This window comes from Flavobacterium sp. PL12 (assembly GCF_039123485.1).
Lineage (GTDB): Bacteria > Bacteroidota > Bacteroidia > Flavobacteriales > Flavobacteriaceae > Flavobacterium > Flavobacterium weaverense.
Genome location: NZ_JBANDI010000004.1, coordinates 1 through 57671 on the forward strand (window position 1 = coordinate 1; position 57671 = coordinate 57671).

Sequence of the window (57671 nt, forward strand, 5' to 3'; positions counted from 1 at the left end):
ATTGGTTGTTTAGCGACTTCAAGATACTGAATTTCAGTATCTTGACCAATATCTAAGTCATTTATTTTACTTTAAATAATTACACCCAACGGGTTTATACTATAGATTAAATGTATGCAATTTCTGTAGATTAAAAGTATGCAAAGATTGCACAGAAATCACAAAGTATCTTCGCTGCGTATCAAGTTCAAGATTTAGGCCTAAAAAATAAGGATACAAAAAAAGCCGAACATTGCTGTTCGGCTTTTTGTCGGGGTGGCAGGATTCGAACCTGCGGCCTTCCCGCCATTGCGGGACGCTGTAGCTGGGTTTTTGGTTGAACTTTATAAGAATTTAATATCTTCTAAATATCTTTTAGCTCCTCTTTTTTTAATTTTAATTTCTAATTGCACTGCTTTAGAACGATCAACCAATTCAATTTTATAAATTAATTCCCAAGGTTTTCCATATTTCGTTGATAGACTCAAACCAGCGTTATGTCTATATAATCTGTTTTCTAGATTATCTGTTTGCCCAGTGTAGAATTTTAAAGAAGTTTTACTAAAAAGGATGTAAACCACATACATAATCATTAAATTATCGATACAAAAAAAGCCGAACATTGCTGTTCGGCTTTTTGTCGGGGTGGCAGGATTCGAACCTGCAGTCTTCCCGCTATTGCGGGACGCAATGGGTGAGTGTTTCGTTGAATTTTATAAGAATTTAATATCTTCTAAATATCTTTTAGCTCCTCTTTTTTTAATTTTAGTTTCTAATTGCACGGCTTGAGAACGATCAAACAAATCAATTTTATAAATTAGTTCCCAAGGTTTTCCATATTTAGTTGATAGACTCAAACCAGCGTTGTGTCTATATAATCTGTTTTCTAGATTATCAGTTTGCCCAGTGTAGAATTTTAAAAAAGTTCTACTAAAAAGGATATAAACCACATACATATGCATTAAATTATCATTACAAAAAAAACCGAACATTGCTGTTCGGCTTTTTGTCGGAGTGGCAGGATTCGAACCTGCGGTCTTCCCGCCATTGCGGGACGCCATAGGTGATTGTTCCGTTGAATTTTATAAGAATTTAATATCTTCTAAATATCTTTTAGCTCCTCTTTTTTTAATTTCTAATTGCACGGCTTGAGAACGATCAACCAATTCAATTTTATAAATTAATTCCCAAGGTTTTCCATATTTAGTTGATAGACTCAAACCAGCGTTATGTCTATGTAATCTGTTTTCTAGGTTATCAGTTTGCCCAGTATAGAATTTTAAAGAAGTTTTACTAAAAAGGATATATACCACATACATATACATTAAATTATAATTACAAAAAAAGCCGAACATTGCTGTTCGGCTTTTTGTCGGGGTGGCAGGATTCGAACCTGCAGTCTTCCCGCTATTGCGGGACGCAATGGGTGAGTGTTTCGTTGAATTTTATAAGAATTTAATATCTTCTAAATATCTTTTAGCTCCTCTTTTTTTAATTTTAGTTTCTAATTGCACGGCTTGAGAACGATCAACCAAATCAATTTTATAAATTAGTTCCCAAGGTTTTCCATATTTATTTGATAGACTCAAACCAGCGTTGTGTCTATATAATCTGTTTTCTAGATTATCAGTTTGCCCAGTGTAGAATTTTAAAGAAGTTCTACTAAAAAGGATATAAACCACATACATATGCATTAAATTATCATTACAAAAAAAGCCGAACATTGCTGTTCGGCTTTTTGTCGGGGTGGCAGGATTCGAACCTGCAGTCTTCCCGCCATTGCGGGACGCCATAGGTGATTGTTCCGTTGAATTTTATAAGAATTTAATATCTTCTAAATATCTTTTAGCTCCTCTTTTTTTAATTTTAGTTTCTAATTGCACGGCTTGAGAACGATCAACCAAATCAATTTTATAAATTAGTTCCCAAGGTTTTCCATATTTAGTTGATAGACTCAAACCAGCGTTGTGTCTATATAATCTGTTTTCTAGATTATCAGTTTGCCCAGTGTAGAATTTTAAAGAAGTTCTACTAAAAAGGATATAAACCACATACATATGCATTAAATTATCATTACAAAAAAAGCCGAACATTGCTGTTCGGCTTTTTGTCGGGGTGGCAGGATTCGAACCTGCGGCCTCCTGCTCCCAAAGCAGGCGCGATAACCGAGCTACGCTACACCCCGTAATCGGGTGCAAATGTAAAACTTTTTTTTTGTTTCACAAGGAATAATACTAAATTGATTGTGATTATTTGAAAATAGCTAAATGTGATTGTTTTTTGAGCTTAATTTTTAATAAAAAACATACATTTGCAGCACTAAAAATTATAATACAATCGTACTATGTCTGATACAATCGAAAAATTAAAATGTCTTATTATAGGTTCTGGTCCCGCAGGTTATACTGCTGCAATTTATGCTGCTAGAGCTAACATGTTTCCGGTTTTATATCAAGGAATGCAACCTGGAGGCCAACTAACCACAACCAATGAAGTGGAGAACTGGCCAGGTAATCCTGAAGGAATAACTGGACCTGAAATGATGGTTGGACTTCAAGCACAAGCAGAGCGTTTTGGCACTGATGTGCGTGATGGTTGGGCTACCAAAGTTGATTTTTCAGGAGATATTTTTAAAGTATGGATTAATGGAGAGAAAGAATTACACTGTGAATCAGTAATTATTTCGACTGGAGCTTCAGCTAAATATTTAGGTTTACCTTCTGAACAACATTACTTGAAAATGGGTGGTGGTGTTTCTGCTTGTGCAGTTTGCGATGGCTTTTTCTATAGAAATCAAGAAGTAGTAATTGTAGGTGCAGGAGATTCAGCATGTGAAGAAGCACATTATTTATCTAAGCTTTGTAAAAAAGTAACGATGCTAGTGCGTAGTGAAAAATTTAGAGCTTCTAAAATTATGGAAGCGCGTGTTCGTAAAACGGAAAATATTACGATCTTAATGAATCACGATACGATTGAAGTTTTAGGAGACGAGCAAGTAGTAACAGGTGTAAAAGCTTTAAATAAAACTACTAACGAAACTTTTGAGATTCCAGCAACTGGTTTCTTCGTAGCTATTGGGCACAAACCAAATACAGATATTTTTAAAGAATATATTTCACTGGATGAAACAGGTTATATTATTAATACTCCTGGAAGCTCGAAAACTAATGTAGAAGGTGTATTTGTAGCAGGAGATGCTGCAGATCACGTTTATCGTCAGGCGATTACCGCTGCAGGTACTGGTTGTATGGCTGCTCTAGATGCTGAAAGATATTTAGCTGCAAAGGAGTAATCTTCATATCATATAAGTAAATAAAAAGTCCCAATTTTTTAAAATTGGGACTTTTTATTTATAGCTAATCTTCATTTACGTAGATATTTGCAATGAGTTTAAGATATTCAAATTAAAGTAAATATAACTTCGATCCTAATTTTAACCTCTTTGTAAAAGAGGCTTTATTTCAGCTTCTTGATCAATTTAGCTTCATCAGCAAATTTGCGCATCTCTATTTTAGGATTACCTAAAAGTTGGATTTCTGATTTATTAGTAGCGTCGATTATTACCTCTTTTTCGACAAATAAGCTACAGTTGGTATAACTTTCGGTTTTTATTTCAGCGTTTTTTGTGACAAATTTGTTAGCGGTCAACGCTGAGTTATTATCAAGTCTCACTAATGTGCTTGTTGCATTTCCTTCTATTGAAGCAGTTGTTTTTTGATATTGATCTATTTTTAAAATAGAAGTACTGATTAACGCTTTTAAAGTTGCGTTTTTATTTAATTCAACTGTAGTATTATCTGATTTTAGATTGAGCTCTGTTTTCGTTTTGTCGCCTGCTTGAAGTAAAAAATCTTTGGTATTAGCATTAACAAATAATTTCGAGGCATCTTGCGCCTTTATAGTTACTGAGTTCAATAATAGTTCTTGAATTGCATTAATTGAAGACTCATTTTTTGAAGTAATTAGGTTTAAATTATCAGTATAAGTGACTCTTACAATCATTTTTTTGTAATTGCTAGCATGTTTAGTAGTGAAAATTCGTAATGTATTATCATATTGATCAATCGAAATAATATCCTGTAAATTTTCGTCGGCTTCAATTTTTAATTCTGCTCGTTCGCCTCTTTCTAAGTGAATTTCAAGATTGTCCTCCACAATAAGAGCAGTAAATTTATTTATTTCTCTACGCTCTGTGGTTACTGTTTTTGACCCTTTTATTTTTTCCTTCTTTTGTGCGAAAGTTAGCGTTGTAAAAAAAACGAGTAGGAGTATGGTGCTGTATTTTTTCATGATAATAACAATTAGCGGAATTACAAATATAGAAAAATCATCCACTTTTGGTGGATGATTTTTCTATAATACTAAATAATGTTATTTTCTACTTACGCTTCCGCCAGAACTGACATGTTTTTGAATCGTTTTAGGTTGGACTTCATAAGTAATGCTTCCACCACTAGATGCTTCTGCAACTAAATTTACAATTGGGTAAACAGTAATACTTGCTCCACTTGATACATCAGCATCGACTTCGTTTGCTAGGAGCGCTTTTGCTATAATTTCACTTCCACTAGAGGCATTAGTTTTCAGCTTTAAAGCTTTTCCATTAATAGTAATACTACTTCCACTGCTTGTATCACAGCTGATATTTTCTGATTCAATGGAGATGTTAATAGATCCAGCACTTGAAGAACTCAATCGGATACTTTCTCCCTTAAGAACATTTTTGCTTGTAATTGTTGAGTTAGTTGTAGCTTCTAATTCGTCAACTATAGGCATTTTAACAGTTATCTTTTTTGAAGTCATGTCCATGAAAGAGTTCTTATCACTTGAAATAACGAGCGTTCCATTTTCAATCTCCGTCTTAATATGCTTTTGAAAATTATCATCAGCTTCTACTATTATTTCGATTTTATCTCCTTGTTCAATAATTACTTCTAGAGAATTGTTGACTTCAATACTTTTAAAATCACCATCAATGGTTCTTTTTTCGATTGTGACATTTCCGCTTCCTTTTATTGCGTTTAAACTTAGTGATTGGTTACAAGACGCAAAAAGTACTGCAGCTAGAGTAACTAAAATAAATTTTGTGATTAACGTGATTATTTTTAGCATGACTAATTTGTTTTAATGATTATACCATCTTTGTTTATCGTCAATCCCTTAAACTTCTTTGTACTATTTTTTACAGTATCACCTTTTACTGTAACACCATTTTCATTGATTGTAATTGAAGTTTGAGTGCTGTCGTTATCCGTTGTTGTTTCGTACTCATCAGTTTGTTTGTCACTGCAGTTGATGCATTTTATTTTATTATCTTCAACTCTGTAAATTTCAGTTGTGGAGTCTGAATTCCATAAAAAATAATCTCCATCTGTACGATCGTAGCTAGTCATCGAAGCATCTGGTTTCAACAAAGTGCCTTTTGGTAAATATAAAGTGATTTCAATTTCCTGATCTCTATACTTGTTTTTTAAATCAGTTAATAAGAAATTGTCTAAAGTCAAATGACTTCCTTCAATACTGTAGCTATATTTGATTTGTCCCGCTCTATTTTTTGCTTCAGATAATGATTTACCTTTTGCTTCCTTCTCAATTTGAATGTAAGCTACTTTTTCATCTGTTCTTTCAATTCTCAAGCTTACTTGATTCGAATAAATAACATCCGTTCCTGTTGAATCTTGAGTAATCATAAAATTATTACGATCTCTAATGTTTTTTGCAAAGTAATCACTGTGCTTAAACTTGATAAAAAGTGTATCTGTAGCTTGTAAATTAATATTTTCTTTTTTAACAACTCTTCCATCAACTGCAAAGGCACTGGCTTGTTTTACACCAATAGAAATCAATAGTGCTATCGAAATAATCCATAGAGCTAAAAGAGTGTATTTCGCAACATTTCCCACCGACTTTAGACTTGGAGACACTAATTTAAAACCTAAAAGCATCAAGAAGAAATTAGGAATAGCTACTGCTGTGAAAAGTAACAATCCAAAAACCCAGATAGGATAATCCGTAAAATTTCCAGATTCTATAAATTGATGAAAAGGAAAGTTGCTAAAATTTGTTGAACCTAATGTTAATGCTCCTACTAAGAAAACAATGATCATTGCTAAACCAGCAAGAATTAAAATTATTCCTAGAAATTTTGCGAAGATTTTAAAAACGGTAGTGATAAAATCTCCAAAAGAGTTTCCCAATTTATCAGCGCCACTTCTAATTTGATTTCCGTATTTGTCGTAATCAACATTTTTTAGTTTGTCAGAAACATTTTCAAACTCTTCTCTTACTTTTTTTTCAATATTCGAAATCGTAACAGGTTCTCCAGTCATCTCAAGTTTCTCTGTAGTGGTAATAGCTTCAGGAGTTACAATCCAAAGAATGATATATGCTAAAATTCCAGTTCCAAAACCTGCAAAAACTAATAATATTAGAACTATTCTTATCCAAACAGCATCAATACCAAAATAGTATCCCAATCCTGAAGCAACGCCACCTATCATACCTTTTTCCTTGTCACGATATAATTTTTTAGTGCTTCTTGAAGTAGTGCTATTGTAAGTAGGTCCCGCAGTATCTTCATCTTCGATGATGTAATCTTCAGGCTGTCCCATAACCGCTATAACTTCATCTACATCTTTTAATCCTATTACGTGTTTATCGCTTTTTTGCTTTTCGAAAAGTAATTCCGAAACACGCATTTCAATGTCTTTTATTATTTCGTCATGACCTGAAGAGTTAGATATAGAGCGTTTTATGGCATCAAAGTAACGAGTCAGTTTTTGGAATGCATCTTCATCGATGTGAAAGAACATTCCACCTAAGTTTATATTTACAGTTTTGTTCATGACTATTGTTTTTGGTTGGTTATAAGGTTTACAGCATCAGACAATTCAGTCCAAGTGCCATTTAGTTCGTTTAAAAATGTTTGTCCTATTTCAGTTAGACCGTAGTATTTTCTAGGTGGTCCAGATGTAGATTCTTCCCAACGGTAGTTTAGCAAACCGTCGTTTTTGAGTCTTGTGAGAAGCGGATAAATTGTGCCTTCCACCACTAGTAATTTTGCGTTTTTTAAAGTGTCTAATATCTCAGATGTGTATGCATCTTTTTCTTTCAATACTGATAAGATGCAAAACTCGAGAACACCTTTACGCATCTGGGCTTTTGTGTTTTCAATGTTCATAATTCGTTTGTTTTGTTTTTGTGTTGATTAAACTGTTCTCTTTTTGATTGATTTACCTGTCTGATTATCTGGCGTGATGATGATTTTTATTTTTTTGGAGCTAATTCCCGCTTTACATTGCAATCTTTTTTTTGCTGCGGCTCAGAAAAAAGGATTTTCATTGCAATCGGGGCTAGGGTATTCGTGTTATTTCATGTCTCGAATTCTAATTTCGTTTTTCTATTTATTTTATAAACGGAATTGTTATTGGGTATTTAAAGTATTCTCCATTTGATGTTTTGATTCCTGCATAAATAATTAGAAAAAACTCTGCCACTTTCAACATTCCAAATATTAGAAGACTTGTTAGGCCAAGAGTTAATAATCCAATATTATCATGCAAATTGAAATTTGACATATTAAAACTATTTTCATTAATAATTGTTGTGAACGGAATATTATTGAAAATTGAAATTAGAAAACAAGGAATGGCGATCATAATTAACAAAATGGAATATAAGAATAGACTTAATTGAAAATTTAAAACTTGCTTTCCATTATGATTTACAAATTCTGATTTGTCTTTTTAGAACTCCAAAGTAGTATTGGAAAGATATAATTCCCAAATGGAATAAAATATTGTGTTAATGAACTTAAGTGTGTAAAGGCTGCGATGTTTTTGTCAGTTGTTGATTCCATGATTTTTTGATTTTGATGATGATTGAAACTTTTTTAGAATACTAATTAGCCTACCTAGTAATTTCTTATGCAAATATATATCTAAAAGACAGTATCTTGTTTCGCATAGTACCTAAAATTAACATAAAATTAACAAATATATTTTATATGTATGCATACTATTTTTTCGTATTTTAGCAAAAAAACCACTGATAATGAAACTTACCGTATCAAAACTTAATAATTTTTTGTTGTTTAAATTACCTTCTGCATATATCTGTGGAGTACGAGTAAAGGAGATTAGCGAAAACAAATGTGTAGTTTCTGTCAAGCATAGATGGATTAATCAAAATCCTTTCAATTCTATGTATTTTGCGGTGCAGGCTATGGCAGCAGAGCTCTCGACTGGTGCATTAGTAATGTTCCAAATCCAAAAAAGCGGTAAAAAAATTTCTATGTTGGTTGCGAATAACAAAGGTAATTTTACAAAAAAAGCCACTGGAAGAATAACTTTCGTTTGTAACGACGGGCATTTAATAGAAAAAGCGATTCAAAAAACTCTAGCAACAGGAGAAGGTCAAACATTCTGGATGAAGTCCATAGGAATTGATGAAAAAGGAATTCAAGTATCTGAAATGGATTTTGAATGGAGCGTAAGAGCAAAATAAATAATTAGTGTTGAAAGCTTAAAATACAAAATGCCTCTGAAATCTCAGAGGCATTTTTTGAATTTAATACAAAAAGTAAGTACTAAAATTAGCATTTCTTACCTGAACCGGAATCATATTTTTTTCCTTCAGCTTTGCATTTTGCTTGACATTTTGCTACTTCAGCCGCAGTCATTCCCTTTGATTTGGAGTCTTTTTTAGCACAACAAGACTCTTTTTTAGCTTTATCTTTACTACTAGTCTTTACCTCTTGCGCACTCGTATTGATAGTTAAGAATGCAATTGCTAAAAATGTTACTATTTTCTTCATGGTTTATATTTTTTCTACTGTTAATTAATAATCAAATATATACAAAATTGTAAATCGATTTTAAAAATTTAAATATTATTTACTTAAAGCAAAATTATAAAGGTTAATGTTGAATCTATGCTTAGCTTACTTTTTAAATAATTGTAATTATCTTAATGAGTTTGATTCAACCCATCTACAATTAGAACTATTTTTAGAAAAAAAAACTTCTCGATTAAGAGAAGTTTTTTAAAATAAATTGAAATTATCTTATCATTATTTTCTTGCTAACGTTTCCTTTGGTAGTTTTCAGTTTAACTATGTAAACTCCTGACGACATAGTATTAACTTGGAGTTTAAAATTAGTTTGTCCTTTTTCTTCTACATTCCAGTTTTTCATTTCTTTTCCTTGTATATCGTAAAGTGCTGCCGTTTTAACAATATTATCTTTAGTGTTATTATAAATATACAGTACTTTATTTAATTGTGAGTAGTGTATAGCAATCTGCTTTTCATAAATTAAACTATTAACCCCTAACGTTTTATCTTTAAATCGTAAAGAAAAACGATTATTTATTATTCCCTCCTCAAGCTCTACTTCGTATACACCTTCTTTTATTGAATGATAAGAATCAGTTTTTGCATCATGTATGTAAAAAGACTGATTGGCATCAAAGTTTTCTAAATCGTCAATTCCAAATGATACTTTTCCTGCGGTTTCTAATCGTACGCCTATTGGAAATAAAACGTTTTCATCAAAATAACCTTCTCCTTGAATTGCTAATTCATTTTCACCATTTAGTAAGTACATGTCACTTTTAGTGTCATCTATACTATAAGCATCATAGCCATCGTTTATTTCGCTAGTAGCGTTTTGATCCATAAAGGCTAAAAGGACTTGTCTATGGAAGGTTTTACTATAAACATTAAACCCTAAACGAATTTTTTTATATGAATCTTTTTGGATAAAATCATTGGAATTGTTGTTAAATGAGTCTATTTGTCGAACTTTATTTTTTGGTTTTACTTTGTATACACCGTGAGAATTTAATTCATCACTCTCTTTAACAAAAGCTCTTTGACTATTGTCAAAGGTTACTTTTCCCATAGAACCGCTTTTACCAATTACAAAAAATCCTTGTCCAACGGAAATAAATTGTTTTGGAGCAGGTTTTAAAGTTTTTCCATTACCACTGATAAAATCAACTCCAAAAGAACTTGCAGCTAATCCGCCGGATAGATTCCGTATTGCATAACCTCCTTGATAATCACGTAGGATATGTGTATTGTTTGTTGTGTAATGTTCCCAAAAATATAGGGCACCATTTATTGCAGGATTTATATTAGGGCTATTTATTGAGTTTATGTTGTCATTTATAAATTTATCAGCATCTAATGCTGACGGGTAAGGATTACCTGTTAACAGTAATTGGTTTGAACCAATGTTGTTTAAAATAGTACCGTTATTAGGTTTTCCACTAAAAGTGTAGTTTTGATTGTTTGCTGCAGAACCACTTCCTTTAAGTGTAAATCCTTTTCCAACCTGTAAAACTCCATTTTCTCCTATTCCAGTCCAATTGGCATAAATACCCGCTAAATTGTCAAATTTATATAACCAATACCTTGCTAGACTTATGGGATTTGTTGGTGAACCATCATAGCCACTTATCCAATTAATTAGTTTAGGATTAGTAGGGTCAGTGCCATCACGTAGAACTTCATCTATTGTAAAAGGTCGATTGTTCTCAACAGTATTAACTTTACTCACCGGTGAACTCCAATAATTGTAATTAAATTTGTTTGATTGTCCTTGTTGATCTCTTTCTATTAAACCGCTACTATTTTGATCTAACTCGCTACAACTTGTTTGTATTAATTGTGACATTCCTGTTAAATCTATTTTTCCGTCTAATTTTAAATAATGAGAAACTTGAATTTTATTATTATCAAGGGCAGTTAGTGTTTTACTTTCCACAAGCATTCCCAAAACTATTTTATTACCAGTAGTAGATATATTATTATTGGTTTTAACAATATTCCAATCAATTAAAGTCTTATCGTCTACTCCTACAGTATTTGGTGTACTCCAAATATATCCATGCGACCATGTGTTATTGCTTTCCCAAATACCATCTTCTGCTGAAGTGTAAGGTAACGGTGCAGTTTCAGGCTGGACAGTACTAATACCAATTAATTTACCATTACGTGAATAATTAGACTTATCAATGATAAGACCGTTTAATATATCGCTAGATTGTACCATCGGATAATATCCTTCTAAATTCGTCCAGTTTATGCCACTGATAATTTGTGGCACGATTGTTCCCAAAACAGTGGATTGATTATTTTTAATTTTTTGATTCATCATTTGTCGCAGCTGTGATTCTTTTAGTGCAACATTCCAGATTCTGAGTTCTTGAATCCATCCTTTGTAAAATTTGGAAGGAAGGTAAGGGTACGAATTGCTTTGACTCATCCCACCCAAGATAGACTTTGTGTTATTATTTCCTATTGGATTATTACCGGTCATTGTATTTTGGACGCTTACGCCGTCAATAAATAAATTATATGCATAACCATCAAAGATAACTGCAACGTGGTACCATCGACCTGTACTAATTTGGAATTTTGAAGCAATGGAATTTCCCTTATTCCAATTAAATGAAAGAATATTATTTACAATTCTCAAATCATATCCATCATCCATACTAACTGAACTTCTTTTAGAAAAAATAGTTTGAATTTCTCCATTAATTATCGCTGGCTTTATCCACATTTCTATGCTAAATAATCCACTATTTAAATTGTAATTGTTACCAAAATTAACATTGTCATCAATTCCGTCAAAATCTAATTTATCACAAAATTCAGTGCTAACTTCTACTTCATCAAAAATTGGAGTACAAGAGCCACTACCGTAAGGTATTGTCCACCGCAGTGTATAAATTCCTGGATTAGGAGTTGAGAATTCAGTCGTAGGACTGTTATAATTAGTAAACACTTCTCCTCCACCTGCTGGACCATTAATTATTGACCAAGTACCAGTTGTACCCGCTGTTCCACCAAGAATTACGGAGGATGTGCCGCACAGAGAAGCAGATACGTCAGTGCCCGCTAATGAGGTAAAGCACGGACTATTTGAACCATTAAATTTAACTACAATAGCTTTGTCAATTAATCCTCCACAAGTTGAAGTAGGGTTAATACCCTGAGATATGGAAGTGGTAAAAGCAGTATTAGATACAAATCCAACACCTTTTATTGTTCCGTTTAATGATATGCTAGAATTACAACCGGCATTAAATAATGTAGCACAATCATTTGTTAGCTTTACTTTAAAAATTAAACTAGCTAATAATGTATTTGGATTGACCTGAAGTGGTATGTTTCCAATATTCCATATGATGGAATTAGAATTAATATCAAAAACAGGGGGCGCAACAGGTAAAATTGAACTGTGTATATTAGAAGTTGTAATACTTTCTAATGTGTATAAAGTGGAAAAAGGAATTGGAATGTTCAGAATTGACTCCTTTGTGGCTTCAGAACCTTTATTTTTTATGTCAATTTGGTATTCAATAATATCTCCAGGTGAAGCAACAAGAGGCGATGGCGGTATAACTCCTCCTATTGAATTTATATTTATGAATCCTTGAGGTTCAGGTATGTATGCATCTACAGACATAGCAAAGCCGAATATTGTATATACATCATAATTTGATCCAAATCTAAAATTTGTGGAAGTTTGATTGTTCCCGATCACTACATTGTTTGGATTCGGAATTGTGAATATGCTAAAATCGACACCGGTGTTGTTTTTAAGAATGGGATTACTTTTATTTAGAAGAGGATTAACTAGATTGATAATTGGAACTGGGAAAATAGAAGAGTTGAAAAAGTTATCAGTTGTATTATTTGCATGATTGAGCAGTTGATAATTTGCTGGATAAATATTTGGATCTGAATTAAGTTTTTGTACTGCAAAGTAATCAGTTCTTCCTGCCGCAGTGCCTACATCACCTTCTGCGGCCATTACCCCCAACTTCATATTAACAGGGCCTAATCCTACAGTTGTGAAACCTGAAATAGAGATGTTTCCGTATTCACCTCCGCTATTTTTTTGACCATTGACATACGCATAACCATCAAAAAGTGTTACTGCTCGCGGCTTCATTGTAGGGTTTTCATAAATCACAATCATTACCCAACCTCCTGAATAACCGGGATTACTGTTATTTCCATTTATTAATGCAATGTCAGCTACAGTGTATTTACCAGAACCGTGTAATTTCACATAATCGGTAACCTCTTGATATCCTACAAAAATACCACTAGACGAAGCCCCTGGAAAACGAATTGCCGATGCGGCAGTATTTGTTTTTGCAGTTATTTCAGTATAGATTTCAGTTCCTGGACCTTTTAACGAGACAATGTTTTTATTATAAGTTTTAGTTATTCCATCTTTAGTTACAAGGAAAGATTCTTTCAAGTCTTCTGATTTTCCAGTCCAATAGAGTCCTGCGAAAAGCACTTTTGAACAGCTTTGGTCGGTACCATTTTCGCCAGAATTAGAAAGTTCGAGTGTTGCCATCGAGGAGTTTAAAGTATTTGGATCACCATCAATATCTACGTATATCATTGAATTACCTTCATTGTTTTTTTTATCGTCGTAAGATGAAAGTGTCAAATTGGTATTCCCCAAAATGGTAAAATCTCCTTTAATATTATAAATTTTTTTTGTAGGAGTTGCACTAGAAGTCCTTTGTGTAAAGTTAACTTGTGGTGCTGTTAAACTTTGAGCAGTGATATTAATTAGTGGAAAAATTAAAATTGTAAATAGTAACAGTAACCTATTTATATTTTCATTCATTAAAGTAATTTTATTCATCGTTTTCCACTAAAATTTTGACATTATTTGTTAAGATATAATCAGGTAGCTATAGAATTTATATCCAATGACAAATTTATATATAATATTTAATTTAATAGATTAAAAGCATATATAAACGACGAAGTACAATTTTAAGTATAAATTACAAGTAAAAAACTACGAATTTATTTTAAAAAATATATTTAATTACTTTATAGATATTTTAATTTAAACTTCTTGTAAAATCAACAAGCCCTAAAATCGAAATTACTTTCTACTTTAGGGCTTGTTATAAATGACAATTTAAATTTTTAGTAATGCCATCTCACAAATGCTTCCATTGCGGCATAATTTGAAAGTCCGAGTTGGATATATAATTCAGCAGTTTCTTTATTTCGATCTTCGGCTCTTTGCCAAAACTCTCTAGCATCAGATCCTTGGAATACCACACCATCTTTTTGAGACTGATGTTTAAAAATTCCATGCCTTTTATCTAATACTTGATCAGGGCTCATTGGCACTGCCATTTCAACCTCATCAATTCCCCATTCTTGCCAAGCACCTCTGTACAACCAAACCCAGCAATCTTTCATAAAGTCTTTTGATTTCAGATTTTTTACAGCGCTGAAAATAGCATCTAAACAAACTTTGTGTGTTCCGTGCGGATCTGCTAAATCTCCAGCAGCATATATTTGGTGTGGTTTTATTTTTTCAATTAAGTCCATTGTTAATTGAATATCTTCTGGACCTAAAGGTTTTTTCTCAATTTTTCCAGTCTCATAAAACGGAAGTTCCATAAAATGAATTTGGTCATCAGTTAGTCCTACGAAGTTACTTGTAGAACGCGCTTCTCCTTTTCGAATCAATCCTTTTAGGTATCGCACTTCAGGAATGTCTATTTCGCTATTCCTTTTGTTTTTTAGAAATTCTATTGCTTTTTGATAAATAGTATTCGCTTCTGGGCTTTTTATTCCAAATTTATCATTGTAATCACATACAAAACGTGCAAAACGCAGCGCTTCATCATCAGCTACAGCAATGTTTCCAGAAGTTTGGTAAGCAACGTGAACTTCATGACCTTGCTGCTGCAAACGCATAAATGTTCCACCCATACTTATAATATCATCATCTGGATGCGGACTAAAGATAAGGACTCTTTTACGAGCTGGTTCCGCTCTTTCTGGACGATTAGAGTCATCAGCATTTGGTTTTCCGCCTGGCCAACCTGTAATGGTGTTCTGTAAATTATTAAAAATTTTAATGTTAATGTCGTAAGCTGGACCAGAATCTGCAAGTAAATCGCTCATTCCATTTTCGATGTAATCAGCGTCTGTCAGCATTAAAATTGGTTTTTTAAGATCAAGAGCTAATCCTAAAACGGCCTTACGAGTCAATTTTTCAGTCCATTCAATTTTGTCAACTAACCACGGTCTATTAATTCTTGTCAATTTCGACCCTGCTTCTTTATCTAAAACAAAAACGGCATTGTTGTGCTCTTGCAAGAATGAAGCAGGAACTTGATTTGTAACTGCTCCTTCAACAGAAGATTCAACAATATTTGCTTTCCCTTCTCCCCAAGCCATTAAAATGACTTGTTTAGCATCCATTATTTTTTTAACACCTAATGTGATAGCGGTACGAGGCGTATTATTCAATCCAGAAAAATCTTTACTTGCAGCTACTCTTGTAATATGATCTAAAGCAACTAATCTTGTTTTAGAGTTTTGAAGTGAACCTGATTCGTTGAAACCGATGTGTCCGTTTCCTCCAATACCTAATATTTGTAAATCGATTCCACCTAAAGCTTCAATTTTCTCTTCATAACTAGCACAATAATCTGCGATTTGCTCTTTTGATAAAGTTCCATCAGGAATATTATAATTTTCAGGTAAAATATCTACGTGATTTAGTAATAATTCCTTCATGAATCGAACGTAACTATTAATAGAATCTGGTTCCATTGGATAGTATTCATCAAGATTAAAGGTGATTACATTTTTAAAGCTCAGTCCGTCTTCTTTGTGCATGCGAACTAATTCAGCGTACAAACCTTTTGGCGAAGAACCAGTTGCCAATCCTAGAACGCAAGGTTGATTTTTATCTTGTTTTGACTTAATGACTGCTGCAATTTGTTTTGCCACAGCTTTAGACGCATCAGATGAATTTTCGAAAACGATGGTATCGATATTTTCAAATCTTTTTTCAAAATCAGTAGCCTTGTCGATATTACTTTTTAACATTATCTGTTTTATTTAGAAATTATGGTATTATTTTTATTATTTTCTTGACCAACTTCTATATTTATGTCCTTTAATCGCAAAGAAAAGAATCATAAAATAGGCAGGTAAAAGCATTAAGTAAGCAAGTTGGTTTCCGCTTTTTGCAGTTGCGGTGATTCCTGCAGCTTCGTTAGAAACATTTATCATCTCAGCGAGATAGCCGTAAAATAATGGGAAAACAGCTCCTCCAATAATACCCATGACTAAAATAGCACCTGCTATTTTTGTGTAGCCACCAAGATCTTGAAGTGCCAACGGCCAAATAGCCGGCCAACACAATGCGTTAGCAAGTCCCATTAGCGCAACAAGTATAATTACTAATGGCATTGCTGGTAAAAACGGTAACTGAATCATTATGGAAGCATCAATATAGACAATTAATAAAACTAAAATAATTCCTAAAATTCCTGAAGCTTTAAGTGCAGTAACTTGTGAAACATATTTTGGTATTAATGAAATTCCCAAAAGATATCCAATCACCATCGCAGTCATGGTAAAGGAAGTAAGTTTTAAATATAAATCTCCATTTTCTCCATAAACTCCTAATTGCTTACCAAACTTTCCTATTGTATCTCCTGCAATAACTTCAGCTGCAACGTAAAGTATTAAAGTGATTACTCCTAAAACTAATTGTGGAAACTTAAAGGCATTAGCCATTTGTTTCCAAATATTTTGCTTTGAAACATTACCATCTTGATCTAAATCGATTTCTGGCAAAGGTGATAAACGAATTATTCCAGCTAATATTAATATTACAATTCCCATGTAGATATAAGGAGTTTGTAACTGTAAAGCTAATGCGTCAAGAGCTTGAGCTTTTGTCTCGGCATCAAGTGCAGCAATTTTATCTGCTGTGTAGTCCTTCATATTTGACAAGACCAGTGCTGTCAATGCAAGTGGCGCGATAAAACCTGCTAATTTATTGGCAAGTCCTAAAATACTAATTCTCGCAGCTGCACTTTCTCGTGGCCCAATTACGACAACGTAAGGATTTGCAGCTGTCTGTAAAATTGCTAATCCAGTTCCCATAACAAATAGTGCAACTAAGAAAAATAAAAATGTTCTTGTTTCAGCAGCAGGATAAAACATAAAAGCACCTATCGCAATTACAATTAAGCCTAATGAGACTCCATTTTTATAACCTACTTTTTCGATTACCCAAGATGATGGGATTGCCATAACAAAGTACGCGATGTAAAAAGCAAAAGCAACAAAGTAAGCTTGAGACTCCGTTAACTCACACGCTAATTCAAAAAACGGAATTAGCGGTCCGTTTAACCAAGTTACAAAACCTAAAATGAAAAACAATAAGGTTAAAATAACCATCGGAATCAATACACTGCCTTGTTCTTTACCTGCAGTACTTTTAATTTGGGTCATATTTTATATTTTTAGCAATAATTAAAATTATATATTTATTTTTTGGAATCAGCTCTTTTTGTAGACGAGCTTATTTTAGTTTTCCCAGTTTAATTCAGGATAATGATTCTTTAAATATTCTTTTACTTCAGCAATATCCTCCTTTGCCGTTAAATCTGGTACATGTTCAGAAAAAGGAATTCCTAATGCGCTGTCGGGATGATCTTTTAAAGAGTTTAAAAGAACTGTTGGAAGTTCTTTCTCATCTCTCTCAGGATGAACGGGACAATTTTTAAGATAAGGGTAAAGTAGTTCGCCATTAAATTTAAAAGCATTCATACTTACTCTCAATTTTCCTTCACTGTCTTTATATTCTTCCAGAACATCAGCCGAAGGTTTTTCAAGAATGTCTAATAAAAATCCTTCCTTATTAAGTTTTGCAATAGCAAAACGAGAAATGCGCTCTAGTGGAAATTCCATAGCATCTCTATCGTAACTTATAAATGCATTTGGACTATCAGTTTCTCTCAATGCTAATAAAGCAGCGGTTGAATATAAGTTATCACTGTTGCAAACAGAGTATGATTGCGAATTTAATTCTGGGTATTGTTCAACAGCTTGATATAGCGCATCAGCTGTTCCAAATGGTTTTACTCGACCTTCAGGAATGTATTGCGTTGCAAACGAAATAATAAGGCCATGAAAATCATTATTTTTAGTTTCATTACCATAAAACTCCTTAAATAAATCGCCCTGCTCTCCAATGATGATGTAAATGTTTTTATATCCTGCTCTTTTTGCATTCAATAAAAGATAGTCTAATAATGGGCGGCCATTTGGTCCAACACCTATTAAACCTTTACTTCTCTCATTAGCTTGTGCAATTTCTTCAGCAGATAAGTTTTCTAATCCAACTTGTTTTTTCATTCTTGATGAAGCTCCACCAGCTAAAATCACTAAATTAGTATGCATAATTATTTTTTTAAATTTTAATATATTTATTCGATTCTCGATCCTGGATCAACAGTTACTGCGTACGCTTCGACTGCACCAGCTGCAAGTAAAGCTTCAACGATAGGAGCTTCATTACCCGGTTCTGCCATTACAACAATGCTTCCACCGCCGCCTGAGCCAACAATTTTTGCACCATAAGCACCTGCTTTCAATGCCGCATTAATCATGTCGTCAATTCTTGGAACAGTTATTTTTAGTAAATCTCTCAACACCTCGTGATGCTGATTCATTAATGCTCCTATTTTCTTTAAATCAAGAGCTGGTTTTTGAAATTCAATTAAAGCCATTTTTGTATAATGGTGATTTTTAATAGCTGCTTCAAAGAAAGGAATTAAGCGATCCGGCAAATAGTTAAGATACTTGTCTAAATCTTCAATTTCTGTAGTATTTAAATCAAATTCGGGAAAATGCTCTTTAATTGTGCCAATTGCCATCAGTGCATTTCCTTTTAAATCGCCAATTAATCCAATTGTCTCCTTTGGAACTCCAGAAACGCCTGTTATTAAACCTCCTAATTCTGTACCGATTACTGTAAAAGAAAAAGGATCTCTAGTGTCAATATGAACAATGTTTCCAACACCAATACTATAATGATCCATCATACCTCCAGGTTCACCATGTTCAACCACTTCAGAAAGATACCCCATTTTAGAAATAAACTCGGGAGTGATTTCCTGGTTAGCGCCAAATGCATGTACCAAGAAATTAATCCAAGCAAGCAATAATGCAGATGAACTTGAGGTTCCTGAATTTATAGGGATATTTCCAGTTACTGTAATGTCATAACCAACATCTGGCACACAACCATTTCGTCTCAGGACGCGTAGTGAAGAGGCGAAATAATCGCGTGGTGCTAAATCAGTGAATATTTCGTTGATATCGATTATTCGCACTTGATTGATATCGACCATATTTATTTTAAATACTCCCGTATCGTTCTGTTTTGCTGTCAGTTTTATACTTCTGCTGATTGCACAAGCAATAACTGGTAATCCAAGATAATCTTGATGATCTCCAAAAAGACATGTTCTGCCGGGTGCTAATGAGATTATTTCTTTCACTTTAAATATGTTAAAAATATTATTAAACGGTTGTAAAAACTAGGTTTATCTACTATTAATATAAGTCGTTTGTCGAAAAAATTACTATTTTAATAGCTTTGAACTACGAAACTATATATTTTATTTAATAAAAACAAATGAATTAATAAAAAATGTGTTCGAACACATTTTTTATTAAGAATTGCCCTTAATGGATTATTATTGATTGATTAATGATATATTTGATTTTGTTTTCATCTCACAAGAACCTTTCAGTTAAAATTTTTGCTTACTTATTGAAAATTTTGAACAAAAACGCCTTTCTTTTTTTCGAAAATAAATATTGTTTCTTGAATCAAAATTCAGATTTTAAAAAGATACTTCAGTATTTAAACTTTGCGATCTTAATATGGAAAGCATAATTTTTTTTAAAAACGCAATCTACTCTTATCTTTAAAAATAAAAGTAGGAAGATAGTAATTTTTGTGACAACATTTAATTTTCTTGAAATTTTAGATTGAGGTGAGCAAATAGAAATTAAAAATCAAAACGGTTTCATACAAAGTTTTTATATATTTGTCGATTATGGATAAAAAACTTACAATTAAAGATATTGCTGCATTGGCTGGGGTTTCTAAAGGCACAGTAGATCGAGTGTTGCATAAAAGAGGTAAGGTATCTCAAAAAGCTTTTGATAGTGTAAATGCTGTTTTAAGTGAAATAGATTATCAGCCCAATTTAATTGCTCGAAATTTAAAAAACAATAAGATCTATTCTATTGCTGTAGTTCTTCCTAATCCTAGTTTCGATTCATACTGGCTTCCTTGTGTCAAAGGAATCGATGAGGCAATTAAAGAATTTAAAGCCTTTAATTTGTCTATAAAATGTCATTATTTTGATCCTGAAAGCACTGAATCTTTTGTTGAAGTTAATAATACAGTTTTAGCGCTTGGGCCAGATGCTGTTTTATTAGCTCCCTTATTTTATAAAGAAGCGCTACTAGCTATAGGTTTATACCAGGAAAAAGAGATAATTGTAAGTACATTTAATAATCAGCTGCAGACCGATCAAAACTTAAATTTTGTTGGTCAAGACTTATATAGAAGTGGTAGAGTAGCGGCCAAATTATTACATTCGATATCAAGAATCGGGAAAGTTGCGATTATACATATTAACGAGAGATATAAGAACGCCGTTCACATGCAGGAAAAAGAACGGGGATTTAGAAAATACTGTTTCGAAAGTGGTTTAGAAGATTCTAACATAGTTACTTTGAAACTAAAAAATCCAAATATAGAATCTACTTTTAGAAAGTTTATTGATGAAAACCCAACTATTGAAGGTGTTTTTATAACTACTTCCAAGGCATATCAAATAGCAGAAATTATAGATGATTTAAACCGCAGTGATATAGCAATAATTGGTTATGACTTAATTCAAGAAAATATATCTTATTTAAATCGCGGTGTGATCGATTTCTTAATTCATCAAAATCCGAAGCGACAGGCTTATCTTGGCTTAGCAGAATTAGTCGATCACTTTATTTTTGGTAAAGAAATTCCAGCAGTCACTTTGCTACCGCTAGATATAGTAAATTCGGAAAATGCATTTTTTTATTTAACGTAATATTTAGTTACTTCTTTTTTCAATATATAGACAGTCAGATTTCGCTTTTTGAGACTTACATGCTTCCAAATATTTTATATTTTGTTAAGTTGCAGTTTTGAATAATTCATAAAATTATTCATTTTGTAATTGTAGTAAGCCCAAATTAAAATTATCTAAAATAAAAAGTACTTATTCTAAATTCGTCCTCTCTGTTTAACTTATATAAGGATAGATCTCTGTTTAAGCGCAGATGATTAAAACCCCAGCATCGAAAAGGACCGAAAGACATTAGATCTTCAATAAAGTTAGATTTAATCGTTGTTAGTTCACAACACTTACTTTGATTTTTATTTTTAAAAAAAATCGCATTCAAAAATCTTCTCATTATTATTTAAAGGTACTTTTTTATTTCATGGTAATTTCACCTACTAGTGTCGCCAAGGAAAAGAAATTTAATGTCGGTTTTATGAAATTGGATTCCATGACAGCTATTTTTAATACAATTTTAAAATAACCCTATCCTAAAATTAGATATCATATTCCGTAGTGTGCATGATCTCTTTTAGTACAAAGTAACTTTCTAATACCCCAATGTTATCAATTTTAGAAAGCTTAGATCTTATAAATTCATGATAAGCATCAAGGCTTTCTAAATTTATTTTTAAAAAAAAATCAACTTTCCCTGCCATATGATAGCATTCTTGAACTTCCTTAATTGCTTTAATTTGACTGTCAAATTTATCAATAAATCCTTCATTGTGATACCGTAGGGAAACCATACAAATTGCGGTGATAGGTTTGTTAACTAACTTTTTATCGATTAAAGCTACATATTTTTTTATGTATCCTTTTCGTTCTAAATATTTAATTCTTTCATATACAGGCGATGTGGTTAAATGCAGTGATTCAGCAATATCTTTAGTAGTTTTTTTTGAATCTTCCTGTAAAATCCTTAATATTTTGATATCTATTTCGTCTAGTCTTTCCATCTCCAGTTAAAATTGCTTTATGTTAAGTGTTTCATTATGTATAAAAGCAAAAATATCTAAATTATTTCAATCTAAAGGATAAAAAACTTATTTTATTAACTTTTGAAGTTTAAATTTTTGCTTTTTAATTAATAGGGATATATTTACCCTTATTATATTTTTTAAGATAGGTGAAGCGTTTAACACAAATTGTAAAAGATTGTTGCTGTATACTTTGAGATTGCTACTTTAAATTAAATTCCTTGGAGTAATTGTGCAACTTTATTTTTAAAAGAAAAAAAGTATCTATTTGTTATTTTTTGTGCTCGTACACAGTTTTTTATTTATTCAGTATTTTAAATAGTAATAGAAAACAGTGCCGGAAATTGGAGCGAAGTTTTCATAAATTTTATAGTACTATCAACCACCAGGACGTAATAATCTCTACGCAAGTAGTACGAATTATTATAGATTAAAAAAAAGAGAATTTATTAACCAAAAACGATTAACAAGTATGAATTTATTAAAAAAAAGTAAACCTATTAATTTATGGGGAATTGCATTTAAGCAAAGTGCTGTTAAATTAACGAGTCTTTCTTTATTGACTATGGCCATCCCATTTTCAGCCATTTCAGCTGAAAATAAAATGTATGGAAAAGAAATTAATATGGATAATAAACACTTAATTTCAAATAGGAACAATGAGTTAAATGTCAAATTTGAGCAAGCTCAAAGGAGGGTAAGTGGTACCGTATTTGATAAAAATGGTGAGACGTTGCCCGGAGCTAACATTATTGCAAAAGGAACTAAAATTTCAACTCAAACAAATGTTGATGGTTCGTTCACACTTGATATTCCTAACGATGTAAATTTGCTAGTTATTTCATTTCTAGGCATGGAGGATCAGGAAGTAACGGTTAAGAATACTCCAATGAAGATCGTCTTGAACGAAACAGGGCAGAAATTAGAGGAGGTTGTTGTTATGGGATACAGCCGTGTAAAAAAAGAAAGTTTAACAGGCTCCTTACAGACTTTAGATAATAAAAAATTGGTAGACGCAACAACGTCCTCTGTCGAAAACTTATTAGCAGGTAAGGCTACAGGAGTTTCTGTAAATACAGGTTCAGGACAACCAGGTGGAACTGCTAAAATTGTTATTCGTGGGAAGAGTACTGTGAACGGAAGTACAGACCCTTTATGGGTTGTTGATGGTGTAATTGTAGGATCAGGTTCAAGTAATGTTAATCCATCTGATATTGAAACGATGACGGTTCTTAAGGATGCCGCTTCTACAGCTGTTTATGGGTCTCAAGGGGCTAATGGTGTTATTGTCGTAACTACTAAAAGCGGTAAAAACGGTAAAGCAGTTATAAATTTTTCTTCAAAAATGGCTGCAACAACGCTCAGCACTGGTAATTTTAAAATAATGAAGAGTGCTGAATTATATGATTTGTACGATTCGTTTTCTAATAAAACTCAATTTTCTACTAATTCTTGGTGGACTCCCGCATTACGAGATCAAAACTTTGACTGGTGGGATAATGCAACAAGAACTGGACTAGTAAGAGATAACAATTTATCAATAAGTGGAGGTGGTGAAAACTTTAAAACTTATGTTTCATTAGGAGTGTATGACGAAAAAGGAGCGGTTAAAGGCTATGATTTTAATCGTTATAATTTATTGCTTAAAATAAATTATAAATTGAATGACTGGTTAACAATTCGTCCACAGGTAAATGCAACAAGAAAAGATGTATTAGATAAGCAACATTCTGTTGGCGCAATGTATGGTAATATGCCGTGGGATAGTCCGTATCTAGCTGATGGTTCATTAGTAGGTAATTCACCAAATCCAACATGGGTAAACACTACAGGTTCTAATTATTTGTACGATTTGCAGTGGAATTATGGAGAGTCTCAAACTTATGACATAAGAAGTAACTTTGATTTTGATGTTAAACTTACAGATTGGTTAACATTTACTTCTACTAATAATTATATTTTTTCTACCGGAGAATCTATGTATTATTCAGATCCACGTTCTTCAAGCGGATTAGCAGTGCAAGGAAGAATTCAGCAAGATGCTTCATCTTATAATAGAGCGTACACAAATCAACTTTTTAAATTTAATAAATCTTTTGGGAAGCATTCTCTTAACTCAATCGCTGGATATGAATGGAATGAATATAATTCGAAATATACAAGTGGAATTGCAACTGGAATTGCACCTGGTTTTATTGTAACAGATGTAGCTTCTGTACCGGAAAAAGTTAAAGGAAATAGATCACAATGGGCTGTTCAGTCATTATTAACAAATACCAATTATTCATATGATAATCGTTATTTAGGACAGTTTTCAATTAGAAGAGATGGTGCTTCAAACTTTGGTCCAAATGCACAATACGGAAATTTCTTTTCGGTAAGTGGTGGATGGAATGTACATAATGAAGAGTTTTTTAAAGCTGATTACATTACGAATTTAAAACTTAGAGCTAGTTATGGTTCTGTAGGGAATCGACCTAATAGCTTGTATCCTCATCAAGCATTATATTCTTTAACTACTGGATACAATGAAAATCCAGGAGCACTCATCTCTCAAATATCTAATCCAGATTTAAGTTGGGAAAAAACATTTACCACTGGATTAGGATTGGACATTTCTTTCTTAAAAAGATATAATTTAACATTAGATTATTATGATAAAGATACATCTGATTTACTTTATCAAGTTCCATTACCGGGTGTGATTGGAGTTACAAGTATTTGGAAAAATGTAGGAGCAGTTAATAATAAAGGTTTTGAAGCCACTGTTTCAGCGGATTTAATTGATAGTGATAATTTAAAATGGTCAGTTGAAGCCAATATAGGATTCAATAAAAACAAGGTTTCAAGCTTATATGGAACAAGAAGTCAAATAATAGTAGGTGATGGGAGTGGTATTGCTGGATCAGCTTCTAAATTGTTAAAACCTGGTTTAGATGTAGATTCATGGTATTTGCCAGAATGGGCAGGAGTAGATGCACAAACTGGAAAGCCACAGTGGTTTGAAACGAATGCAGCGGGCGAACGTGTTAAGACATTTAGCTATAGTGAAGCAGCTAAAGATCCCATTGTGATAGGAGCTTATACACCTGATTTCTTCGGAGGCTTTTCTACAAATCTTGTTTATCGAGATTTTGATTTATCAGCTGTTTTTAGTTATTCTGTAGGAGGTGAGATTTATAATTATGCAAGAGCTGAGTTTGACTCAGACGGAGCTTATACAGATCGTAATCAAATGAATTTACAAAGTGGCTGGAGTAGATGGGAAAAACCTGGAGACATCGCTACGCATCCTCAGGCATCTTATAATAACTCCAGTAACTCAAATAAATCATCATCTCGTTTTCTTGAAAATGGATCTTACTTGAAAATGAGAAATATAACTTTAGGATATAATTTACCTGCTATTAAGGCACTGAATTCAACAAACATTAGGTTGTTCATGTCTGCAGAAAATGTATTTACAATTTCAGATTTTTCTGGAGTTGATCCTGAAATTCCACCAGCAAATGGACAGATCACGGGAGTAGCTACATCAGTTTATCCTCAAACTCGTAGAATTGTATTAGGACTTAATGTTTCACTTTAAACAAAAATCATGAAAAAAATATTTATATTAATACTATCCGTTTCATTCCTAATTTCATGTGAGTTGGATAGAGAACCATTTAATTCGTACACTGAAGATAAAATTCTTGCAGATAAAGAGGCTTCAGTTGATGTGCTTTTAAATGGTTGTTACGCACAGTTAAAAGGTTGGTCAGATATAATGCATCGAATTGGTGAATACCCTGGTGATAATATTATGATTAGAGGTACTTCTACTGATTCATTTTACTCCTTTATATCCTACCAGCATATTCCTAATAATGATAGATTATCTGTTTTCTGGAACAATAGTTATAAAATTATATCCCAATCAAGTGACTTAATAAAAATTATTAAAGAAGGAGAAAGTAGTCAAATCGATCAGAAATTAGGTGAGGCGTACTATTTAAGAGGAATGATTTATTTTTACTTGAGTCGTGCTTATGGAAGACCATATTATGATTCTCCTGAATCTAATTTAGGAGTTCCTGTCGTAAACGGTATGCCGGATGATATTGATAATTTGCAACTTCCAGATCGTGCTACCGTGAAAGCGACTTATGAGCAAGCTATTAGTGACTTAAAAAAAGGAGAAGCATTGATGACGGAAAATAGAAATGCTGCTTACGCTACAAAAGAAGCTGCTCAAGCCATGCTTTCAAGAATTTACTTGTACATGAGTGGTACTTACGCAAATCCAAATCAACAATATGTTGATCTTTCAATTGAGTATTCAAATAAAGTGATTTCTAGTGGAAGATATAATTTATTGAGTAGGTCAGATTTCATGAAATACAATACCTATGCTCCAGATGATGCAGCACAGAAAGAGACAATTTTTGCAGTGAAGCGTGTAGCTTCAGAGTTCTCGGGATTTGATCACTTTTATGGAATAGGTGGGATGTATGCTAATATTCAAGGTCAAGGTTGGGGCGAAATGTATGCAAGTGGTGAGTATTTAGATTTATTGCGTAAAGCAGGTAAAAAAAATGATGCACGTTGGGCATTTATTGATCCTCAATATGTAACTAATTCCGCAAATAATAAAACTCAAGCCTTTCGATTTATTTACGATTTAAAAGATAATGGCGGCGTACAAATAGGTTTTAATTATTTGCAACAACCGCTAGAAACAAATAGCGATGGTTCTTTTTTTATTACCATATCTAACGTAAAATATAATTTAACGGTAGTAGATGCAGCTGAAAACAAATATTCAATTAATTATCAAGGTAAAACTTATGTAGGAGAGAAAGATTTTATGATGTTATTGAATCGTGTGTACCCAATGTATTACATAACAAAAGCTTCCTTACAAAATAATGACTCTCATTTAAACTCTCCTATTATTTCTAGGTTAGGAGAAATTTACATGAACTTAGCTGAGGCTTATGCTAAAAAAGGAGATTATCAAAATGCAAAAATTAATCTAAATCTGATTAGAGAAAGATCAATTATTGGCGGTGGTTATACAGCTTTGACAGCTACTAATGCTTCGACATTAATAGATGAAGAACGTCAATTAGAATTGGCTTTTGAAGCTCACAGAGGTTATGATGTTTATAGAAATGGTCAAACGATGACGCGTCGTTATCCAGGTCCACATACACCGATGGTTGATTATCCAGCAACTAGTTTAAGAGTGGTACAATATATTCCACAATCTGAAATTAATGCGTATCCTGGTACCTTAACCCAAAATCCATAACACATACTATTTATTGATAATCCCTCTATTGAATTAGGGGGATTATTTACAATACTTAGTGAATTTTGTAAATAATTTATTTTTAATATAGAATGAAATACTTTAAATTCATTTGTTTTTATTTATTACTTGCAGTAGCCGCATGCGCTACTAGTAATAAATACTTGGTAAAGAAAGATAATGACAGCAAACAAAAAGTACGAGTATCGATTCCTTTAGCGGGTAACGCGTATAGTTCAAAACATAGTGAAGGAAACAGAACGATTACAGATAATGGTATAGAGAATTGGACCAATTCAGAGGAATATTTTACTGTTTATTTCAGAGTTTCTAAACCAGGCAAATTCGAAATTTCAATTGACAATTCTGTCCTTATTACTGGAAAATCTGAACTAGAATTTTCAATTAACAATATATCTAAAAGAATAAAATTAGATGCATCTTCGACCAAAAAAGGGATTGTCGTGGGAACTTGGGAAATTAACAGTCAAGGTTATGTAGCAGTCGTAATTAAAGGATTAAATAAAACTGAAAAAAGCTTTCCCGCTATAAATCGTTTAGTAATTAGCAGTGATAACTTTGATGGTAAAATTTCATACGTCCCTAATAATGAAGGAGATTTTTATCATTGGGGTAGGCGTGGAGCGTCAGTTCACTTAAATTATCAAGTACCAGACACAGTAAATGCCGAATGGTATTACAATGAATTGACTGTGCCTGTAGGGCAAGATAAAATAGGTTCTTATTTTATGGCTAATGGTTTTGGCGAAGGTTATTTTGGAATTCAAGTTAATTCAGCTACAGAACGAAGAGTTTTGTTTTCTGTATGGAGTCCTTTTACTACTGATGATCCTAAAAGTATTCCTGAGTCTCATAAAATAAAATTATTAAAAAAAGGAGTGAATGTCACAACGGGAGAATTTGGTAATGAAGGTTCAGGCGGTCAAAGTTATTTTAAATATAATTGGATAGCGGGAAATACTTATAAGTTTCTATTGAGGGGTAAACCAGAAGGTAATAATTCAACAACGTATAGGGCTTATTTTTTTGCTCCTGAAACTAGCGAATGGAAATTAATAGCAAGTTTTAATCGTCCGCAAACGAATACCTATTTAAAGCGTTTTCATTCGTTTTTAGAAAATTTTATTCCAGAACAAGGTGATTTGTCTCGAATGGTGGAATTCAATAATCAATGGTTTTGTGACGAGAAAGGAAATTGGAATGAACTGAATACGGCTCGATTTTCTGCTGATAATACGGCAGAGCAAGGTTACAGAATGGATTACTCAGGAGGTATAAACAAAGATGCTTTTTATTTAAAAAACGGTGGTTTTTATAATGAATTCACAACTAAAGGTAGTTTATTCACAAGACCGCTCACGAATAGAAAGCCAAATATTGATTTCAATACATTACCTCAGTAAAGGTTTTGATAGATAAACATAAAAATGATGCGCATAAAGCATCGTACTAAAAATTACAAACTAAATTAATTAAACATGAGAAGTAGTATTTCTAAATTTTTACTAATAGCGTGTCTATTTGTAGGATGGGCTAATATGTCTGCCCAAATGATTAAAACCCCAACACCAAAACGTGCTAAAGGACAAACAGATGTTTTGCGTTTAGCAATTGATCCAATACCTACAGTTCGCGTAGCATTTATTGGTTTAGGTATGCGTGGTCCAGGTGCTGTAGAGCGCATGACACATATTCCAGGTGTCGAAATTGTAGCACTTTGTGATTTATTAGAAGACAGAGCAAAATCAGCTAATAAAATTTTAGAAAAAGCTGGTTTACCTAAAGCTCAAGAGTTTTTTGGTGAAGAAGGATGGCGTCAAGTTACTAAGCTGCCTAATGTGGATCTTATATATATTGCAACAGATTGGAAACACCATGCAGAAATGGGAGTTCAAGCAATGAAAGATGGTAAAAACGTAGCCATCGAGGTTCCTGGAGCGATGACAATGAAGGAGATTTGGGATTTGGTAAACACTTCTGAAAAAACTCGTAAGCACTGTATGATGTTAGAAAACTGTGTGTACGATTTCTTCGAATTAACTACATTAAATATGGCTCAACAAGGTTTGTTTGGAGAAATTCTTCATGCTGAAGGAGCTTATATTCACGGATTGCAACCATTCTGGGGAGCATACCAAGGGAACTGGAGAATGGATTACAACAAGAAACACCGCGGAGATGTTTACGCGACACACGGAATGGGACCTGCTTGCCAAGCTTTAAATATTCACCGTGGTGATAAAATGAACTACTTGGTTTCTATGGATACAAAGGCAGTTGGAAATCCTGCTTATATTAAAGAAAAAACGGGTGAAGATGTGAAAGACTTTAGAAATGGTGATCACACTATGACAATGATTCGTACTGAAAAAGGAAAAACTATTCAAATTCAACATGATGTAACTTCGCCTCGTCCTTATAGCCGTATGTACCAATTGAGTGGAACTAAAGGTTTTGCTAATAAATACCCAACAGAAGGTTATGCATTAGATTCAAAAGCTATCGGAAACGATGTAGCACCGAATCACGAAAATTTAAATGCGCATAGTTTTGTTCCTGCAGAAGTTAAAAAAGCATTGATGGAAAAATACAAGCATCCTATCGTTAAAGGTATTGAAGAAAAAGCGAAAAAAGTAGGTGGACACGGTGGTATGGATTTTATCATGGATTACCGTTTAATTTACTGTTTACAAAATGGATTGCCATTAGATATGGATGTTTACGATCTAGCAGAATGGTCTTGTCTAGCACCATTAACTGAAAAATCTCTTGATAATAATTCTGCACCAGTTGAAATCCCAGATTTCACACGTGGTGGTTGGAATAAATTGAAAAGTCTAGAATTTGCTCAATAATATTATGAATGAATATTAAAAAAAACCTGCTTTTTAGCAGGTTTTTTTTGTATTTATTAATGGAATCGATTATTATTCTATTCATTTGACTATAAAAATACAACTACGAAATAATTGTTAAGAAAATTAACATATTAAGAATAAAAGTGTGAAAGAAATCATAAAATTAATTAAGACTAATACTCTATATTTGGCAAATCCATCTTTTTCCAAATAAGTGAATGAGGTTAATATGTATTACTCTTAAAAATATGATTATGAAAAAACTTTACTCAATTGTATTTCTATTTGTTTTACTATTGTCAATTAACTCATTGAGTGCAAAAGTTTCAAATGCTAGTGATGAAAATACTGGAAAAGATTTAGACAGCCTAGCAGTTGTATTAGCAGTGCCTTCAGCAACTATTACAGCTAGTGCAACATCAGTTTGTCAAAATGGAACAAGTCCAGTTATTACTTTTAAAGGAATTGGCGGAATGGCTCCCTATACTTTTAATTATACATTAAACGGCAGCACTGAAACTATTTCTACTACAACTGGAAATTCCATAATGGTAAATGTTCCTACTGGAGCCGCTGGAATTTTCGTTTATACTTTGCTAAGTGTTCGCGACTCGTCTTTACCTATTTCAGAAATTAATCAAACGGGTAGTGAGTCTGTAAGCGTAGATGCTCCTCCGAATATCGATTTTACATTTACCAATGATAATAAGTGTTCAGGAGCTAATGTTCAATTTAATTCTACTATTTCAGGTTCGGGATCTTACATTTATTCTTGGGATTTTGGAGATGGAAGTCCTTTTTCAGAGGAACAAAATCCTTCCCATTCTTATAATGCTTTAGGATGTAATATTAGTACATTTAATGTGACTTTAACAGTAAAAAGTGGCGGTTGTACAATTAAAAAAAGCTATCCAATTAATGTGCTACAGAAACCAGATATTAATTTTGTTGATGTTGTAAGTCCTTTCGATCCCTTTAGCAATTGCTCACAGGCTTCGTCAAACTCTATGTACAGTATAACTGTAGGAAACGCATCTTCGTCCATATGTATAAGTTCATATTCGATTGACTGGGGTGATGGAAGCACTGAAAATAATGTAACTTTTCCAAAACAGCATACTTATAATTTAATAGGTGCATATCAGATGATTATTACAGCGATTGGAAATAATGGGTGTGCAAATTCAAAAACATATATAATAAAAAACGTGTCAAATCCGCTAGGTGGTTTGAACAGCCCTGGATCTACTCAAAATCTATGTGCACCAACCCCTAATCTTCAATTTTCAATATCTAATTGGGGCACGAATTCTCCTGATACAACTTACAGCATCGATTATGGTGATGGCACTCCTTTAGTAGTTTTATCTCAGAGAACTTTGGTTACCTCTGAATTTTTTAATGCTCTAAATCCATCAATTTCATCTAATTATCCTATTCCTCATATTTATCAAACAAGTAGCTGTCCAGCTCCAAGTTTTCAAGTCAAATTGGATGTAAAAAACGCTTGTGGAACAACGCCATTTACTTTAGGAAATATATCAGTTTTAACTAAACCAAAAGCTGATTTTACTGCTCCAGTTAAAGGCTGTTCAAATACTGATATTCTGTTTACAAATACAACTGTTTCTGGATATGGACTAGCTTGCGATCAAAAATCTATTTTTACTTGGGATTTTGGTGATGGAACTCCGGTTATAACGACGACTTTTTCATCACCGCAAAACATCACTCATAAGTTTCTTGCAGCAGGAATATATACAGTAACTCTTACTTCTCAAAATTTCTGTGGACTAGAGATAAAGACACAAAAAATCTGTATTGAACCAGCATTAGTTCCTCAATTCACAATAAACTCTAAAGAAGGTTGTGCTCCGTTGCAAGTGATTGCGACAAATGATACTAATTTAACAAACCAATGTTCAACTCCAACTTATCTATGGAAAGTTTCTTATAGTAGCGGTTTTTGTGGATCAGTAACGGTAGTTATACCTGATCAAACTACTATTGATGCAAACTATAATTTTACGCAGCCAGGTACTTATTCTATAACTTTAACGACAAAAAATTCATGTGGATTTTTGACATCTTCCCCTCAGACAGTAATCGTTAAAAAACCACCTACAGTTGCTATAAATACGATTACTAATTTTTGTCAAGCATCAACAAGCACTACAATAAATCCTACTGCAATTGTTAAAAATTGTGCTCCAACTTCAAGTACTTTAACTTACGCTTGGAGCTTTCCAGGGGGAACACCTTCCACTTCATCAAGTGCAACACCATCGGTCTCTTATAATTCGTCAGGAGATTTTACTGTATCATTATCAGTTACTAACGATTGTGATACTACTGTAGCTACTGTAAAAACTTTTACTATTTTTCCAACACCTACAATAGCTGGCAACTTATCTGCTTGTGTAGGGCAGAATTCTAGTTTAAGTGGAAGTTCAACTCCAGCAACTACAAGCCCGTGGGTATCTTCTAATACTGCTATTGCAACAGTTAATAATTCTGGAGTTGTTATTGGAGTTGCTGCAGGTAATACAATAATAACATATACCAATAGCAATAATTGTAAAGTTAGCGCTTCTTTTACTGTCAATCCAGCTCCAGTTATAACGGGAATTTTGAATGTTTGCCTCGGTTCAACAACTACTTTAACAGGAAGTGGAACTCCTGCAACATTAAATCCGTGGACATCTTCGTCTAATACTATTGCAACAGTTGATAATGCTGGTATTGTAACTGGGGTTTCGGTAGGAACAAGCGCAATTACGTATACTAATTTAGATGGGTGCCAGAAAACGGCAACTATTACTGTTAATGCAATACCTACAGTTACTGTAAATAGTTCAGTAGTTTGTTCGGGATTGCCAGCAACTGTAAAAGCTACAGCCGGAATAGCTGGAGCTTACACGTACGTTTGGACTGTTCCAATCGGATTTGCGAATCCTGGAAGTGTAGCGAGTTTTTCGACTACAGTGCCAGGAGCTTATACTGTACTTATAAAGAGTAGTGCAACGGAATGCGAAAGTTCGAGTGCCTCTGGGACAGTAAGTGCAAATGCCATACCTAATTTAGTTATCACAGATCCACCTGCTATTTGTAGTCCGAACTCAATTGATTTAAAAAGTGCAAGCGTTACTGTCGGTTCAGACAGTGGATTGACATTCTCTTATTGGAAAAACAGTTCAGCTTCATTAGCATTGTCAAATGCAAATACAATAACAACAACCGGAGCTTATTATATAAAAGCACAAAATGCTAACGGCTGTTCAGTGATAATGCCGGTTAATGTTATAATCAATAAAACGCCAGTTATTACTGCAATTTCAAATACTGTAAAATGTAATAATGAAATAATTACCGCTATTAATTTTGGGAGTACAGATCCAGGAGTTACATATTCGTGGACAAACGATAATCCCGCAATAGGATTAGCTGCCTCAGGAACTGGAAATATTGCAAGTTTTACGGGGGTAAATACGGGTACAACTCCTGTAATAGCGAATATAACAGTAACGCCTAATACAATTACGTGTCAGGGTGCAAGTACCTCATTTACAATTACTGTAAATCCAACTCCAGCTATTGACCAACCTCTTAACCAAGAAGTTTGTAATGGAGTATCAACCACTGCTATTTCATTTACCGGAAATGTTTCTGGTTCAACATACAACTGGACAAATAATAAACCATCTACAGGTCTTGCTGCAAGCGGAACTGGAGATATTCCTTTATTTATGGCACGTAATGTCACAGCAGCTCCAATAACTGCTACTATAACTGTAACGCCATCGATAAATGGATGCCCAGGCGAATCCAAAACTTTTACAATTACAGTGAATCCATCTCCTGCTGTAACTTTTTCGCCCGTGCCACAAATTATTTGTTCTGAAACCACTACTGCATTAGTAACATTAAATAGTACTACGCCTGGAGTTACTTTTGCTTGGACAACAACTCAACCTGCAGGCATTTTGCAGACAATCGAAAACTCAGGGACCACAACTATTCCTACACAGACTTTAACCAACACCACAAATGCAGATATCATTATTGTATATAACGCAACAGCAAGTATTGCTGGAGGAGCAACTTGTTTGGGAGGCTTATATACTTATACAATAACTGTAAAACCAAAACCTACGATAGCAACTCCAACTGCTCAAACTATTTGTAGTAATTCTGCATTTTCAATCACTCCAGTTGACGACGCAGGAAACATAGTGCCAGCGGGTACTGTTTATACATGGAGCGATGCCGTAATAAGTCCTTTAGGAGCAATAACGGGAGCAATAGCTCAAAATACTCCGCAGACTTCTATTAGTCAAACGCTTGTCAATGTTACAGGCCAAATCGCTACAGCGACTTACTTAGTAACTCCAAAATCAGGAAATTGTAATGGTACGCCATTTGAGGTTAAAATAACGGTTAATCCTTCTCCCAAAGTTGCGTTTTCAGGACTGAATCAAACGCTGTGTTCAGGAAGCGATTCTTCAATAATAAATTTATCAACTTTAACGACAGGAAATGTTAGTTTTAATTGGACAGCGGCAATTCCCGAAGGAATTAACGGAGCGACAGCTTCAGGGGTGAATAGTATTCCAGTTCAAACTTTAAGCAATTCCACTCCAAATCCATTGACAATACTTTACAATGCAAAGGCAACAGTAAATAATGGAGTTCTTTGTGAAGGTCCCGCATCTACTTACAGTATTACTGTAAATCCATCAATTGTAACCTCAAGTATAATATCTAATTTTAATGGTTTTAACGTTAGTACCGTTGGTGCAAGTGACGCTGCAATTAATATCAGTGTAAGTGGTGGTTCAGGTACTTATAGTTATTTATGGTCAGGTCCAAACGGATTTACGGCTGTAACGCAAGATATTTCGAATGTATCTGCAGGAGATTATACTCTTACTATAGATGACGGACTTTGCGAACCAATTGCGCTTAATTTTACATTATCAGAGCCAAAGATTTTAATAATTGAAGAGGATTTAGCTTCCCATAGTGATGTTTTTTGCAGTGGGTATTTAACAGGTGTAATAAAAGTTGATATTATTCAGCAGTCGGTTGCACCGTATAAATATGAATTGATAATACAAGGAGGTGGTGTCGTTCAAACTAATATAAATACCACATTAAGTACATATACTTTTTCAGGCTTAAAGGCAGGAATTTATGATGTAAAAATTACTGACGCCAACGGTAGTTTTAAAACAATTCAAGGCATAAGTATTACAGAACCAGCAGGTATAATCGCTTCGATAAATTCGCAAACAAATATTTTATGCTATGGTGATGCTATAGGCTCAGCGACTGTTACTGCAAGTGGCGGTAGCGGTGTTTTAACTTATTTATGGAACACGACTCCAGCTCAGACCACCACAACTGCTAGTGGTTTAGGGGCAGGAACATATACTGTTACTATCACTGATGCCAATAATTGTGCTACAACTAAACAAGTTATAATCACTGAACCTACAGAATTAGTAACATCAATTAGTACACAAACAAATATTTTATGTTTCGGAAATAGCACAGGATCGGCTACTTTAAATGCTAGTGGTGGAGTGGGACCTTATTCGTTCTCTTGGGACACACTTCCAGCTAATAACTCTGCTACTGCAACTGGACTTATAGCGGGAACATACAATGTGACTGTTACGGATAGTAATAACTGTGTAAAAATTCAGCAAATAATAATAAGTCAACCAGCAGCAGGTTTGACCTCTGCAATATCTAATTCCAGTGACGTAAGTTGTTTTGACGGAAGCGATGGAAATGCAACGGTTTTGGTTACAAACGGTACAGCACCGTACACATATTCGTGGAATACAGTACCTATGCAAACTTTGGCAACAGCCTCAGGATTAACTAAAGGAAATTATGTAGTAACTGTGACGGATGCGAATGGATGTACAACAAACTCTTCAATTTTAATAGATGAACCGTCGGCGATTTTAACTTCTATTTCAGCACAAATAAATGTAGCTTGTTCAGGAAGTAGTACTGGCTCAGCGACCATTGTACCACAAGGAGGAACTGCTCCATATAGCTATTTGTGGAATACAGCGCCAATTCAAACTTCCGCGACTGGAGTTAATTTAGCGGTGGGAATGTACGATGTAACAGTTACGGACGCTAATAATTGTTCAGTAGTACAACAAGTAACTATAACGGAGCCGAACGGGATAATGACAGCAATAGCATCGCAAACTAATGTAAATTGTTTTGGTGCTAGTAACGGCTCAGTAGCAGTAACTGTTTCTGGAGGAACATTGCCATTAAGTTTTTTATGGGACACTGCAAACGTAAACACCACACTAAATGCGGCTGGATTAGCTGCTGGAATATATAATTTAACAGTTACTGATGCTAACGGATGTCAAAAAGTGCAGCAAGTCGTGATTACAGAACCGAGCGATATATCAATTACTACTAATTTGGAAAAAGATATTACTTGCTTTGGTGATTCAGATGGAGAGATTAAAATTACAGTCAATGGCGGTACACCAGCCTATACTTTTTCGTGGACAAAAGATGGTGCTGCATTTTCGAATTTGAAAGATGTTAGTGGTTTAAATCCAGGTGTTTATGAAGTAACAGTTTCCGATAGCAATAATTGCGGACTAAAGACAGCCGTTTACACAATAACGCAGCCTGCAGTTCTTAAAATACAATTGTTGGGCCAGACGAACGTACTTTGTTTTGGCGCTCAAACTGGAAGTATTGATGTGGATGTTAGTGGAGGTACAGTAGGAGCAGGTGGATATAGTTTTAGATGGACGGGTCCAAATAATTTTGCTAGTAGTGATCAGAATTTAGTAGGAGTCTATGCAGGAAATTATCAGCTTTTAGTAACCGACAATTCCGGATGTACGGATAATTTAGCCATAATAATAACGCAGCCAACAGCGGTTGTAGTTTCTGTAGTTACAACACCGATAGTTTGTTACGGTAATAATGATGCCTCAATCAATTTAACGATCTCAGGAGGTGTTGAACCATATTCAGTATCATGGAATAACCTAGCTACGGGAATTTACCAAGACAATTTAGCGGCAGGAGATTATACAGCTACGATAATTGATGCAAATAACTGTGTAAAAATAGTAACCGTTACTATACCAGAAGCTGCAGTTTTTAAAATAGATCCAATAGTAACTCAAATTTCTTGCTTTGGAGCAAATGATGGAAGTATAAAGTTAAACTTAGTAGGAGGAAAGCCCACTTTAAAATTAGTGTGGAGTGATGGTAGTTTATCAGGCACTATTCGAAATAATCTTAATACTGGAACTTATACGGCTACGATAATTGATGGAACTCCTTGCGAAATAGTACGAACCTTTATCATAATTGAACCGCAAAAATTAGTTTTAGATGCAAATTTAACTAATGCTCTAGAATGTAATGATGCTAATAGTGGAGCAATCAACTTGCTAGTTTCTGGGGGAACTCCTCCTTTCACATACTCCTGGTCAAATGGCTCAATCAGTGAGGATTTAAATACTATTCCAGCTGGTAATTATTTAGTAACTGTAAAAGATGCTAGAAATTGCACGGCTTCTGCAAGCTACGTTATATTGCGACCAGCGCCAATCGTTGTGAAAGTTGAAACTGTAACTAATTTTGATTGTGTAACTAAAGTAGTTAACCAATCATTTATCGCCAAAACTACTGGTGGAATTCCTCCTTATCAATTTATATGGTCAAGCGGAACTGTTAGTGGACCAAATAATGAAAAAATGGAAACCTCTCAAAATGGATTAATTATTCTAAATGCAATAGATTCTAGAGGGTGTAGTGCTACGTATAATTTTAACGTTGCGATTCCTGAGTTGGGAACACCATCTTTTAATTCAAATTCAATTGCTTACAAAACATATGGATTTTATTCTATCGAAGATCCCATTCAGTTTTTTAATACTGCAACTGGAGATTATACTAATGTTTCTTGGGATTTTGGAGATGGCACTTTTTCGAATGAAGAAAATCCAATTCATAACTATAAAAAAGAAGCTTCTTATGTCGTGAGTCAAACTGTAACTTACCCTTTTGGATGCGTATACAATAGTACTGTCACTTTAACAATAGATAAAGGCTACAAATTAATTCCTCCAACAGCTTTTACGCCTAATGATGACGGTTTTAACGATTACTATGCTCCTGAATTTTTGGGATTAAACGAAATCCAATTTGCTGTTTATGATACATGGGGAGCACTAATTTATTCAGAATTAGGGGATAATATTAGAGGATGGGATGGTAAAATAAACAATAAAGAAGCTGAGAATGGTAATTATTACTATAAAATAAGTGGTAAAACATTTTATGGAAAAATGATAAAGGATCAAGGTGCATTTGTACTCATAAAATAAAATAGAAATGAAATTTAAAATACTATTCACGATATTTTCTTGCTTCTTCTTCTCAGAAGTAAAAGCGCAGGATCCCATCTTTACGCAATACTTTTTAATCCCAGAAACACTGAACCCCGGTTTTTCTGGATTTTTAGAAACTACATATGCAGGTGTAATTCACAGATCACAATGGCCAGATTTAGAGTTGAAAATTGATACTGATTACGCTTTCATTAATACATGGAGCGAAAAGGCTAATAGTGGTGTGGGTTTTAGTATACTAAATCATAGGGAGAATAACACAAAATATAGCTTTACTCAGTTTAATGTTAATTATGCTTATAGAGTTACACTAAATGAAAATTGGTTTTTTAGACCTGCAATAGAGATCGGCTTTGGTACAAAATCTTTCGGTTTTAGTAATTTATTATTATCGGACCAAATTAATATTGGATCAGGAATTATCAATCCTACCACCATTGATCCAACGTTACTAAATGATAGATTCAATTTTTTTGACTTTACAGCTGGAATGGTTGTGAACAATGAAAACTCTTGGTTTGGACTTTCATTAAAACATCTTAATAAACCCAACATCTCGTTTGTAGCCGATAAAAATATTCCGCTAAATATGTTTTTGTCTGCAAGTGCAGGATATGAGTTTCTAGTCGTTGATTATTTAGATGTAGCGTTTTTTCCATACGAAACGAAATTCCTCCTTACTGCAAATTATATGAATCAGGGAGAATATAATCGCTTGGACCTTGGATCCTCAATAATGTTTAGAAATGTATTTTTTGGTTTATCAGTGGCAACAAATCCGGGGACAAAAGCGAAAGATAGTCATCTTGTAACTTCATTGAATGTTTTTGCAGGACTACAATACGAACATTTGAAATTTGGCTTGTCTCACGACTTTAGTACTTCAAAAATTGGAAAGACAGGTGGGATCTACGAATTGTCTTTGACTTATCAATTTGATTTGAATGTTAAGTGTTTTGGTTGCCCAAATTATGTAACGGACTATTAATTAATTATATCTAACATGTTATAATTTTCTAGAAACGATTTTTGAGTTTCTGACTAAATAAAAAACCCTTAAACAGTTGTTGTTTAAGGGTTTGTTCTCGTAGCGAAGACGGGAGTTGAACCCGTGACCTCAGGGTTATGAATCCCAGATTTATCTTACTAATATACATAAGTGTTTGTAAATCAACACTAATATTTTGGATAATCTTGTTTTAAACTTGTTTTTTATTGTTTTCGTCACTCCTTTTCGTCACTCCTTTTTATTGCGGATGTAGGCATATTAAAAAGATAGTTTAAGCAACTTTTATTGCGCAGTGAACAAAGTTAGTTATCAAAAATTGAAATGTAATTTTCTTCAATTTCCTTTATCTCAATTTCAGATAGGACACTGAACTCTTTTTCTAAAGCTCTTTTTGAAAGTTTTCCATTATTTTGTTCTAAAAAGCGAATGAGCAAGGCAACTGTTTTGTCGGGCATCTGAAAAATATCATCCAAATATTTTTTCATAGCATCGTATTTTTGTAAATAGTTTACCTCAGTAGGAATTACATTTACAATAGTATCATTGACACAATCAAATAAGAATTCTGCTTGTTTAGTTGCGTCAAAATAGCGGTAATAATCAATCGTTTCATTCAAAACTTCTACATTGTTCGACTTTGTAGTTTTCCATTCTATAAAGTCTAATAATGGATGTGAAAAGGATTCTAATACTATTCTATAATCGTCAATATGATTTAAAATAGAAGCCGAAACAGGGAAGATTATTCCTTGTTGTGCAAATTGCATTTTGGTTAAAATATGATGTATTAAATAACGGTGTATTCTGCCGTTACCATCCACATATGGATGTATAAAAACAAATCCAAAAGCTATTTTTGCAGCTGCTAAAACAGCGTTGAATCCTGTTTCTTCAACAATTTTGTAAGTTGCAAGTATTCCATCTATTAGTTTTTCTAGATCTTCCCATTTTGCTGAAATATGATCCGGTATAGGTTCTCCGCTGGTTCTATCATGTTCTCCTACAAAGCCACCTTCATCTCTAAAACCCATTTTTAGGAAACGGCTATTTTCTATTACTATTTGCTGTAGTCGCAATAGTTCTTCTTTGTCTAGGGGTTTTGAACCTGCTTGACCTATAGCTTTTCCCCATCTAGTTGCTCTAGTATTGGTAGGAACTTCTCCCTCTATGGTAAAGGATGCTTTGGAATCTTTTAATAATAAAAATGCTGATGCGCGTTGTAATACGTCTTTTCGAATAGCATTTAAAAATATATTGTTTTTACCTGAAAGATTTTCAACTATATAATTGTTTAACTTAGGGGTTTTGAATATTAACGGACAAAAATCAACCGTGCCAGGCAAATTGTTTTTTATACGATGTCTGCTGGAATTTACACTTATGGATAAAGCAAATTGTAGATCTTCATCAACTAAAGTAACAAAATTGCCTTTACTCAAATCTTGAATATCCAAAGTCTGACCAGTAAGCCATTCATATAAAAACCATATTTTACGGCTGTATTGTCCTAATGGTTCTATTTGTACTAATGAAGTTATTGCTTCTTTTGATAGTTTTTCAAATAGTTTTTTAAAGAATAATAAATTTATTCCTTCGTATTTTAAAGCAAATACTAACTGTTTATAGAGTGTATCTTCCGGTTCATGACGTGAGGTAAGTACTTGCCAATGATCAGTTTCATATTGACGTTTTTTAGTACTTATTAATGATAAACGAGCAGGTAATGGTATAGGCAAAGTAAATGCTTCCATTAGAGCACCATAACCCACTAAAATTCCGTCTTCAGGTGTTTTGTAGCCGTGAAAAACACTTATCCTAAGTGAAAAATGATTAATATCCATGTGTATTTATGAAAAATGATTACTCAAAAGTACGTGAAATAAACTTATACTTGGTGAAAATCACTTATTTTTTCTCTAATTAAAGACAATACACATATTTTTAGAGTATTAATTCTATTAAATGAGAATAATTGGAGTCAATCTCATTTATATTCTTGTGATAATAAAATATATTAAACTTTTTTGCCGACCCCAAGACGGGCAAAAAATATAGTAATGGTTTTAATTATGTTTAATAGTGATTCATTTATAAATATATTTTGAAACGTCATCTCTTGGCGGACATCTCTTGTAGCTTGGGAAAAATTTAAAGAAGTATTATGGATAATAACTTAGAAGATTTAAAGAATAGAATTGAAATACCCGAAATTCTAATAGGAATGATAAAGGTAGTAGGAGTTGGTGTTCGAGGAATTTCCACGATCAATCACTTACGCAAAACTGGCTGTATAGGACTTGGTTTAGCGGTGTTTGAAGCAAGTCTAGTTTCTTCGAAAAGCGGTCTTAAATCAAACAAAACACAGCTTAATGTCGGTGTGAATAGCTCTGTATTAGAGAACTGCGATTTAAATGGTAAAAAGTATCATATAGGGTATAATCTGGATGAAATAGTTGATGAAAAAACTAAAATAATCCTCATTATTGCCGAAAATATTGATTCAAGCAATGTAGAAATAATAGCTGAATTTGCTAAAAATAAAGAGGTTATTAGTTTAGCGATTGTGACTGCAGCTGCAGAGCAAGGAGGCATAAAAACGTCAAAGCTAGTTCTATGTCAAAATAGTCTACTGCCTAATCCGCTAGATTCTTTGTTAGTTATTGATACTGCTACATTGGAAAAAGTATATGGAAATCTGAGTTTTGAGGAGCAATCATTAAAAATTAATGAGACTATTAAAGAAGCAATTAAAAATATAATTGAAAATGTGATTGTTTTTAGTAGGGTAAATATCGATGATGATAAGGAACCTGATTTTGATGATATAAGAGCAGTATTATCTAATAGTGCTAGCGTCTTCATAGGATCTGCAAAAGCCACGGGACCAGATAGAGCAGAGGCGACTGTTATTTCAGCATTAAAAGGTTCGCTATTATTAAAAAGTAAGATAGAAGGGGCACAAAATATTCTATTAGCAATTAGCTCTGGAAAAGTGGAAATTACAATTGATGAAATAGGTGAAATAAATGATTATATCCAAAATAAAACTGGTCATTGTACTAACATTGTTATGGGAGTTTCTGAGGATCTAAAGCTAGGCGATGCTATTTCAGTTAATATTCTTGCGACAGGATTTTGATTTACAAATTTTTATAAAATAAAATACAAAACAATTTGCAATTAGGATTGCTATAATAAAATACTGTTTATCTGTTTACTTTAAATTCTTATTAGACCTTAATTCCTGCAAAGTTTTCAAAATCTTGCAGGGAAACAGCATATTAGTTTTTACGGTGTGGCTTATTATTCAAAATTACTATTTAAGAATAATTCGTTATTTTCAAAAGCAGTTTCAGGCTGTTTTCATTAATCAAAAAATTTTCAACAATACATTTCTCACTCATACAACTTCATCATTTCCACTGCGCGATTCTTAATATCATTTCGCAACGATTCGGGTTCTATAATTTTCACTTCTGCACCATATTTTAATAATTCCATTGCGATGTCATTAGTAGGATGCAGGAACAATTCAATTACTAATTTATCATCACTATCGCTCATTATTTTTTGCGAAGAATGCAACGGAAATGATTTTATGTAGTTTCCTTGTTGCCAAGTAAATTCTAAGATTATTTTTTGTGGTTCTGAATAGGTTTCGACACCAAAAGCATGTTGGTACTTCTCTTCAATATTGACAGTCATTGGTTTGAACTTCGTATCTAAAAAGCGTAAGTTGGTAATACGATCAAAGCCAAAGTTTTTAATCATTTCAGTATTATTATCCCACGCGATTAAATACCAGCGGTGTTGCGATTCTTTGATCGCCAGTGGTTTTACCGTGCGCTCCGTGATTTCCATATCCCAAAACTTAGTATGGGTAAAACTCAGTTGTAAATGATTTTGAATTGCATATAGAATGCCGTTCATCAGATGAGTTCCTGACGATTTTCTTTTTTCCAAATAGATGCTGGGAGTAATTTTGGTACTTTCTTTCATTGCTTGATGGATTGAAAAAGCCTCTATCATTCTGGAAACTGATAGATCTTCTGTTTCTTCATCAATGTGATAAACCTTGTCTTTTCGATTGAATTTGATATAAATGCCAAACAAATCTGCAATGTCTTTTTTATCTCTATCAAATGTGCGCGCTGAATATTCAAAATTAGTTCCTAAATCATCATTTTCTAATTTTTTCATTACATGTTGATGTAAATCTTTAAAGTTCGTGGGAACCGTCTGAAGTCGCTCGATGATGTATAAATACCTTTTGTAAAAACCTACTTTTGCCATGGTTATTGTAATTTTAATCCTGCTAAAATACTATTTAATAGCGACAAAATACGGCAGAATGTATTGGAATACTAAAAATTATTTTATTTCAAAAGCACTTTGATGTGTAATTAAAGTATCACTTTTAATCAATCGTAATTGCTGGTTCTTATAAGTAATATTAGTTAAAATACGCTTGTTTTGATAGGCGGAAACTTCGAAGATAAAATCATCCAGATTGAGTTCTTCATCTGAAGTCTCTATTGCAATTGAGCGTAGCAAACCTTTTTTTTTTTTGATGGAATACAAACCAGATGGGAATTCATTTGCACCAAATACATGATTTTCTTTGGTTTGAAACAAAGGAAACAAAAGCATTTCGTTGAATAATTCATGCGATTTGAATTTGATCACTTTATGACGTTGAAACCAAATTTCTATTTGGCTCAAAGAAGTGTCTAACATCGCTTTGACCACGTTAGCATTCACATCTTCCAGAGATCTTATGTTTGGATTTCGTAATGCATGATAGAAAAAAGGATCAGTTATTAAGTCCATAATAACTTTGTTTTTTCGATTAGCGAGTTCATTCCATTGTTCCAAAATTTCAGGATCGAGCAGGAGATGCCTTATTTCGATTCCTTCTCCAAAAATGTTAATTTTAATTTGAGGCACAGTCTAGATGTATTAGAGGAGTTAATCACTTTTCCTAATATATACTTTTTAAATTATTTTCCAATCGACATCACCCAAATCCAATTCACCATTCATGTCAACCGTTAGCCAAGACATTCCTGGAAAAGCTTCTTTTAAAGTAATCGAAAATCCAGAAAGTGTGCTGTGTTCCATGTTTTTACTAGCTTCGCTTTGAATTTTTTGGGTGAACATTTCGTGTTGTTCGTCGGTTAAGGTGATCAGTAGTTGTTTCATGATTATGCTTTATTAAATGAATTGATATATAACTCTTCGATGGCATTAATACCGTTTAAATTAATCTTTCGAATTCCAATACCTGCGAAATTCAAACTTGTAATTTTAGGACATGATTCTAAGATACAGAATTTGGAGTCCGAATAAGACCATTCAAACCAGGCATTTTGAACTTGGTCAAATACAAAGATTTCTTTGTGATGGTCAATAGCCATTTGAACTGCCCAACCTGTTCCACCCGAAATACATTCTATATTTTTGAAAATGATTTTACTAACAGCAAAAACTTGGTCTGCATTTTTAATTTGTTGCCAATTTCTAGCCAGCAAATTCAAGTGTTTTACATTTACTTTTCGCTTTAAGGATTGATTAGCCGGCGCTATTTTTTGTATTCCATCTTGGAAATCGGATTCTGATATTTCCACTTTATTAATACTTTTATGATAAGGTGTTTGGTAGGAATAAGCCAAAGTTTTTACACCATACAATGCACCAAAGTATTCAAAATGGATATCTGCACCAATAGCACCACCAGAATGACATCTAAAAGTTATGTTTTTTGTTATCATCATCAGTTTTTTATTTGATACAAAGAAAAGGTAGTGTTACGACATACGGTGTCGGTTTAAAATTAATCTGGCACTTTCAAAAGTCAGTTTTGTAAAGATTATTTTTAAAATTAAACTTAATATCGTCTTTCACTTGTTGACTTGAAGTCACTTGATCGGACCAAAAGGTTTTGTAATAAAATAAGCGTAATTCCAGCACATCCTCTTTTTCTAAACATAAAATATCAATGTATTTTTCATCTCTTTCCCAAGTGAAATAATCTTCATCATAGCAGTCATCCGTTTTACCGAGTTCTCTTTTTTCTGTTGGAAATCCATCTACTTCATAACCTTGTTCTTCACAGTAAGTAGCAATTAGTGTTCTGATATAACCTTCATCAATTTCGGCATATTTGTCGTCATCGATTGAGTCATCAAGGCTTTTCCAAGAGGTGTATGTATTTAAAATTTCGTATTTAATTTCTTCTAAAGTCATATTTACTTTGATTTATAGCGCAAAGATAAAGTAGCAGACTGTCATAATATGGCGGAGTGATTTTCTTTTAATATCACTAATTTCAGGGATTGACAATATGGATTTAATTGTTGTTATTGCAGTCTGAATAAAACGCAATACGCATCGATATTTTTTATTTTAGTTGAAATCTGATAGTCCAAATCCATTGAATAATGGCTACATTAGCTACCCAAAATCTATTTTAAATAACATCTTAAAAGTTAGTTGGGTAACTAGCTTATAAATTAAATTATACACGTTTAATGGCAATCAAAAAATCAGAATTATACAGCTCATTATGGGCAAGTTGCGATGAATTACGAGGCGGAATGGACGCTTCTCAATATAAAGATTACGTACTAACGATGTTATTTGTCAAGTACATTTCAGACAAAGCCAAAAAAGACGACTATTTTGCCATTGAAGTTCCAGTAGGAGCTTCTTTTGATGATATGGTGCAATTGATTGGAACGCCTAACATTGGCGACGACATCAATAAAAAGATTTTAAACCGCATCAAAGAAGAAAATGGCTTAAACGATTTCCCTGATTTTAACGATGAAAACAAACTCGGGAAAGGAAAAGATTTAGTCGATACGGTTTCTAATTTGGTTCGAATATTCAACGATAATTCATTAGATTTTTCTAAAAATTCTGCCGAAGGCGATGATATTCTGGGCGATGCTTACGAATATTTAATGCGTCATTTTGCTACCGAATCAGGAAAATCGAAAGGGCAATTTTATACACCTGCCGAAGTTTCTCGTATTTTGGCAAAGGTAATTGGGATTTCTCCAAGCAATGCCACGACACAAACTACGGCATATGATCCGACAGCGGGGAGTGGAAGCTTACTGTTGAAAGTGATGAACGAAGCGGGTAAAGGCATCGATTTGTACGGACAGGAAAAAGAGACTGCGACAGCTAACTTGGCGCACATGAACATGATTTTGCATGGTGCTGAAACAGCAAGTATTGTAGCTGATAATACTTTAACAAGACCTGCTTTTACTGAAGATGGAAAGTTGAAGCGATTTGATTATGTGGTTGCCAATCCACCATTTTCGTTAAAAAGCTGGAGTAATGGCGTGAATGTAGAAAGTGACGAATACGGTCGTTTTGAATTGGGTGTTCCTCCCGAGAAAAATGGGGATTATGCCTTTTTATTGCACATTCTACAATCCCTTAAATCGACTGGGAAAGCAGCGGTTGTCTTGCCACACGGTGTTTTGTTTAGAGGAAATGCCGAAGGCGAGATCAGAAAAAACATTCTCAAAAAAGGTTATATCAAAGGAATTATCGGTTTGCCAGCCAACTTGTTTTACGGAACAGGAATTCCCGCTTGTGTCATTATCCTAGATCGTGAAAACGCTGAACATCGCAAAGGGATTTTTATGATGGATGCCAGCAAAGGTTTTACTAAAGACGGCAACAAAAACCGCTTGCGCGAACAAGATATTCGCAAAATTACCGATGTTTTTAGCGAACAAGCCGAAGTTTCAAAGTTCAGCCGCATGGTTCCGATTAGTGAGATTGCCGATGCTAAGAACGATTACAACCTGAATATTCCAAGATATATTGATACCCAAGAAGCCGAAGATTTACAAAATATTGAAGCGCATTTACAAGGTGGCATTCCGTTAGTAGATGTTGATGCTTTGCAGAAGTATTGGAATGTATTTCCTACGTTGCGCAAAACCTTATTCGAAAATCTTCGTGAAGGATTTGTACAAGTGGGCGTTCCTACAAGCGAATTGAAGACTGCCATTTTTGACCACAGCGAGTTTGTGGCTTTCAATACCAATTTACAAAACACTTTTGACCAATGGATGCAACAAAAGCAACAACTTTGGGAAAACCTGAGCGTTGGCGTACATCCTAAAGAAAGTATTGCGCAAGCAGGCGAAACTCTTTTGGCTGCTTTTGAAAGCAATGTGTTGGTGAATGGCTATGATGTGTACCAACATTTGATGCAATACTGGAACGAAACCATGCAAGACGATGTCTATTCGATTGCTTTAGACGGTTGGAAAGCCGCTAACGAATACCAGCGTTTGGTAGTAAAAGGCAAGAAAGGAAAAGACGGCAAAGTTGCCAAAGACAAAGAAATTGGCGGATTAGCAGGTGTGGAAGGCAGAATGATTGCACCACAATTATTAATTGCTATTTATTTTGCTGAAGAAAAAAATGTGATTGCCACGCAAGGACAATTGGTAGAAACCGCACAAGCTCGATTGACCGAATTGGAAGAAGAACACACTGGCGAAGAAGGTTTGTTTGCCGATTTAGAAAAAGTAAATGCTACCGAAGTAGCCAAATTGCTGAAAGAAAAGAAATCATTGTCAGTTCGAGCGCAGTCGAGAACCGCTGATTTAGTAGAAAACCTTGCAGCCGAACCCGAATCATCTTACGGAAAAACGAATGTCCCACTGAGCGAAGTCGAAGTGTTAGAAGAATATCTAGAAAACGCAGATGCCATCAAAAAAGCCAATGCCGAAATTAAAAAGCTAAACGAAGCATTAGAAAAAGCAGTCGTTGCCAAATACCCAACATTAACCGAAGCTGAAAGTAAAGACTTGGTTTTAAACCACAAATGGAAAGCGCATTTGCAAAACTGCTTGCAACAAGAACAAGAACGTATTAGCCAAAACCTAACCCAACGCATTAAACTGTTGGCGGAACGTTACGCCACTACTTTAGTAAGTTTAGATACGCAAGCCAACGAAGCGGCAACCAAAGTAAAAGCGCACTTGCAAAAAATGGGATGGTCATGGTAAAAAGCGGCTACAAACAAACGGAGATTGGTGTGATTCCTGAGGATTGGGAGGTTAACGAACTAGGAAACATTGGGAATGTTAATACAGGTATGACACCAGCAACAAATAATCGTAATTTTTATGGTGAAGAATATTATTTTGTTAGTCCTTCAGATTTAGGAAAAGGTAAATACATTTTAAATAGTGAAAAAAAGCTTTCAAAACTTGGTTTTAGTATTGCACGAAAATATCCTAAAAACAGCATCCTTTTTACATGTATAGGTTCAACTATTGGTAAAGCAGGAATATCTTTATTTGAATTAACATCTAATCAACAAATAAATGCAGTTTTGCCTAATGATTTATATTCGAGTGATTTTGTTTATTATTTTCTAACTTTTATTTCACCAAAAATTAAATTAGGAGCTAGTGAACAAGCTGTTCCTATGATAAATAAAACAGAATTTTCAAAAACACAAATCCCACTTCCACCACTTCCAGAACAACAAGCCATAGCCGAAGCCTTAAGCGATGCCGATGATTGGATAGAAAGTCTAGAACAACTCATTGCCAAAAAACGCGTGCTCAAACAAGGTGCCATGCAGGAATTGTTGACACCAAAAGAGGATTGGGAGGAATCAACAATCTTTTCAATTACAGATAACATAATTGATTATAGAGGTGTAACTCCTAAAAAGTTGGGGATGGAATGGGGAAATGGTAATATAGTTGCATTATCAGCTGGAAATGTCAAAAGAGGTTATATTGATTTTAATTCAGAATGTTATTTAGGATCTCAAGATTTATATAAAAGATGGATGCGTAACGGAAATCCAAAAAAAGATGATATTGTTTTTACATTAGAAGCTCCATTAGGAAATATTGCTCTAATACCTGATAATAAAAAATACATCATGAGTCAAAGGACAATTTTATTGCAATTGAATAAAAAATTTGACTCAATGTTTATATTTCAGTTATTATTTTCGAAAGCATTTCAAGATTATATTTTAGAAAGTGCAACAGGTTCAACAGCTCAAGGAATTAAAAGACAAACGTTTGAGAAATTACTGGTGAAATTTCCAAAATCCCTTGTAGAACAAACCCGCATTGCGACGATTTTATCGGATATGGATTTGGAGATAGCAGCGTTGGAGCAGCAATTAGAAAAAGCAAGGCAAATCAAGCAAGGAATGATGCAGGAGTTGTTAACGGGGAGGATTAGGTTAATTTAGAATCGTAGAAATGGCACGTAAAAATGGCACGTAGAGACGAGGCATGCCTCGTCTGTACTATATGGTAGCAGCAGCATATAAAAAAATAAAAATGCAATAGAATGGCAAAATTTCAAAATAAATACCGCATCGAATCGGCACGCGCCACCTGGTGGAATTACGGCTGGGCGGGCGCGTATTTTATTACCATTTGCACCCAAAATAGGAATCATTATTTTGGGAATATTGATACCGTACAGACGCAGCATGCCCCGTCCCTGCGGGAATCGGATTCGTATTTGAATTCAAAATTATATTCAGATTCGAAATCACCAAATCCACAAACATCAAATTACAATAAAATAAATTTATCCAATTGCGGCGTATTGGCGGATGTTTTTTGGCACGAAATAAAAAACCATGCAAAAAACGTAGCATTGGGTGCCTTTGTGGTAATGCCCAATCATATTCACGGTATATTAATTTTAACGGGCGATTCGGAATTGGATTTCCAATCATCAGTACAGACGGGGCATGCCCCGTCGTTTCAGGATTCTGATTTGGAATCGGATTCAAAATCGGATATAAATTCAAATAAAAATACCGTATCCTCTATCATTGGATCCTACAAATCGGCGGTAACGAAACACGCAAACCGTTTGGGATTTGAATTTGGATGGCAAACTCGATTTCATGACCACATTATTCGCAATGATGCGGAATACCAACGCATCAATGATTATATAGAATCTAATATTCAAAATTGGAAAACAGATAAATTTTTTAAATAAAATACTTTAAGAACGAAAGCATTATGATTAATCCGACAGAACGAAAGCTCAAGCGACATTAATTTAGAAAAATTATATTGCCAGTTGTAACAGATACAGTAGTAAATAAAGATTATGTCAAAAACAAAACAAATAAACCAAGTCCTTCAATCTTATTTTGAAGAAAATATAAGTGTAAAAATTATTCCTGCAAAGGATATGATGCCTTATTTTATTTTGGCTGGTGTTTTTCCTAAAGACAACAAAAATGGCTTGCCAATCAGAAATGTGTTAAGACGATTAGATGATAAAAACCAATTGCATTTGATTCCGTATGTATATGCGGAACGAAAAAATGTAAATACGAATTGGTTTTTTCAACGAATTAATGGTCAAGCGATAGACAAATCAAAACCACCAGAGATAAAGCTTAAGTATATAAAAATTAAAGAACCAAAACCGAGTTCCAGAAAAGACAGCGACGAACACTATGTCTTGGATTTGTGCGATCAAGTTTTGCAAGTAAAAGGATTACGGCAACATCGCTTTGATTTTTTGTTAGGTGATGCAAATGCGCAAGGTCGTAAAGCCAAATTACCAGTAGATATTTATTATCCTGAATTGAATTTGGTTATTGAATACAAAGAGCAGCAACACAGCAAAGCGAACAAACATTTTGACAAACCCGATTTATTTACTGTAAGCGGTGTTCATCGTGGTGAACAAAGAAAGATCTACGATCAAAGAAGAAGAGAGGTTTTGCCACAACATAATATAAAACTCATTGAAATTGAATATTCAGATTTTCAGTTTGATAGTAAGGATAAGATTGTTAGGGAATTGGAGAAGGATTTAGGGATTGTAAAAGAGATTTTAAAGAAATAAAAAGATATAAATATGGACGAAGTAAGTAATGTTAATGAGTTGAAAATTTTAGAAATTAACAAACTGTTGAATTTTAATTTCTTTATTCCATCATATCAGCGTGGTTATAGATGGACTGATAAGGAGGTAAATGCATTGCTTAAAGATATTTGGGATTTTAAAAATGAAAATCATACCTCAGATAAATTTTACTGTTTGCAACCTATTGTTGTAAAAGATAAAATATTTGAAAATGAATCTTATTGGGAAGTTATCGACGGACAACAACGTTTGACAACGATTCTGATTATACTTTATTATTTTAATCAGATGGAATTCAAAATTCCTAAAAAGATATTTACCGTTTCATTTGAAACAAGACCAGATAGCAAAGCTTTTCTAGCTAGTATTGAGGATAAAGAATTAGCACTTACTAATGTAGATTATTTTCATATACATAATGCTTACAATGCAGTTTATAATTGGTTTGAAGCAAAAGGAAGAGAGAATACAACTATTGCTGGAGCATTTTACGAAACTCTTATTAATGTAGTAAAAGTTATTTGGTATGAAATTAAAGAGAAGGATGTTGTTGAGGAAGAAGAAAATGCGATTGATGTTTTTACACGTATTAATATGGGAAAAATTCCTCTAACTAATTCTGAATTAGTAAAAGCACTATTTCTTCAGAAGAAAAACTTTGACGAACATCAGATTTACATTCAGCTAAAAATTGCTAAAGAATGGGACGAAATAGAAAAGAAATTACAAGATGATGCTTTTTGGTATTTTATCTATAATTCCATTAATCCTATTAAATATGAAAACAGAATTGAATACATTTTTGACTTATTAAAAGGAAGAACTGAAGAAGATGAAGAACATCATACTTTTAATGCTTTTGTACAAGAATTAGAAAATAATGCAAAATCAAGAGGCAATAAAAAGACTGTTGAAGAAAGTTGGCTCACAATTAAGAACTATTTTCAGAGTCTAGAAGAGTGGTTCAGCAACGCGGAATTGTATCATTTGATTGGATTTCTAATTGAATATAAATATGACATAAATTCTTTGCGTGAAGAAAGCGTAGGAATTAGTAAGTCTAAATTTGTCGAACACTTGAATGGCATCATTAAAACATTATTTGAGAAAATCAATATTGATAATTTGGATTATAAAGTGAATCCAAAACAAGTTAGAAAAACGCTGTTATTATTTAATATAAAAACGATTATTTCAACTCAAGAAGCAGAAGTGAGATTTCCGTTTGACAAATATAAAAAGGAAAACTGGGATATTGAACATGTAAATTCTCAAACCTATAAAGTTATTGAAAAGGCAAAGAGAAAAGACTGGGCGTTGGACCTCTTGGAATATTTCACAGGAGAAAAAGGTTATTCAGAAACTATTGTTGATAAATACAATAAAACTGAAATGGAAATACAAGATGAAATGGTATCTCAACTAACTGATGAAAAAGATAAAGAATTTTGTAAGCGATTAATTATTATTCTTAAAAGTGAAAAATCAGATGACCATTTTTTCCAAGATTTAAATAGCGAAATACGTAATAGATTCAAAGAAAATGAAATTAATCAAGATGACGGTATCGCAAATCTTGCACTACTAGACCAAGGAACAAACAGAAGTTACAAAAACGCGATGTTTCCAATTAAAAGAAAACACATTATTGCAAATGATGCAAATGGAATTTTTGTTCCTATATGTACTAAAAATTTATTTCTAAAATATTATAGTAATAAAATGAGTGACGTGATGTATTGGAAGAAAAGTGACGCGTCAGATTACCTACAAGCGATTAAACAAACTTTATCAACCTATTTGCCCAAAAATCAATAAAAATGGACGAACCACTAACACATCAAGGAACAAGACATTCTTTTTACGAATTATTTAAGAATGAGAATTTTAAGATAGAGATCCCAATAATACAAAGAGATTATGCACAAGGCAGAAAATCTAAATTAGAGGTTAGAGACTTATTCTTACAAGCACTGTATGATTATTTAGATGAAAATCGACCTTTTAGAAATTTAGATTTTGTATATGGTAGTACTGAATCAGATGGACATTTCGATAAATTTATTCCTTTAGATGGACAACAAAGATTAACTACATTGTTTTTATTGCATTGGTATTTAGCAAATAAGTCAGAAAATATAGATTCATTTAAAGAATTATTGCTGGAAGAAAAAAAATCAAAATTTACTTATTTGACTAGGTCGAGTTCAAGTGAGTTTTGCGACGCATTACTTTATAATGGTATTGACTTTAATAATTTGATAGTTGATGATAATTCACAACTCGAAAGTATAACTGCAACAATAAAAGATAGTGGTTGGTATTTTTTATCATGGAGTAAAGATCCAACAATTCAATCAATGTTGATTATGTTAGATTCAATTCACGATAAATTTAAGGATAGACCCGAGTTTTACGATAGATTAATTGACAAAAACTATCCAATAATTACCTTTTTATACTTGGATTTAGGGAAGTTTAAATTGACGGAGGATTTGTATATAAAAATGAATTCAAGGGGAAAAACACTTACACCTTTTGAAAATTTTAAAGCGAAGTTTGAACAGCATATTGAGAGTTTGTATGAAACGGATAAAGCTAAATATATTCTAAAACATAATGAACTAGAAAGAGAGGTTAAAATTAAAGAATACTTTTCATTTAATATTGATACAAAATGGGCTAACTTATTTTGGCAATACCGAGAATTAGCAGGAAACAAAAATACCTTTGACGAAGAGATCATGAACTTTGTCTGTATTATCTCTTCTAATCAATTTGCCATCGAGAATAGTGCTTTCAAGGTTGACTACCCTCTAATACTTAAAAGAGAAACAGTTGAGGGTAAAGAAGTGCCAATTTCATTTTACAGATTAGAAAAACTTGGTGTATTAACTAAGGGATTAATTCAGTACTTAATAAAATCATTAGAATGTCTTGCAAATGGCAATAGAAAAATTAATACTTACTTGGAGAATAAATTCTATTTTGATGAAGATGAAGTTTTTAAAAATGCTTTAAAGAATAGTTTAAGTAGAGTGGCGCGAATTCAATTTCACGCTTATTTACGATTTTTAATTTTACATGATAATGATACAAAGGGATTAGAGGAATGGATGAGATTTGTTCATAACCTTACAGAGAATACGGAAATTGACGATAATGATAAAGAAATAAATGCATTTTTAGATATAGAAAAATTGCTTCCCAATAGCTGCAGAATTTTAGATTTTCAAAAAGAAAATGAATTACTTGAAACGTCTTTCTTTGATAGACAGGTCCAAGAAGAACGGATTAAGGCTTTTTTAATTACAAAGTCAGACGTTTGGAAAAAAAATATTAAATATTATGAATGTAACAACCACTTCAAAGGGCAAATATTATTTTTGTTGGAATTTAGTGGTATTCTAGATTATTTTTCAGATAATAATAACTGTGATTGGTCACAAAAAGAAAATATTGCTTATTTAGATACTTTTACGACTTATGCTCAAAAAGCAACTGCCTTTTTTAGTATTATTCAAACTCCAGAAAATAGTGACTTCTTGTTAGAGAGAGCTGTCCTTACTAAAGGAGATTATTTAATTCCTGCTGCAAACTATCGATTAAACTTTTTAAGTTCAAATAAAGTAAGCAATTACAAACGAGATTACAGTTGGAGGAGTTTGTTGCAACTAACTAATATTTCTGAAAAAGATGATGATAAAATAGTTGAGTTATATTGGAAAGATAAGCGATATTTTGTTAAAGAACTTTTTGACGATTGTTATTACAATCCATTAGATATTACAAAATCTTTAAAAAAAATAATAAAAAATACACCCACAGATTGGCGAAAATATTTTGTTGAGAATCCGGAACTAATTAGATATTGCTATCAGGGTTTTATAAAATTCATTAATGAGAACAACATTATTCTTATACTAAAATCTATCGAAAATTCAAGGATGCGCGAGATGTTTACTTATAATTTATTTACAAAAAAAATTAATGACGAAGAAGATTTTGCACCATTTAAAAACGTTGACCATCAAGAAATAAATAGAGAATGTGAATACTCCTTCTTATACTATAATGATTGGTGCTATAAAAGAATAAATTACACTATTCGTGTGTTTCATAATACCGATGAAAGTGGTGAGAAAGGTTTCTTTAAAATAATTTTTGCAAAAGTAAAACGCCCTACAGAATATGATGATTTTAATGCTAAAATTGTTGATAATCTAGAAGAGAATAAATTTAAATGGGATGTTGAAAGAAAAGAATTTTATACAACCAGAATTACTGAACAGGCGACTTTAAGTTTCATTAAAAAATTATGTATTCAATTTAACGCAATTGTAAATGATTAACCCAATAGAACGCATTACCCAAAACCGCATCATCCAATTGTTTACACAGCAATTGGGTTACACGTACTATGGTAATTGGGAAGAACGCCCCAACAACAGCAATGTAGAGCAAGCCTATTTAAAAGCATTCCTGCAAAAGCAAGGTTATGCCGAAGCATTGGTCAATAAAACGGTTGCTGAAGTCGCACAATTAGCCCATAGCAGTAGCGGTACCTTGTATGAACGCAATAAAAAAATGTACAACTTGTTGCGGTATGGGGTAAAAGCACGTCCAGAATTAGGAGAACAGTTTGATACCGTTTTCCCTATTGACTGGCAACATTGGGAAAAGAATGATTTCGCTATTGCAGAAGAAGTGACTTTAAACAATACCGAATACAGCCGCAGACCTGATATTGTATTGTACATTAACGGAATTGCCATTGGAATTTTAGAGTTAAAACGAGGAACCGTTGATATTGCCGAGAGTATCAGACAGAACATTTCCAATCAACAAGGAAAGTTTTCCGAATGGTTTTTTACTACTACGCAAGTTGTTTTGGCAGGAAACAATACGCAAGGATTACGCTACGGAACCATTGAAACGCCAGAGAAGTATTATTTGTCTTGGAAAGAAGACGAACAAGAAAATAGCGAATACAAACTGGATAAATATCTAAAAAAGCTCTGTAATAAAGAACGTTTGTTGGATTTGATTTACAACGGAGTCATTTTCGATGCAGGAGTTAAAAAACTGCCTCGTCCACATCAATATTTTTGTTTAAAAGAAGCGCAAGATTTTGTAAAACGCAGAGAAGGCGGTATTATTTGGCACACGCAAGGTTCTGGAAAATCATTGATGATGGTAATGCTGGGTAAATGGATTTTAGAAAACATCCCAAATTCCCGCATTGCAATTATGACGGACAGAACCGAACTCGACGATCAAATAGAACGCGTGTTTAATGATGTTGGCGAAACCGATATTGCAAAAGCTAAATCAGGTAAGGAATTAATGATGTATTTGCAATCGTCTCGACCTAGATTAATTTGTTCGTTGATTCATAAATTTGGTGCAAAAGGCGAAACCGATTACGACACCTTTATTAAAGAGTTAAGAGACAATCCTATCGAAACCCAAGGCGATATTTTTGTATTTGTAGATGAATGCCATCGTTCACAAGGCGGAAAATTAAATGAAATCATGAAAGCGGCATTACACAATGCAGTTTTTATTGGCTTTACGGGAACTCCTTTATTAAAACAAGATGCTAAGACTTCACAACAGGTTTTCGGTCGCTACATTCATACTTATAAATTCAACGAAGCCGTTGTCGATGGCGTAGTAAAAGATTTAATGTACGAAGGACGTTCGATTGAGCAGAATTTGACTTCTCAAGCAAAAGTAGACCAGTGGTTTGAAGCCAAAACTGCTGCTTTGAATGATTTCCAGAAAAACGAAATCAAAAAAAAATGGGGAACGATGCAGAATGTGCTGAGTTCTAAAAGTAGAATGGAGAAAATTGTAGCTGATATTCTAATGGATTTTAGCACCAAATCGCGTTTAAAACACGAAACAGGTAATGCCATTTTGGTAGCTTCCAGTATTTATGAAGCAGCTAAATATTATTCCTTGTTTTTGAACACCGAATTTAAAAACAAATGTGCCGTAGTTACTTCTTATAATCCTATGGCAAGTGATGTCAGTAAGGAGGATATAGGAGCAGACACCGACACCGACAAAGAATTCATTTTTAAAGTCTATACCGATTTACTGAAAGACGTCAGTCCAAAAGGGAATAAATCGAAAACAGAAACCTACGAATCAAACGTTAAGGAACAGTTTAGAAAAGAACCAGCACGGATGAAGTTG

Annotated in this window: 40 protein-coding genes, 1 tRNA gene and 1 pseudogene (1 of these 42 running past the window's edge); 17 read left to right on the forward strand and 25 right to left on the reverse strand. The window is 33.4% G+C overall.

Going from position 1 to position 57671, the window contains the following annotated elements:
• Window positions 1-323: 323 nt before the first annotated feature.
• The 6 genes from RCH19_RS02815 to RCH19_RS02840 form a co-directional block, all read right to left on the reverse strand.
• Window positions 324-602 (reverse strand): GIY-YIG nuclease family protein, encoded by a 279-nt coding sequence (locus tag RCH19_RS02815; protein ID WP_343021943.1) that lies wholly within the window; start codon window positions 600-602, stop codon window positions 324-326.
• A 90-nt stretch (window positions 603-692) separates the two neighbouring features.
• Entirely contained in the window at window positions 693-1040 is a 348-nt protein-coding gene (locus RCH19_RS02820) for a GIY-YIG nuclease family protein (protein ID WP_343021944.1), read from the reverse strand.
• A gap of 21 nt (window positions 1041-1061) precedes the next feature.
• A complete protein-coding gene (locus RCH19_RS02825; RefSeq protein WP_343021945.1) occupies window positions 1062-1334 on the reverse strand; it encodes a GIY-YIG nuclease family protein in 273 nt (90 codons plus the stop codon).
• 90 nt (window positions 1335-1424) lie between these two features.
• Window positions 1425-1772, reverse strand: a complete 348-nt coding sequence (locus RCH19_RS02830) for a GIY-YIG nuclease family protein (RefSeq protein WP_343021946.1) — start codon at window positions 1770-1772, stop codon at window positions 1425-1427.
• Window positions 1773-1793: 21 nt separating this feature from the next.
• The gene (locus tag RCH19_RS02835) at window positions 1794-2072 is read right to left on the reverse strand and encodes a GIY-YIG nuclease family protein (protein ID WP_343021947.1); all 279 of its coding nucleotides are present in this window, start codon (window positions 2070-2072) and stop codon (window positions 1794-1796) included.
• A 17-nt stretch (window positions 2073-2089) separates the two neighbouring features.
• A tRNA-Pro gene (locus RCH19_RS02840) sits at window positions 2090-2164 on the reverse strand.
• A gap of 159 nt (window positions 2165-2323) precedes the next feature.
• Between RCH19_RS02840 and trxB the strand changes: the two genes are divergently transcribed.
• Window positions 2324-3271 (forward strand): thioredoxin-disulfide reductase, encoded by a 948-nt coding sequence (gene trxB / locus RCH19_RS02845; RefSeq protein ID WP_121925954.1) that lies wholly within the window; start codon window positions 2324-2326, stop codon window positions 3269-3271.
• Window positions 3272-3435: 164 nt separating this feature from the next.
• Here the strand turns inward: trxB and RCH19_RS02850 are convergent, their stop codons facing one another.
• The 6 genes and pseudogenes from RCH19_RS02850 to RCH19_RS02875 form a co-directional block, all read right to left on the reverse strand.
• Window positions 3436-4269: a DUF2807 domain-containing protein gene (locus tag RCH19_RS02850; protein ID WP_121925955.1), complete on the reverse strand. Its 834-nt coding sequence runs from the start codon at window positions 4267-4269 to the stop codon at window positions 3436-3438.
• An 81-nt stretch (window positions 4270-4350) separates the two neighbouring features.
• Entirely contained in the window at window positions 4351-5091 is a 741-nt protein-coding gene (locus RCH19_RS02855) for a head GIN domain-containing protein (RefSeq protein WP_343021948.1), read from the reverse strand.
• Between the two features lie 2 nt (window positions 5092-5093).
• A complete protein-coding gene (locus RCH19_RS02860) occupies window positions 5094-6824 on the reverse strand; it encodes a PspC domain-containing protein (RefSeq protein ID WP_343021949.1) in 1731 nt (576 codons plus the stop codon).
• A gap of 2 nt (window positions 6825-6826) precedes the next feature.
• A complete protein-coding gene (locus RCH19_RS02865; RefSeq protein WP_091205948.1) occupies window positions 6827-7159 on the reverse strand; it encodes a PadR family transcriptional regulator in 333 nt (110 codons plus the stop codon).
• A gap of 223 nt (window positions 7160-7382) precedes the next feature.
• A pseudogene (locus RCH19_RS02870) lies at window positions 7383-7664 on the reverse strand (DUF4870 domain-containing protein); the annotation flags it as partial.
• A 38-nt stretch (window positions 7665-7702) separates the two neighbouring features.
• Window positions 7703-7837: a DUF4870 domain-containing protein gene (locus RCH19_RS02875; protein ID WP_343021950.1), complete on the reverse strand. Its 135-nt coding sequence runs from the start codon at window positions 7835-7837 to the stop codon at window positions 7703-7705.
• Between the two features lie 194 nt (window positions 7838-8031).
• Between RCH19_RS02875 and RCH19_RS02880 the strand changes: the two genes are divergently transcribed.
• Entirely contained in the window at window positions 8032-8484 is a 453-nt protein-coding gene (locus RCH19_RS02880; protein ID WP_343021951.1) for a DUF4442 domain-containing protein, read from the forward strand.
• An 88-nt stretch (window positions 8485-8572) separates the two neighbouring features.
• Here the strand turns inward: RCH19_RS02880 and RCH19_RS02885 are convergent, their stop codons facing one another.
• The 6 genes from RCH19_RS02885 to RCH19_RS02910 all read right to left on the reverse strand — a co-directional run bounded on the left by RCH19_RS02885 (window position 8573) and on the right by RCH19_RS02910 (window position 19356).
• Complete coding sequence (locus tag RCH19_RS02885) at window positions 8573-8794, reverse strand: hypothetical protein (protein WP_343021952.1); 222 nt, start codon at window positions 8792-8794, stop codon at window positions 8573-8575.
• 244 nt (window positions 8795-9038) lie between these two features.
• A complete protein-coding gene (locus RCH19_RS02890; protein ID WP_343021953.1) occupies window positions 9039-13643 on the reverse strand; it encodes a LamG-like jellyroll fold domain-containing protein in 4605 nt (1534 codons plus the stop codon).
• 311 nt (window positions 13644-13954) lie between these two features.
• Entirely contained in the window at window positions 13955-15883 is a 1929-nt protein-coding gene (gene nagB, locus RCH19_RS02895) for a glucosamine-6-phosphate deaminase (protein WP_343021954.1), read from the reverse strand.
• 36 nt (window positions 15884-15919) lie between these two features.
• The gene (locus RCH19_RS02900; protein ID WP_343021955.1) at window positions 15920-17302 is read right to left on the reverse strand and encodes a sugar MFS transporter; all 1383 of its coding nucleotides are present in this window, start codon (window positions 17300-17302) and stop codon (window positions 15920-15922) included.
• A gap of 75 nt (window positions 17303-17377) precedes the next feature.
• Window positions 17378-18253, reverse strand: a complete 876-nt coding sequence (locus RCH19_RS02905) for a sugar phosphate nucleotidyltransferase (protein ID WP_343021956.1) — start codon at window positions 18251-18253, stop codon at window positions 17378-17380.
• A 26-nt stretch (window positions 18254-18279) separates the two neighbouring features.
• Window positions 18280-19356 (reverse strand): galactokinase family protein, encoded by a 1077-nt coding sequence (locus tag RCH19_RS02910; RefSeq protein ID WP_343021957.1) that lies wholly within the window; start codon window positions 19354-19356, stop codon window positions 18280-18282.
• Window positions 19357-19920: 564 nt separating this feature from the next.
• Between RCH19_RS02910 and RCH19_RS02915 the strand changes: the two genes are divergently transcribed.
• Window positions 19921-20961, forward strand: a complete 1041-nt coding sequence (locus RCH19_RS02915) for a substrate-binding domain-containing protein (protein ID WP_343021958.1) — start codon at window positions 19921-19923, stop codon at window positions 20959-20961.
• Between the two features lie 509 nt (window positions 20962-21470).
• On the opposite strand, the gene RCH19_RS02920 is transcribed toward RCH19_RS02915, so the two are convergent.
• Window positions 21471-21932: an Lrp/AsnC family transcriptional regulator gene (locus tag RCH19_RS02920; protein WP_121925966.1), complete on the reverse strand. Its 462-nt coding sequence runs from the start codon at window positions 21930-21932 to the stop codon at window positions 21471-21473.
• A 493-nt stretch (window positions 21933-22425) separates the two neighbouring features.
• Between RCH19_RS02920 and RCH19_RS02925 the strand changes: the two genes are divergently transcribed.
• The 6 genes from RCH19_RS02925 (at window position 22426) to RCH19_RS02950 (ending at window position 39533) form a co-directional block, all read left to right on the forward strand.
• Window positions 22426-25542 carry a TonB-dependent receptor gene (locus RCH19_RS02925; RefSeq protein WP_343021959.1) on the forward strand — a complete coding sequence of 1039 codons (3117 nt, stop codon included), beginning with the start codon at window positions 22426-22428 and terminating at the stop codon, window positions 25540-25542.
• A gap of 9 nt (window positions 25543-25551) precedes the next feature.
• A complete protein-coding gene (locus RCH19_RS02930) occupies window positions 25552-27249 on the forward strand; it encodes a RagB/SusD family nutrient uptake outer membrane protein (protein WP_343021960.1) in 1698 nt (565 codons plus the stop codon).
• A gap of 92 nt (window positions 27250-27341) precedes the next feature.
• The gene (locus RCH19_RS02935; protein ID WP_343021961.1) at window positions 27342-28673 is read left to right on the forward strand and encodes a DUF3472 domain-containing protein; all 1332 of its coding nucleotides are present in this window, start codon (window positions 27342-27344) and stop codon (window positions 28671-28673) included.
• Window positions 28674-28748: 75 nt separating this feature from the next.
• The gene (locus tag RCH19_RS02940; protein WP_121925969.1) at window positions 28749-30125 is read left to right on the forward strand and encodes a Gfo/Idh/MocA family oxidoreductase; all 1377 of its coding nucleotides are present in this window, start codon (window positions 28749-28751) and stop codon (window positions 30123-30125) included.
• Window positions 30126-30382: 257 nt separating this feature from the next.
• Window positions 30383-38521, forward strand: a complete 8139-nt coding sequence (locus RCH19_RS02945) for a PKD domain-containing protein (RefSeq protein WP_343021962.1) — start codon at window positions 30383-30385, stop codon at window positions 38519-38521.
• Window positions 38522-38528: 7 nt separating this feature from the next.
• Window positions 38529-39533, forward strand: coding sequence for a PorP/SprF family type IX secretion system membrane protein (locus RCH19_RS02950; RefSeq protein WP_343021963.1), 1005 nt, complete (start codon window positions 38529-38531; stop codon window positions 39531-39533).
• Window positions 39534-39856: 323 nt separating this feature from the next.
• On the opposite strand, the gene RCH19_RS02955 is transcribed toward RCH19_RS02950, so the two are convergent.
• The gene (locus RCH19_RS02955; RefSeq protein ID WP_343021964.1) at window positions 39857-41395 is read right to left on the reverse strand and encodes a Fic family protein; all 1539 of its coding nucleotides are present in this window, start codon (window positions 41393-41395) and stop codon (window positions 39857-39859) included.
• 320 nt (window positions 41396-41715) lie between these two features.
• On the opposite strand from RCH19_RS02955, the gene RCH19_RS02960 reads away from it, so the two are divergent.
• The gene (locus RCH19_RS02960; RefSeq protein ID WP_343021965.1) at window positions 41716-42693 is read left to right on the forward strand and encodes a hypothetical protein; all 978 of its coding nucleotides are present in this window, start codon (window positions 41716-41718) and stop codon (window positions 42691-42693) included.
• A gap of 257 nt (window positions 42694-42950) precedes the next feature.
• Here the strand turns inward: RCH19_RS02960 and RCH19_RS02965 are convergent, their stop codons facing one another.
• The 5 genes from RCH19_RS02965 to RCH19_RS02985 all read right to left on the reverse strand — a co-directional run bounded on the left by RCH19_RS02965 (window position 42951) and on the right by RCH19_RS02985 (window position 45800).
• Window positions 42951-43847 (reverse strand): WYL domain-containing protein, encoded by an 897-nt coding sequence (locus tag RCH19_RS02965; protein ID WP_343021966.1) that lies wholly within the window; start codon window positions 43845-43847, stop codon window positions 42951-42953.
• 78 nt (window positions 43848-43925) lie between these two features.
• Complete coding sequence (locus RCH19_RS02970) at window positions 43926-44501, reverse strand: hypothetical protein (RefSeq protein WP_343021967.1); 576 nt, start codon at window positions 44499-44501, stop codon at window positions 43926-43928.
• Between the two features lie 48 nt (window positions 44502-44549).
• A complete protein-coding gene (locus RCH19_RS02975) occupies window positions 44550-44756 on the reverse strand; it encodes a hypothetical protein (RefSeq protein ID WP_343021968.1) in 207 nt (68 codons plus the stop codon).
• Window positions 44757-44758: 2 nt separating this feature from the next.
• A complete protein-coding gene (locus tag RCH19_RS02980) occupies window positions 44759-45328 on the reverse strand; it encodes a hypothetical protein (protein WP_343021969.1) in 570 nt (189 codons plus the stop codon).
• 73 nt (window positions 45329-45401) lie between these two features.
• On the reverse strand, window positions 45402-45800 hold the full coding sequence (locus tag RCH19_RS02985) for a hypothetical protein (RefSeq protein ID WP_343021970.1): 399 nt from the start codon (window positions 45798-45800) through the stop codon (window positions 45402-45404).
• Window positions 45801-46084: 284 nt separating this feature from the next.
• Between RCH19_RS02985 and RCH19_RS02990 the strand changes: the two genes are divergently transcribed.
• The 7 genes from RCH19_RS02990 to RCH19_RS03020 form a co-directional block, all read left to right on the forward strand.
• A complete protein-coding gene (locus tag RCH19_RS02990; protein ID WP_343021971.1) occupies window positions 46085-48598 on the forward strand; it encodes a class I SAM-dependent DNA methyltransferase in 2514 nt (837 codons plus the stop codon).
• Window positions 48592-49812 (forward strand): restriction endonuclease subunit S, encoded by a 1221-nt coding sequence (locus tag RCH19_RS02995; protein WP_343021972.1) that lies wholly within the window; start codon window positions 48592-48594, stop codon window positions 49810-49812. The genes RCH19_RS02990 and RCH19_RS02995 overlap by 7 nt, the downstream gene beginning before the upstream one ends.
• A 101-nt stretch (window positions 49813-49913) precedes the next feature.
• Window positions 49914-50582: a transposase gene (locus RCH19_RS03000; RefSeq protein ID WP_343021973.1), complete on the forward strand. Its 669-nt coding sequence runs from the start codon at window positions 49914-49916 to the stop codon at window positions 50580-50582.
• A 114-nt stretch (window positions 50583-50696) separates the two neighbouring features.
• Window positions 50697-51446 (forward strand): hypothetical protein, encoded by a 750-nt coding sequence (locus RCH19_RS03005; RefSeq protein ID WP_343021974.1) that lies wholly within the window; start codon window positions 50697-50699, stop codon window positions 51444-51446.
• Between the two features lie 12 nt (window positions 51447-51458).
• On the forward strand, window positions 51459-53285 hold the full coding sequence (locus tag RCH19_RS03010; protein ID WP_343021975.1) for a DUF262 domain-containing protein: 1827 nt from the start codon (window positions 51459-51461) through the stop codon (window positions 53283-53285).
• A 2-nt stretch (window positions 53286-53287) separates the two neighbouring features.
• A complete protein-coding gene (locus RCH19_RS03015) occupies window positions 53288-55819 on the forward strand; it encodes a DUF262 domain-containing protein (RefSeq protein ID WP_343021976.1) in 2532 nt (843 codons plus the stop codon).
• On the forward strand, window positions 55812-57671 hold the 5' portion of the coding sequence (locus RCH19_RS03020) for an HsdR family type I site-specific deoxyribonuclease (RefSeq protein WP_343021977.1). The gene runs 1191 nt beyond the window's last position; the window shows 1860 of its 3051 coding nt (coding positions 1-1860); its start codon is at window positions 55812-55814; its stop codon lies beyond the right edge, outside the window. The genes RCH19_RS03015 and RCH19_RS03020 overlap by 8 nt, the downstream gene beginning before the upstream one ends.

Coding starts and splice junctions, on each gene's coding strand:
- RCH19_RS02850 (WP_121925955.1), bottom strand. CDS start 4,269: ATGAAAAAATACAGCACCATACTCCTACTCGTTTTTTTTACAACGCTA.
- RCH19_RS02905 (WP_343021956.1), bottom strand. CDS start 18,253: ATGCATACTAATTTAGTGATTTTAGCTGGTGGAGCTTCATCAAGAATG.
- RCH19_RS02875 (WP_343021950.1), bottom strand. CDS start 7,837: ATGGAATCAACAACTGACAAAAACATCGCAGCCTTTACACACTTAAGT.
- RCH19_RS02920 (WP_121925966.1), bottom strand. CDS start 21,932: ATGGAAAGACTAGACGAAATAGATATCAAAATATTAAGGATTTTACAG.
- RCH19_RS02865 (WP_091205948.1), bottom strand. CDS start 7,159: ATGAACATTGAAAACACAAAAGCCCAGATGCGTAAAGGTGTTCTCGAG.
- RCH19_RS02890 (WP_343021953.1), bottom strand. CDS start 13,643: ATGAATGAAAATATAAATAGGTTACTGTTACTATTTACAATTTTAATT.
- nagB (WP_343021954.1), bottom strand. CDS start 15,883: ATGTTAAAAAGTAATATCGACAAGGCTACTGATTTTGAAAAAAGATTT.
- RCH19_RS03010 (WP_343021975.1), top strand. CDS start 51,459: ATGGACGAAGTAAGTAATGTTAATGAGTTGAAAATTTTAGAAATTAAC.
- RCH19_RS02985 (WP_343021970.1), bottom strand. CDS start 45,800: ATGACTTTAGAAGAAATTAAATACGAAATTTTAAATACATACACCTCT.
- RCH19_RS02830 (WP_343021946.1), bottom strand. CDS start 1,772: ATGGCGTCCCGCAATGGCGGGAAGACTGCAGGTTCGAATCCTGCCACC.
- RCH19_RS02855 (WP_343021948.1), bottom strand. CDS start 5,091: ATGCTAAAAATAATCACGTTAATCACAAAATTTATTTTAGTTACTCTA.
- RCH19_RS02990 (WP_343021971.1), top strand. CDS start 46,085: ATGGCAATCAAAAAATCAGAATTATACAGCTCATTATGGGCAAGTTGC.
- RCH19_RS02945 (WP_343021962.1), top strand. CDS start 30,383: ATGAAAAAACTTTACTCAATTGTATTTCTATTTGTTTTACTATTGTCA.
- RCH19_RS02820 (WP_343021944.1), bottom strand. CDS start 1,040: ATGGCGTCCCGCAATGGCGGGAAGACCGCAGGTTCGAATCCTGCCACT.
- RCH19_RS02980 (WP_343021969.1), bottom strand. CDS start 45,328: ATGATGATAACAAAAAACATAACTTTTAGATGTCATTCTGGTGGTGCT.
- RCH19_RS02925 (WP_343021959.1), top strand. CDS start 22,426: ATGAATTTATTAAAAAAAAGTAAACCTATTAATTTATGGGGAATTGCA.
- trxB (WP_121925954.1), top strand. CDS start 2,324: ATGTCTGATACAATCGAAAAATTAAAATGTCTTATTATAGGTTCTGGT.
- RCH19_RS02815 (WP_343021943.1), bottom strand. CDS start 602: ATGTTCGGCTTTTTTTGTATCGATAATTTAATGATTATGTATGTGGTT.
- RCH19_RS02975 (WP_343021968.1), bottom strand. CDS start 44,756: ATGAAACAACTACTGATCACCTTAACCGACGAACAACACGAAATGTTC.
- RCH19_RS02995 (WP_343021972.1), top strand. CDS start 48,592: ATGGTAAAAAGCGGCTACAAACAAACGGAGATTGGTGTGATTCCTGAG.
- RCH19_RS03015 (WP_343021976.1), top strand. CDS start 53,288: ATGGACGAACCACTAACACATCAAGGAACAAGACATTCTTTTTACGAA.
- RCH19_RS02960 (WP_343021965.1), top strand. CDS start 41,716: ATGGATAATAACTTAGAAGATTTAAAGAATAGAATTGAAATACCCGAA.
- RCH19_RS02825 (WP_343021945.1), bottom strand. CDS start 1,334: ATGTTCGGCTTTTTTTGTAATTATAATTTAATGTATATGTATGTGGTA.
- RCH19_RS02965 (WP_343021966.1), bottom strand. CDS start 43,847: ATGGCAAAAGTAGGTTTTTACAAAAGGTATTTATACATCATCGAGCGA.
- RCH19_RS02835 (WP_343021947.1), bottom strand. CDS start 2,072: ATGTTCGGCTTTTTTTGTAATGATAATTTAATGCATATGTATGTGGTT.
- RCH19_RS02860 (WP_343021949.1), bottom strand. CDS start 6,824: ATGAACAAAACTGTAAATATAAACTTAGGTGGAATGTTCTTTCACATC.
- RCH19_RS02935 (WP_343021961.1), top strand. CDS start 27,342: ATGAAATACTTTAAATTCATTTGTTTTTATTTATTACTTGCAGTAGCC.
- RCH19_RS02955 (WP_343021964.1), bottom strand. CDS start 41,395: ATGGATATTAATCATTTTTCACTTAGGATAAGTGTTTTTCACGGCTAC.
- RCH19_RS02940 (WP_121925969.1), top strand. CDS start 28,749: ATGAGAAGTAGTATTTCTAAATTTTTACTAATAGCGTGTCTATTTGTA.
- RCH19_RS03005 (WP_343021974.1), top strand. CDS start 50,697: ATGTCAAAAACAAAACAAATAAACCAAGTCCTTCAATCTTATTTTGAA.
- RCH19_RS02930 (WP_343021960.1), top strand. CDS start 25,552: ATGAAAAAAATATTTATATTAATACTATCCGTTTCATTCCTAATTTCA.
- RCH19_RS02900 (WP_343021955.1), bottom strand. CDS start 17,302: ATGACCCAAATTAAAAGTACTGCAGGTAAAGAACAAGGCAGTGTATTG.
- RCH19_RS03000 (WP_343021973.1), top strand. CDS start 49,914: ATGGCAAAATTTCAAAATAAATACCGCATCGAATCGGCACGCGCCACC.
- RCH19_RS02880 (WP_343021951.1), top strand. CDS start 8,032: ATGAAACTTACCGTATCAAAACTTAATAATTTTTTGTTGTTTAAATTA.
- RCH19_RS02950 (WP_343021963.1), top strand. CDS start 38,529: ATGAAATTTAAAATACTATTCACGATATTTTCTTGCTTCTTCTTCTCA.
- RCH19_RS02915 (WP_343021958.1), top strand. CDS start 19,921: ATGGATAAAAAACTTACAATTAAAGATATTGCTGCATTGGCTGGGGTT.
- RCH19_RS02885 (WP_343021952.1), bottom strand. CDS start 8,794: ATGAAGAAAATAGTAACATTTTTAGCAATTGCATTCTTAACTATCAAT.